The 57,671-nt window shown below is 73.8% G+C and carries 45 protein-coding genes (2 of these 45 running past the window's edge); 27 read left to right on the top strand and 18 right to left on the bottom strand.

Features of this window, described 5'->3' with window-relative positions; genetic code table 11:
* Window positions 1-195, bottom strand: partial view of a GntR family transcriptional regulator gene (locus HHL19_RS14255; protein WP_346768339.1) — the start only. 666 nt of this gene lie to the left of the window's left edge; only the first 195 of its 861 coding nucleotides appear in the window; its start codon is at window positions 193-195; its stop codon lies off the left edge, out of view.
* 239 nt (window positions 196-434) lie between these two features.
* Here HHL19_RS14255 and HHL19_RS14250 point away from each other — a divergent pair, with 239 nt between their 5' ends.
* Together HHL19_RS14250 and HHL19_RS14245 are read left to right on the top strand one after the other, a co-directional pair.
* Window positions 435-1,301: a (2Fe-2S)-binding protein gene (locus tag HHL19_RS14250; protein ID WP_169089385.1), complete on the top strand. Its 867-nt coding sequence runs from the start codon at window positions 435-437 to the stop codon at window positions 1,299-1,301.
* Window positions 1,302-1,495: 194 nt separating this feature from the next.
* Entirely contained in the window at window positions 1,496-2,596 is a 1,101-nt protein-coding gene (locus HHL19_RS14245) for a DUF2637 domain-containing protein (protein ID WP_169089383.1), read from the top strand.
* A gap of 35 nt (window positions 2,597-2,631) precedes the next feature.
* On the opposite strand, the gene HHL19_RS14240 is transcribed toward HHL19_RS14245, so the two are convergent.
* The 4 genes from HHL19_RS14240 to HHL19_RS14225 form a co-directional block, all read right to left on the bottom strand.
* The gene (locus HHL19_RS14240) at window positions 2,632-3,036 is read right to left on the bottom strand and encodes an ATP-binding protein (protein ID WP_169089381.1); all 405 of its coding nucleotides are present in this window, start codon (window positions 3,034-3,036) and stop codon (window positions 2,632-2,634) included.
* 83 nt (window positions 3,037-3,119) lie between these two features.
* Window positions 3,120-4,862 (bottom strand): pyruvate dehydrogenase, encoded by a 1,743-nt coding sequence (locus tag HHL19_RS14235; protein WP_169089379.1) that lies wholly within the window; start codon window positions 4,860-4,862, stop codon window positions 3,120-3,122.
* Between the two features lie 27 nt (window positions 4,863-4,889).
* Window positions 4,890-6,404 (bottom strand): protein phosphatase 2C domain-containing protein, encoded by a 1,515-nt coding sequence (locus tag HHL19_RS14230; protein ID WP_169089377.1) that lies wholly within the window; start codon window positions 6,402-6,404, stop codon window positions 4,890-4,892.
* Window positions 6,405-6,527: 123 nt separating this feature from the next.
* Window positions 6,528-10,298 (bottom strand): S8 family serine peptidase, encoded by a 3,771-nt coding sequence (locus HHL19_RS14225; RefSeq protein ID WP_169089375.1) that lies wholly within the window; start codon window positions 10,296-10,298, stop codon window positions 6,528-6,530.
* A gap of 232 nt (window positions 10,299-10,530) precedes the next feature.
* Between HHL19_RS14225 and HHL19_RS14220 the strand changes: the two genes are divergently transcribed.
* Both HHL19_RS14220 and HHL19_RS14215 read left to right on the top strand, forming a co-directional pair.
* Window positions 10,531-11,514, top strand: coding sequence for a helix-turn-helix domain-containing protein (locus HHL19_RS14220; protein ID WP_169089373.1), 984 nt, complete (start codon window positions 10,531-10,533; stop codon window positions 11,512-11,514).
* Window positions 11,515-11,708: 194 nt separating this feature from the next.
* On the top strand, window positions 11,709-12,185 hold the full coding sequence (locus tag HHL19_RS14215; protein WP_346768362.1) for a DUF456 domain-containing protein: 477 nt from the start codon (window positions 11,709-11,711) through the stop codon (window positions 12,183-12,185).
* Here the strand turns inward: HHL19_RS14215 and HHL19_RS14210 are convergent.
* Both HHL19_RS14210 and rsgA read right to left on the bottom strand, forming a co-directional pair.
* Entirely contained in the window at window positions 12,172-13,554 is a 1,383-nt protein-coding gene (locus tag HHL19_RS14210) for an AlkA N-terminal domain-containing protein (RefSeq protein ID WP_169089369.1), read from the bottom strand. The genes HHL19_RS14215 and HHL19_RS14210 overlap by 14 nt on opposite strands.
* A gap of 60 nt (window positions 13,555-13,614) precedes the next feature.
* Window positions 13,615-14,730 carry a ribosome small subunit-dependent GTPase A gene (gene rsgA, locus HHL19_RS14205; RefSeq protein ID WP_206324988.1) on the bottom strand — a complete coding sequence of 372 codons (1,116 nt, stop codon included), beginning with the start codon at window positions 14,728-14,730 and terminating at the stop codon, window positions 13,615-13,617.
* A 412-nt stretch (window positions 14,731-15,142) separates the two neighbouring features.
* Between rsgA and HHL19_RS14200 the strand changes: the two genes are divergently transcribed.
* On the top strand, window positions 15,143-20,935 hold the full coding sequence (locus HHL19_RS14200; RefSeq protein ID WP_169089367.1) for a hypothetical protein: 5,793 nt from the start codon (window positions 15,143-15,145) through the stop codon (window positions 20,933-20,935).
* Complete coding sequence (locus HHL19_RS14195) at window positions 20,932-22,542, top strand: hypothetical protein (RefSeq protein ID WP_169089365.1); 1,611 nt, start codon at window positions 20,932-20,934, stop codon at window positions 22,540-22,542. The genes HHL19_RS14200 and HHL19_RS14195 overlap by 4 nt, the downstream gene beginning before the upstream one ends.
* A 52-nt stretch (window positions 22,543-22,594) precedes the next feature.
* Here the strand turns inward: HHL19_RS14195 and HHL19_RS14190 are convergent, their stop codons facing one another.
* The gene (locus tag HHL19_RS14190) at window positions 22,595-23,719 is read right to left on the bottom strand and encodes a YihY/virulence factor BrkB family protein (protein WP_169089363.1); all 1,125 of its coding nucleotides are present in this window, start codon (window positions 23,717-23,719) and stop codon (window positions 22,595-22,597) included.
* 17 nt (window positions 23,720-23,736) lie between these two features.
* Between HHL19_RS14190 and HHL19_RS14185 the strand changes: the two genes are divergently transcribed.
* From HHL19_RS14185 to HHL19_RS14125, 14 genes are all read left to right on the top strand, one after another.
* Window positions 23,737-25,374, top strand: coding sequence for an acyl-CoA dehydrogenase family protein (locus HHL19_RS14185; RefSeq protein ID WP_169089361.1), 1,638 nt, complete (start codon window positions 23,737-23,739; stop codon window positions 25,372-25,374).
* A gap of 557 nt (window positions 25,375-25,931) precedes the next feature.
* The gene (locus HHL19_RS14180) at window positions 25,932-27,224 is read left to right on the top strand and encodes a helix-turn-helix domain-containing protein (protein WP_169089359.1); all 1,293 of its coding nucleotides are present in this window, start codon (window positions 25,932-25,934) and stop codon (window positions 27,222-27,224) included.
* 165 nt (window positions 27,225-27,389) lie between these two features.
* Window positions 27,390-27,959 (top strand): GNAT family N-acetyltransferase, encoded by a 570-nt coding sequence (locus HHL19_RS14175; protein ID WP_169089357.1) that lies wholly within the window; start codon window positions 27,390-27,392, stop codon window positions 27,957-27,959.
* A 155-nt stretch (window positions 27,960-28,114) separates the two neighbouring features.
* On the top strand, window positions 28,115-28,198 hold the full coding sequence (locus HHL19_RS38495) for a putative leader peptide (protein WP_311136957.1): 84 nt from the start codon (window positions 28,115-28,117) through the stop codon (window positions 28,196-28,198).
* A 126-nt stretch (window positions 28,199-28,324) separates the two neighbouring features.
* Window positions 28,325-30,022, top strand: coding sequence for a nitrite/sulfite reductase (locus HHL19_RS14170; protein WP_169089355.1), 1,698 nt, complete (start codon window positions 28,325-28,327; stop codon window positions 30,020-30,022).
* Window positions 30,019-30,198, top strand: coding sequence for a hypothetical protein (locus HHL19_RS14165; protein ID WP_169089353.1), 180 nt, complete (start codon window positions 30,019-30,021; stop codon window positions 30,196-30,198). Before HHL19_RS14170 ends, HHL19_RS14165 begins: the two co-directional genes overlap by 4 nt.
* On the top strand, window positions 30,195-30,911 hold the full coding sequence (locus HHL19_RS14160) for a phosphoadenylyl-sulfate reductase (RefSeq protein WP_169089351.1): 717 nt from the start codon (window positions 30,195-30,197) through the stop codon (window positions 30,909-30,911). Before HHL19_RS14165 ends, HHL19_RS14160 begins: the two co-directional genes overlap by 4 nt.
* The gene (gene cysC, locus HHL19_RS14155; protein ID WP_169089349.1) at window positions 30,911-31,477 is read left to right on the top strand and encodes an adenylyl-sulfate kinase; all 567 of its coding nucleotides are present in this window, start codon (window positions 30,911-30,913) and stop codon (window positions 31,475-31,477) included. The genes HHL19_RS14160 and cysC overlap by 1 nt, the downstream gene beginning before the upstream one ends.
* On the top strand, window positions 31,474-32,409 hold the full coding sequence (gene cysD / locus HHL19_RS14150; RefSeq protein WP_169089347.1) for a sulfate adenylyltransferase subunit CysD: 936 nt from the start codon (window positions 31,474-31,476) through the stop codon (window positions 32,407-32,409). Before cysC ends, cysD begins: the two co-directional genes overlap by 4 nt.
* A 2-nt stretch (window positions 32,410-32,411) precedes the next feature.
* Window positions 32,412-33,755, top strand: a complete 1,344-nt coding sequence (locus HHL19_RS14145; RefSeq protein WP_169089345.1) for a GTP-binding protein — start codon at window positions 32,412-32,414, stop codon at window positions 33,753-33,755.
* Window positions 33,756-33,955: 200 nt separating this feature from the next.
* A complete protein-coding gene (locus HHL19_RS14140) occupies window positions 33,956-35,065 on the top strand; it encodes an aliphatic sulfonate ABC transporter substrate-binding protein (RefSeq protein ID WP_169089343.1) in 1,110 nt (369 codons plus the stop codon).
* Window positions 35,066-35,100: 35 nt separating this feature from the next.
* Window positions 35,101-35,898, top strand: coding sequence for an ABC transporter ATP-binding protein (locus tag HHL19_RS14135; RefSeq protein WP_169089341.1), 798 nt, complete (start codon window positions 35,101-35,103; stop codon window positions 35,896-35,898).
* Window positions 35,885-36,772: an ABC transporter permease gene (locus tag HHL19_RS14130; protein ID WP_169089339.1), complete on the top strand. Its 888-nt coding sequence runs from the start codon at window positions 35,885-35,887 to the stop codon at window positions 36,770-36,772. The genes HHL19_RS14135 and HHL19_RS14130 overlap by 14 nt, the downstream gene beginning before the upstream one ends.
* A 4-nt stretch (window positions 36,773-36,776) precedes the next feature.
* Window positions 36,777-37,526 (top strand): sirohydrochlorin chelatase, encoded by a 750-nt coding sequence (locus HHL19_RS14125; RefSeq protein ID WP_169089337.1) that lies wholly within the window; start codon window positions 36,777-36,779, stop codon window positions 37,524-37,526.
* Here the strand turns inward: HHL19_RS14125 and HHL19_RS14120 are convergent.
* Entirely contained in the window at window positions 37,523-38,077 is a 555-nt protein-coding gene (locus HHL19_RS14120; RefSeq protein WP_169089335.1) for a DUF1697 domain-containing protein, read from the bottom strand. The genes HHL19_RS14125 and HHL19_RS14120 overlap by 4 nt on opposite strands.
* A 196-nt stretch (window positions 38,078-38,273) precedes the next feature.
* On the opposite strand from HHL19_RS14120, the gene HHL19_RS14115 reads away from it, so the two are divergent.
* Together HHL19_RS14115 and HHL19_RS14110 are read left to right on the top strand one after the other, a co-directional pair.
* Window positions 38,274-39,131 (top strand): aminoglycoside phosphotransferase family protein, encoded by an 858-nt coding sequence (locus HHL19_RS14115; protein ID WP_169089333.1) that lies wholly within the window; start codon window positions 38,274-38,276, stop codon window positions 39,129-39,131.
* Between the two features lie 92 nt (window positions 39,132-39,223).
* Window positions 39,224-40,054 (top strand): alpha/beta hydrolase, encoded by an 831-nt coding sequence (locus HHL19_RS14110; protein ID WP_169089331.1) that lies wholly within the window; start codon window positions 39,224-39,226, stop codon window positions 40,052-40,054.
* A gap of 31 nt (window positions 40,055-40,085) precedes the next feature.
* Here HHL19_RS14110 and HHL19_RS14105 read toward each other — a convergent pair whose 3' ends face one another.
* From HHL19_RS14105 to HHL19_RS14090, 4 genes are all read right to left on the bottom strand, one after another.
* Window positions 40,086-40,811, bottom strand: a complete 726-nt coding sequence (locus tag HHL19_RS14105) for a 3'-5' exonuclease (protein WP_169089329.1) — start codon at window positions 40,809-40,811, stop codon at window positions 40,086-40,088.
* A gap of 98 nt (window positions 40,812-40,909) precedes the next feature.
* A complete protein-coding gene (locus HHL19_RS14100; RefSeq protein ID WP_169089327.1) occupies window positions 40,910-42,196 on the bottom strand; it encodes an SAV2148 family HEPN domain-containing protein in 1,287 nt (428 codons plus the stop codon).
* A 108-nt stretch (window positions 42,197-42,304) separates the two neighbouring features.
* Window positions 42,305-43,627 carry a copper amine oxidase gene (locus HHL19_RS14095; protein ID WP_169089325.1) on the bottom strand — a complete coding sequence of 441 codons (1,323 nt, stop codon included), beginning with the start codon at window positions 43,625-43,627 and terminating at the stop codon, window positions 42,305-42,307.
* Between the two features lie 68 nt (window positions 43,628-43,695).
* A complete protein-coding gene (locus HHL19_RS14090; protein ID WP_169089323.1) occupies window positions 43,696-44,580 on the bottom strand; it encodes a Tat pathway signal sequence domain protein in 885 nt (294 codons plus the stop codon).
* A gap of 137 nt (window positions 44,581-44,717) precedes the next feature.
* Between HHL19_RS14090 and glgX the strand changes: the two genes are divergently transcribed.
* Window positions 44,718-46,838, top strand: coding sequence for a glycogen debranching protein GlgX (gene glgX / locus HHL19_RS14085; RefSeq protein ID WP_169089321.1), 2,121 nt, complete (start codon window positions 44,718-44,720; stop codon window positions 46,836-46,838).
* On the opposite strand, the gene HHL19_RS14080 is transcribed toward glgX, so the two are convergent.
* Entirely contained in the window at window positions 46,792-48,048 is a 1,257-nt protein-coding gene (locus tag HHL19_RS14080) for an MFS transporter (RefSeq protein ID WP_169090048.1), read from the bottom strand. The two genes, glgX and HHL19_RS14080, sit on opposite strands and share 47 nt — an antisense overlap.
* Before the next feature lie 90 nt (window positions 48,049-48,138).
* Here HHL19_RS14080 and treY point away from each other — a divergent pair, with 90 nt between their 5' ends.
* Window positions 48,139-50,583, top strand: a complete 2,445-nt coding sequence (treY, locus tag HHL19_RS14075) for a malto-oligosyltrehalose synthase (protein WP_169089319.1) — start codon at window positions 48,139-48,141, stop codon at window positions 50,581-50,583.
* Between the two features lie 81 nt (window positions 50,584-50,664).
* On the opposite strand, the gene HHL19_RS14070 is transcribed toward treY, so the two are convergent.
* The 3 genes from HHL19_RS14070 to HHL19_RS14060 form a co-directional block, all read right to left on the bottom strand.
* On the bottom strand, window positions 50,665-51,168 hold the full coding sequence (locus HHL19_RS14070; protein ID WP_169089317.1) for a hypothetical protein: 504 nt from the start codon (window positions 51,166-51,168) through the stop codon (window positions 50,665-50,667).
* Window positions 51,169-51,255: 87 nt separating this feature from the next.
* Complete coding sequence (locus tag HHL19_RS14065; RefSeq protein ID WP_169089315.1) at window positions 51,256-52,284, bottom strand: cytochrome P450; 1,029 nt, start codon at window positions 52,282-52,284, stop codon at window positions 51,256-51,258.
* A gap of 126 nt (window positions 52,285-52,410) precedes the next feature.
* Complete coding sequence (locus HHL19_RS14060) at window positions 52,411-52,965, bottom strand: FHA domain-containing protein (RefSeq protein ID WP_169089313.1); 555 nt, start codon at window positions 52,963-52,965, stop codon at window positions 52,411-52,413.
* Window positions 52,966-53,119: 154 nt separating this feature from the next.
* Between HHL19_RS14060 and HHL19_RS14055 the strand changes: the two genes are divergently transcribed.
* From HHL19_RS14055 to HHL19_RS14045, 3 genes are all read left to right on the top strand, one after another.
* Window positions 53,120-54,088, top strand: a complete 969-nt coding sequence (locus HHL19_RS14055) for a GNAT family N-acetyltransferase (protein ID WP_169089311.1) — start codon at window positions 53,120-53,122, stop codon at window positions 54,086-54,088.
* Window positions 54,089-54,155: 67 nt separating this feature from the next.
* Entirely contained in the window at window positions 54,156-55,907 is a 1,752-nt protein-coding gene (treZ, locus tag HHL19_RS14050; RefSeq protein WP_169089309.1) for a malto-oligosyltrehalose trehalohydrolase, read from the top strand.
* Window positions 55,908-56,062: 155 nt separating this feature from the next.
* On the top strand, window positions 56,063-57,298 hold the full coding sequence (locus tag HHL19_RS14045; RefSeq protein WP_169089307.1) for a serine hydrolase domain-containing protein: 1,236 nt from the start codon (window positions 56,063-56,065) through the stop codon (window positions 57,296-57,298).
* A 20-nt stretch (window positions 57,299-57,318) separates the two neighbouring features.
* On the opposite strand, the gene HHL19_RS14040 is transcribed toward HHL19_RS14045, so the two are convergent.
* Window positions 57,319-57,671 carry the 3' portion of an aminopeptidase P family protein gene (locus HHL19_RS14040; protein WP_169089305.1) on the bottom strand. Its footprint extends 790 nt past the window's final position, so 353 of the gene's 1,143 nt are visible here — the last part of the coding sequence; its start codon lies beyond the right edge, outside the window — the gene reads right to left on this strand; the stop codon is at window positions 57,319-57,321.

Raw genomic sequence — 57,671 nt, 5'->3', positions numbered from 1 at the left:
CCCGCAGAGGCCGTCCCCGGAGAGGAGGGACTCGCCGTGGCCGTGCTCGCCGTGGGTGTGCTCGCCGTGGGTGTGCTCGCCGTGGGTGTGCTCGCCGCGGGCCTGCTCGGGGACGCGCGCGGAGCCGCTGCCCGCGTCCGGTCCCGCGGCGCCCTCGGCGGCGTACGGGCCGGGCGCGGGGTCGCCGAATCGCACGGACGGTCCCTCCGTCGCCCGCTCGCGTGCTGCGCCCTGCTCCACCCGGGTCCTCCTGCGGCCTCGTGCCGGGCCCGGCTCGCGCGGCCCGGGTCCCCTGTGCACCATAGGCGAACGGACCGTTCCGCGGGACCGCGCCCACGAGGCGCGGGTGGGAGCGGGCCGGGCGGTGGTGAGACGCGACGCCGATTCGGGTAAGGTAAGGCTAACCTGCTAACGATCGCGATTCGGTGGTCCGCATGACCGTCCCCGCTCTGCTGCCCTCCCTCGCCTCGCCCGTCGCGGCCTCGTACGCCCGGCTCGCCGAGGTCTTCTCCGGCCTGCGGATAGAGGAGACGACCGAGAACGAACGGCTGCCGCGCGGCGCCGGCTGGGTCCTCGCCGAGGAGCTCGCGGCCGGCGGGGCCGCCCTGGACGCCTTCCTCGCCTGGGACAACGCGCAGGTCCTCCGCGACTACGGGCAGCAGGCCCGCCCCGACGTCGTCGCGAGCCTCGGGCTCCACCGGTACGCCTGGCCCGCCTGCCTCCTGGTGACCCTCCCCTGGTTCCTCCAGCGCCGGGTCCCCCGCCTCCCGGCGGCGGCGGTCTCCTTCCAGCGGACCCGCGGCCGGATGGCGGTCCGCGTCGAGGAGTTCGCCTGCCTCCCCGGCGACCCGGCGGCCGCCCTGCCCGGGGCACGCGTGGTCGCGGACGAGGACGCCCTGCGCGCGGAGGTCCGCGCCTCGCTCGCCGAGCACTTCGAAGCCCTCCTCGGCGGCTTCGGCCCCCGGATGCGGCGCGGCCGCCGCGCCCTGTGGGGGATGGTGACGGACGAGATCGTCGAGAGCCTCTGGTACATCGGCGCCCTCCTCGGCGAGGAGGAGCGGGCGATGGCCGAACTGGAACTGCTGCTGCCGGGCAGCACCGGCCGGCCGGAGAAGCCGTACGCGGGCGGGGCCGGCTTCCGGCCGCTGCCCGGGAGCGAGGGGCCGGACACCGCTCCGCGTCCCACCCGGTCCCGGGCCACCTGCTGCTTCTTCTACACGGTGCGCCCCGAGGACACCTGCCTCACCTGTCCGCGCACGTGCGACGCGGACCGGGTGCGGCGGCTCGCCGCGACCGCCTGAGGAATACGCCACCCGGACGGGTGACGTGAATCGAACACAACTCCGCCTGCGCGGCGGTGCGTTCGACCAGAAGGTACCTATTCGTATGCCCTGAGACCTCGTTGGCGTGCTCTTCCCCCGAAACCCCGTACGTCCCGTGATCGGTCGGACAGTATGGGCGGCCCAACGCCCCACTGCGATGCGAGGGACACCGCATGAGACTGACCGACATATCGCTGGACTGGCTGCTTCCGGGCGGCGTGATGGTCGCCGGAGTCCTGACGGCGGTGGCGGTGCTCGCGCGCGGGAAGCGCGCCGGTGACCAGGCCGCGGCCGAGGACTCCTGGGAACGCAGCGAGGAGCGGCGCAGACGCAAGGAAGCGGTCTACGGCTTCGCCTCGTACGGGCTGCTGTTCTGCTGCGCCGCCGTCGCGGCGGCGCTCTCCTTCCACGGGCTCGTCGGCTTCGGCCGGCAGAACCTCAACCTGACGGGCGGCTGGGAGTACCTGGTCCCCTTCGGCCTCGACGGCGCCGCCATGTTCTGCTCGGTGCTCGCCGTCCGCGAGGCCAGCCACGGCGACGCGGCCCTCGGCTCGCGCCTCCTGGTCTGGCTCTTCGCGGGCGCGGCCGCCTGGTTCAACTGGGTGCACGCGCCGCGCGGCCTGGGCCACGACGGGGCCCCGCAGTTCTTCGCGGGGATGTCCCTGTCGGCGGCGGTCCTCTTCGACCGGGCGCTGAAGCAGACCCGCCGGGCGGCGCTGCGCGAGCAGGGCCTGGTGCCCCGCCCGCTGCCGCAGATCCGGATCGTGCGGTGGATACGGGCTCCCCGGGAGACCTTCGCCGCCTGGTCGCTGATGCTCCTGGAAGGCGTACGGACCCTGGACGAGGCCGTGGACGAGGTCCGCGAGGACCGGCGCGAGAAGGAGCAGAACAGGATCCGCCGGCGCGAGCAGGCCAAGCTCGACCGGGCGCAGATCAAGGCGCTCAACCGCCAGCACCGGGCCTTCGGCCGGGGCGGCGGGCGCCAGGTGGAGGTGGCGGCGCTGACCACCGCCTCCGGGACCGGCGGGGGCCAGGCCCCCGGGTCCGGGCCGGGTTCCGCGACGGCGTCGGTGACCGCCGCCGTCGCGGAACCCGCCATAGCGGACCCGGGACAACTGCCCCTTCGGCCCCGGCCCTCCCTGCAAGCCGTCAGGGAAAGTGAGAAGCGGGAGTCGCGGACGGTGGACCTCACCGCCGAGGACGACACCCAGGCCCTGCCCCGACTCGACTCCCTGGAGGCGAAGATCTCCGAGATGGAGCGGCTGCTCGGCTGACAAGGACCCGCTCCACCCCGCGGCGGGGCCGCCCCTCAGGCGGCCCCGCCGTTCAGTTCGAACCAGACGACCTTCCCCGTGCCGCGCTCCTCGATCCCCCAGGAGTCGGCGAACTCCCGCACCAGGAAGAGCCCACGGCCGCTCGTACCGTCGTCGGCGGGCGGTACCGGCGGGGCGGCGAGACCGGGCTCGAAGTCGCGGACCTCGACCCGGAGCTGGCCGGGGTCGACGGTCGCGGTGACGACCGCGCCGTGCGCGGTGTGGACCAGCGCGTTGGTGACCAGTTCGCTGGTGAGCAGTTCGGCGACGGCCCCGGCGTCCGGTCCGCCCCAGCTGCCGAGGAGTTCGCGTAACGCGTGGCGCACCTCCGGCACCGCCGTCAGGTCCGCCCCACCCACCTTTCTGAGCAGTTGAGTCGGCTGTCGTGCCTTCCCGGCCATAGCCCCCACCCACGGTCGCGTCGAACAGGCTCACGGGAGAGCCTGCCCCACGAGCCGGGCCGCATGCGCCGTGCTCCGCGCCCTCAGGGGCGGGGCACGTTGCGGAGGTTGGATCGGGCCATCTGGAGCATCCGGCCCACTCCCCCGTCGAGGACGATCTTGCTGGCGGAGAGGGCGAAGCCGGTCACCATCTCGGCGCTGATCTTCGGGGGGATGGAGAGGGCGTTGGGGTCGGTGACGACGTCGACGAGGGCGGGGCCCTTGTGCTTGAACGCGTCCTTGAGGGCTCCGGCCAGGTGCTTGGGCTTCTCGACGCGGACCCCGTAGGCGCCGGCGGCCCGGGCGACGGCGGCGAAGTCGGGGTTCTTGTTGCCCGTCCCGTACGAGGGGAGCCCGGCGACCAGCATCTCCAGCTCGACCATCCCGAGCGAGGAGTTGTCGAACAGCACGATCTTCACCGGGAGTTCGTACTGCACGAGGGTGAGGAAGTCGCCCATGAGCATGGAGAAGCCGCCGTCGCCGGAGAGCGAGACGACCTGCCGGCCCCGGTCGGTGAACTGGGCGCCGATCGCCTGCGGGAGGGCGTTGGCCATGGAGCCGTGGCTGAAGGAACCGATGATCCGGCGGCACCCGTTGGGGGTGAGGTAGCGGGCCGCCCAGACGTTGCACATGCCGGTGTCGACGGTGAAGACCGCGTCGTCGTCGGCGAGTTCGTCGAGGACGGAGGCGACGTACTCGGGGTGGATCGGGGTGCGCTTCTCCACCTTGCGGGTGTAGGCCTTCACCACGCCCTCCAGGGCGTCGGCGTGCTTCTTCAGCATCTTGTCGAGGAAGCGGCGGTCGGTGCGCTCCCGGATCCGGGGCGTGACGCAGCGCAGGGTCTCGCGGACGTCGCCCCAGACGGCGAGGTCGAGCCGGGAGCGGCGGCCGAGGTGTTCGGGGCGGACGTCGACCTGCACGATCCGGACGTCGTCGGGGAGGAAGGCGTTGTACGGGAAGTCGGTGCCGAGCAGGATCAGCAGGTCGCACTCGTGGGTGGCCTCGTAGGCGGCGCCGTAGCCGAGCAGGCCGCTCATGCCGACGTCGAAGGGATTGTCGTACTGGATCCACTCCTTGCCCCGCAGGGCGTGGCCGACGGGGGCCTTGAGGCGCTCGGCGAACTGCATGACCTCGGGGTGGGCGCCGGCCGTGCCGCTGCCGCAGAACAACGTCACCCGTTCGGCTCCGTCGATCATCCGGACCAGGGCGTCGATCTCGGCGTCGCCGGGGCGGACGGTGGGGCGGGAGGTGACGAGCGCGGAGCCGGCGGTCTTCTCGGGGGCGGGCTGGTCGGCGATGTCGCCGGGGAGCGCGACCACCGAGACGCCGCCGCGGCCGACGGCGTGCTGCACGGCGGTGTGCAGCAGCCGGGGCATCTGCTTGGGGTGGGAGATGAGCTCGCTGTAGTGGCTGCACTCGCGGAACAGCTGGTCGGGGTGGGTCTCCTGGAAGTAGCCCAGCCCGATCTCGCTGGACGGGATGTGGGAGGCGAGGGCGAGGACGGGGGCCATCGAGCGGTGGGCGTCGTACAGGCCGTTGATGAGGTGGAGGTTGCCCGGGCCGCAGGAGCCGGCGCAGGCGGCGAGGCGGCCGGTGACCTGTGCCTCGGCGCCCGCGGCGAAGGCGGCGGTCTCCTCGTGGCGCACCTGGATCCAGTCGATGGCCGGGTTGCGCCGGATGGCGTCGACGACCGGGTTCAGGCTGTCGCCGACCACGCCGTAGAGCCGCTGCACGCCGGCGCGGACGAGGATGTCGACGAACTGCTCCGCTACGTTCTGTTTGGCCATGGATCCATCAACACACGGCTCGGCGCCTCACGCCTCCCAGACGGCGGCCCCCGTACGGTCGTCGGCGTACCCCGTCACCCTCAGCTGGGTGTCGGCGAGGAAGGCGGCGAGGCCGGGCGGTTCGGCGCCGGTCCAGCGGGCCGCCAGCTCGTGGGCGAGGGCGGGCTCGCCGCGCATCGGCTCGGCGAGGCCGGGCGAGGCGAGGAGGAGGGTGTCGCCGGGCCGGGCCACCGAGGCGCGGAAGCGGAACGGCTCGGCGGGCGGCGGGACGGGCTCCTCGATGACCGGCCCGGGGGCCGTGGTGATGCCGAGGTCCATGGTGAGCCGGTCGCCCTCCTCGGTCGCCTCCGGGATCCCGTGCGGCGGCGTCGAGCCGAAGCCCACGACGGGCGCGCCGGTGACCGAGGCCGGGTCGGGCAGGAGCGGCTCGATGTCCTGCCAGGCACCGTCGCGGAGCCGGAAGAGACCGCCGCCGCCGATGCCGAAGAAGACCCGGGTGCGGCAGTCGGGGTCGGCGGGGATGAGCAGACAGCGCAGGGTGGCGGTGTACAAGTCAGGCGCTACGCCGCGCTCGGCGGCGCGGGCCCGCAGTCGGCCGTAGGTGCGGTCGGTGAGCCGCTGGAGCCCGGACTTGAGCTCGCCGCGGCGGCCGGAGCGGATGTCCTCGGAGAGCCGGGCGTGGCTGCGGCCGACGGCCTCGCCGATCCAGCGGCAGGCGTCGCCGGCGGCGAGGTGCGCCTCGTCGGCGGCGCGGGAGCCGGCCGCGACGGCGACGAGCACGAGGGCGGCCTCGTCGTGGCCGAAGCGGGCGGTGAGCAGGGCGTCCCGGCGCGGTTCGCCGCGGTAGCGGGCGGAGTCGCCGCGGACGGAGGCGGCGCGGAGGGTCGCGGTGCCGTAGCGGGCGCCGTCGAGGACGGTGTCGGCGACCAGGTCGGCGAGTTCGCCGGGGCGCGCGGCGGGCAGGGCGGTGGGCTCGGCCTCGTACGTGGGCGGCCGGCTGCCGAGGAAGCCGGTGCGGGGCCGGGGCACGGGCGTGGGCACGGGCACCTGGACGGTCGGCTCGTGGCCGGTGGGGAGCGGTACGAGCACGGTGGCGTCCGGCTGCGCCGCGGGTCCGGGCTCGGGGTCGGGTTCGGGTTCGGGTTCGGCCTCGGGCTCCGGGTCAGGTGCGGGCTTCACGGCCGCGGGCGCCGGCGCCGGGAAGGTCCGGGGCCCGGTGACCGGCGCCTCCCACGGCGCCGGCCCGAGCACGGAGGGCGCGGGCGGCACGGGCGGAGGCGGCGGCGCGGGTCGCGCGGTAGGCGCGGGCGGCGAGGGCGGCACCGAAGGCGCGGGCGGCGCGGGTCGCGCGGAGGGCGCGGGCGGCGCGGAAGGTACCGGTGGCGCGGCGGGCGCCGGTGGCGGGGCGGCCTGGGGGCCCCGCGTGGCCTGGGTGGCGGACGTGAAGTGGGCGTCCAGCGAGTCGGGCGAGGGCGTCGGCGTGAGGTCCTCCGCCGCGTCCTCGTAGAGCGCGTCCCACCAGTTGTCCCCCTGCTGAGTCATGCCCTTATTGTCCACCGCGGGCGGCCCGGGAAAACGGGACACGAGGAAAACCGTTGCTGCGAATGGGTGGTCCGCCGGGCGACCCCACCCCCCACGGGAAGGACGCCCGGCGGACCGGCGTGGTCAGCGCACGTCGTAAGCGCGGACCACGGTCTGGGTGACGGAGTTGCCGTCGGCGTCCGTCAGTTCGGCCTTCAGAGTGACCTGCTCGCCCGTCGCGCCCGCGTGGTCCACGGTCGCGGTCCAGGTGCCGTCCTGCTGGGAGACCGGTGCTTCGGTCCAGGTCGTACCGCCGTCATAGGAGTACGAGAGCCTGGCCGAGGTGAGAGCGGCCGGCTGGTGGCCGGCGTGCCCGGTCGCGGTGAGGCCGATCTTCTGGCCGTCGGCCGCCGCGAGGGTCTTGAGTCCGTCCTCCGGCAGGTCGTACCGGGGGAAGAGAATCGGGATGCCCTGAGAATAGACCGTCTCGTCGAGCTGTGAGGTGAATTCCCAGACCGACTGCACGGAGGTGGAGCGGGCCCAGTTCCGGTTGCCGATCTTCATGGTGTTCTGTTCCAGCTCGTACCGGCCCGGCTCGGCGGGCACCTCGAAGGCGCCGAAGGGCCAGGCGTTCTCGCCGATGAGCTCGCCGTCGCGGCGCAGCCGCAGGTTGCCGATGTCGCCGAAGGAGCCGGGCTCGGCGTGGTGGGTGCCGTCGCCCCACATCGCGGCGGCGAAGCCGATCAGGTTGCCCTGCCGCTCGGCGGCGAGGACCGGGGCGCCGGTGGCGTCGCGCGGGGCGGTGGGGGCGAGGACGCCGTCGTACCACTTCTCGGTGCGCCTCTCGCCGGCGGTGTAGGCGTGCCGGGCGCCGGACATCAGCTCGCCGAAGGGGAAGCTGCTGCCGACGTACTGGTGCCAGCTCGTGTCACCGGGGGTGTGGAACTCGGTGCGGCGGCCGGGTGCCGGGACGGTCTCCAGGCCCGCGAAGGAGACGGAGAGGCCGCTGGGGCGGGAGGCGTCGGTGAACTCCATGAACTCGGCGGCGACGCCGGCCGAGCCGTAGACGGAGTCGGTGCGGCCGAGGCGCGCGTCACGGACGCGGTAGGCGCGGTCGTCGTCGAGCTCGCCGGTCTCGGGGAAGCCGAGGTTGTAGACGTACGGGGACTTGGCGGTGGCCTCCCAGGCGAGGGTGACCTCGCCGGCTTCGAGCTTGCCGAGGAGGGCGTGGGCCTCGTCGGTGGGCAGGCCGAGGACGGGCAGGGGCAGGCCGTTGTAGGCGCCGCCCGGGTACCAGCGGCCGGGGGCCTCGCGGTAGGCGACGACACCGACGGCGCCGGCCGCCTTGGCGTCACGGGCCAGGAGGGCGCTGCCGTTGTCGTCGTCCGGCATGCGGACCAGGGCCAGCCTGCCCTGGACGCCGGCGGCCTTGAGCTCGTCCGGGGTGCCGGTGCCGGCGTCGGCGAGCGGGGCGGAGCCGGTGCCGTCGAGGTTGTCGGCGCCGGTGGAGGCGGTGACGGGGTGGAGGGTCAGGCCGTCGGTGGTGCGCAGTTCGGTGATCTTCGGGGCGGCGGTGCGCCAGTAGCTGCCGAACTCGAAGTCGCCGTCGCGGGGTTCGCCGTCGACGGAGGCGTAGTAGCCGCGGACCGTGCGGGGCGCGGAGGCGGTGCCGGCGTGCGACCAGACGTCGTCCCAGCTGCGGGCGAAGCCGAGGGTGGCGCCGTGGAGTTCGGAGGGCCGGTCGGTGCGGATGGACAGCTCGTGGGCCTTGCGGGCGTCGAGGACGACGAGGGTGTCCTTCGTGATCTCCAGCTGCGGCCGGGCCAGGTAGCCGAGCGAGTCGGTGAGGGTGGCGCCCGCGCCCGTGTCGGGGGTGGTGACGAAGGAGGAGAGGAAGTAGCTGCCGGGGCGGACCCGGAAGACCTGGTCGGTGGCGCCCTCGTTGTAGCGGCGCTCGCCGGAGGCGGTGTCGGTGCCGATGAGGTCGAGCGAGGAGGAGCCGTCGGCGGGCTTGCCGAGGCGGTCGATCAGCTTGACGCGGAGGGTGACGGTCTGCGGCTCGACGTAGAGCGAGAACGGGGTGGAGACGTGGACGCCGCCGCGGCCGGTGGCGACGACCCTGCCCGTGACGTCGCCGTACTGCGCGCGCTCCAGGCGTGCGGTGGGGTCGATGGCCAGGGGGACCTGGACCGTCGCGCCGGCGGGGACGGTGACGGTGCGCTTGCCGAGGCGGGCGACGGCGGACCTCACGGCGGAGCCGTCGTTGCCGGTGACCTTCTCGACGGCGAGGTCGAGGGTGACCGGGGCGTCGGCGGTGTTGGTGTAGGGGACGGTGACCGTGGTGCGGTCGCCCTTCGCCTGCGGCCAGTGGTAGGTGCCGCCCTGGACGGCGGGGGCGGAGAGGACCGTCTGGTCGATCGCGGCCTTCACGTCGAGTCGGCCGCCGCCGGTCTCGCGGACGTCGCCGGGGATGTCCGTCTCGGCGGAGGCCACCAGGGCGGCCTTCAACTGCCGGGCGGTCCAGTCGGGGTGACGCTGCTTCAGGACGGCGGCGGCGCCCGCGACGTGCGGGGTGGCCATCGACGTACCGGACATCCCCTGGTACGCGTAGAGGCCGCGGCCGCCGGCCGCGGCGGCGGAGATGCCGACGCCGGGGGCGGCGATCTCCGGCTTGAGGGTGTGGGCCTCGTTGGCTATCGGGCTGCGGCTGGAGAACCAGGCGGTGGAGTCGTCGCGGTCGGTGGCGCCGACGGTGAGGACGCTGGGGGCGCAGCCGGGCGAGGAGACCGAGTTGAGGGACGGGCCCGAGTTGCCGGCCGCGATGACGAACAAGGTGCCCTCGTTCCGGGCGAGTTGTTCGGCGGCGGCGCTCATCGGGTCGTCGCAGTCGGTCTCGGAGGGGTTGCCGAGGCTCATGGAGACGACGTCGGCGCCCTGGGCGACGGCCCATTCCATGCCGGCGATGATCCAGGAAGTGGCGCCGGAGCCGGAGTCGTTGAGGACCTTGCCGTTGAGGAGCTGGGCGCCGGGGGCGACGCCCTTCTTCTTGCCGCCGCTCGCGGCGCCGGAGCCGCCGACGGTGGAGATGGTGTGGGTGCCGTGGCCCTGGCGGTCGCCCGCGGTGGCGGAGTCGGTGAAGTTCTCCGAGGCGGTGATGCGGCCCTTGAGGTCGGGGTGGTCGGCGTCGGCGCCGGTGTCGAGGACGGCGACCTTGGTGCCGGTGCCGTCGTAGCCGGCGGCCCACGCCTCGGGGGCGTGCACCTGCCGGGTGGAGCGCTCCAGGGTGGCCTCGACCTTGCGGTCGAGCCACAGCTTCTCGATGGCCGCGGAGGCGGAGCGGGCGGTGGGCGCGGAGACCTCGGACCAGAAGGTGGCGGCCTGCTTCTTGTCGGCCTGGAGGGCGACGCCGCCGATGGTCCTCAGGACCTGGCCGCGGCGGGCGCCGCGCGGGGCGGCCGGGGCGGTGCGGGCGGTGGCGCCGGAGCCGTAGACGGCGATCAGCGGCAGGGTGGCGGTGGAGGCGTCGTCGTAGCCCTGGCGGACCAGGCCCGTGACGTTGAAGAGCTCCTCGTCGACCCGGTCGGCGGCGAGCGCGTCGGAGGCGTCCTCGGGGTAGACGTAGAGGTCCTGGCCGGAGCGGCGGGTCTGGACCAGCGGCACGGTGCCGTCCTCGCGGGGCAGCACGGTGGCGGCGGGGTTACCCCGCTCGTCCCGGCTGACCAGGACGCGGTCACCGGTGACCAGGGTCACCGTGGCGGGCCGGTCGCCAGTGCGGGCCTGGGCCTCGCTGCCGACCGGCGGGCGGTCGGCGGAGCCGCCGGCCGGCGGCTGGGCCGCGGCGGACGGCAGGGCCGCGGTGACGGCCAGGACGGCGGCGGTCGCCGCCCCCAGGGCCGTACGCGAAATCGGGCGCATCGCTCTCCCCATCAGAATCCGGACAACAGGTGCAAGTCACCTGAATCCGGAGGCGGTTGGTGCTGCGGTGGCGCCACATTGGCAGAGGTGAGGGCGGTACAGGGATGATGGGCACGGCGGGAACACGCCGTGGCCGATTCCCGCCAGGTCACCAACGGAACGAATGCCTCCGGAGAACATGCGCGGAACGTCTCGCACGCTCCCCCGGAGACACGGCGAGGGGCGGGAACCGATGCTGGGTGCGATAGGACTGGACGAGCGGCAGGAGTCCGCGTACCGGGCGCTGATCGCGCTCGGCGCGGCGGAGGTCACCGACCTGGCGCACCGGCTCTCGTTGCCCGAGCCGGACACCGAGCGGGCGCTGCGCCGCCTGGAGGCGCAGGGACTCGCCGCCCAGTCCTCCGCCCGCACCGGCCGCTGGGTCGCGGCCCCGCCCGCGGTCGCGCTCGGCGCGCTCCTCACCCAGCAGCGGCACGAACTGGAGCAGGCGGAGCTGGCGGCGGCGCTGCTGTCGGAGGAGTACCGCTCGGAGGCGGCCGAGCCCGTCGTGCACGACCTGGTGGAGGTGGTGACCGGCGCGAGCGCGGTGGCGCACCGCTTCTTCCAGCTCCAGCTCGGCGCCACCGAGGAGGTCTGCGCGCTCGTCACCGGCAAGCCGATCGCCGTCTCCGGCATGGAGAACGACGCGGAGGAGCTGGCCGCGGGCCGGGGCGTCCGCTACCGGGTGGTCATCGAGCGGGAGGTGCTCGCCCTCCCCTCGGGGCTCCTGGAACTCTCGGCGGCGCTCGGTCGCGAGGAGCAGATCAGGGTGGTCGACCGGGTCCCGACCAAACTGGTGGTCGCCGACCGCTCCCTCGCCATGGTGCCGCTCACCGGCCGCGGCGCCGAGCCGGCCGCGCTCGTGGTGCACGCCAGCGGACTCCTGGAGTCCCTGATGGGCCTCTTCGAGTCGGTGTGGCGCGACGCGCTGCCGCTGCGGCTCGGCGCGGGCGCCCAGATCTCCGAGGACGAGGCCCCCGGCCCCGACACCACCGACCTGGAGATCCTCTCCCTCCTGCTCGCCGGCATGACCGACGCGAGCGTCGCCAAGCAGCTCGACCTGGGCCTGCGCACGGTCCAGCGCCGGGTCAAGGGCCTGATGGAACTGGCCGCGGTGACGACCCGCCTGCAGCTGGGCTGGCACGCGTACGAGAAGGGCTGGGTGGCGAGGACCTGAGCGGGGGGTGGGGGCTGACAAGCCCGTGGGGGGCTGCCCGGCCGGTGGGGGGTGGGGGCTGACCGGCTGGTAGGGGGGTGGGGGGCTGACCGGCCAGCGGGGGGCTGCCGGGTCGGCGCCCTTCGCGCACCCCACCCCTTCGGCCCCCGCGACCTGCGGGAACCCGGCGGGTGGGGGAGGCTGGGCGCGTGGGTGTGTGGCAGCTCCTGATGGTCGCGGCGGTCATGCTCCTCGGCCTGTTCGGGGTGCTGGCCCCCGGCGTGCCGGGCAGTTGGCTGGTGTGGGCCGCCGTGCTCTGGTGGTCGCTGCACGAGCAGACCGGCCTCGCCTGGATCCTGCTGGTCTCCTCGACCGCCCTGCTGCTCCTCACGCAGGTGGTGGTCTGGCAGCTGCCGCCGCGCCGCTTCCGGGGCGCGGGCCTGACCCGCAGGACGATCGGTCACGCGGGCGCCGGCGCCCTCCTCGGCTTCGTCCTGGTCCCGGTGCTCGGCGCGGTCCCCGGCTTCGTCGGCGGGATCTACCTCTCCGAGCGGCGCCGTCTCGGCGGCCACGGCCAGGCCCGCGCGGCCACCCGCGCCGTGATGCGGGCCGGCGGCACCAGCATCCTCGTGGAGCTGTTCTCGTGCCTGCTGATCACGGGCGCGTGGGCGGGCGCGGTCATCCTCGGCTGAGCCGCGAGAACTCCAGGTAGCGCCGCGCGTACGACCGCCAGGGCGCCCACTCCCCCGCCTCGGCCGCCTCCGGCCCGTCCGGCCCGTCCGCCACGTCCGCCACGTCCGCCACGTCCGGGTCGCCGAGGGAGCGGATCCGGATCAGGGCGGCGGCGCGGGCGTCGACGCCGGGTACGGCTCCGAGGGCGCGGGCGGACGCGTCGCGGTCGGCGCCGGGGTCGAGCCGGAGGGAGCCGTCGGCGAGGGCGCGGGCGAGCGACCCGGCGACGGGGTGGCCGGTGAGGTCCGCGGGCGCGGGGAAGAGCGCCCGGAGGGTCCCGTCGGGGGCGTCCAGCGGCGTACCGAGCTCCGCCAGGACGCGCGCGGACTCCTCCGGTCCGAGGACGGTCCGGAGGGCGTACTCCTCCGGGTCGGCGGCGCCGGGCGAGCGGAGCCCCGGCCGGGCGGCGACCGCGGCGGCGAGCCGCGGGTCAGGCCCGAGGCGCTCGGCGATCGCGTACGGGTCGGCGTCGAGGTCGAGGAGGCGGCGCAGCCGGTGCACGGCGGTGGTGAGGTCGCGCAGCTCGGCGAGGTGCAGCCGGGCCTCCAGCCAGCGGCCGGGCGCGGCTTCCGCCACGGCGACGACCCCGGGGCCGTACGGCAGTCGTAGGGTGCGCCGGTAGGTGCGGGCGCCGCGCTCCCCGGTGACCTCCTCGACGCCCGGCAGCGCCTCGGCGGCCAGCAGGTCGAAGACCTCGGCGGCGGCGTACGGGCCCCGGTAGGCGAGCCGCAGCGGTACGCCGGTGGCGGAGGCGGCGCGCGGCCCGGCGGTCTCGGCGCGCAGTTCGCTGGGGGTGCGGGCGTACACGGCCCGGATGGTGTCGTTGAACTGGCGGACCGAGGCGAAACCGGCGGCGAAGGCGATCTCGGTGACCGGCAGGGTGGTGGTCTGGAGCAGGACGCGCGCGGTGTGGGCCCGCTGGGCGCGGGCGAGCGCCACCGGTCCGGCGCCCAGCTCGGCGGTGAGCTGGCGCTGGACCTGGCGGGTGCTGTAGCCGAGCCGGACGGCGAGGCCGGGGACGCCCTCGCGGTCGACGACCCCGTCGCCGATCATCCGCACGGCCCGGCCGACGACGTCGGCCCGGACGTCCCACCCGGCGGAGCCGGGCACGGCGTCCGGCCGGCAGCGGCGGCAGGCGCGGAAGCCGTGGCCCTGGGCGGCGGCGGCCGTCGGGAAGAAGGCGACGTTGCGCCGCTTGGGGGTGACGGCCGGGCAGCTGGGCCGGCAGTAGATGCCGGTGGTGCGGACGGCGAAGAAGAACTCCCCGTCGAACCGCGCGTCCCTGCTGCTCACCGCCTGGTAGAGGGTGTCGCCCTCGTCGTCCGTCATGCCTCCAGTGTGCGGCGGCGCACCGCCGCACACTCGCGGCTTTCGGACACGACGTCCGGCCTACCGGAGCCGTCCCTCCCGCTTGAAGGCCAGGGCGGCCCGCCCCTCGGCGCCCTTGCGCCTCCAGTCCTTGCGGATCTCGTTGCGCAGCCGGGCGTCGGTCTTGGCGACGAGCCGCTGGTTCTCCCGGAGCAGCTTGCGGTAGCTCTCCAGACGGCGCACGGACAGCGTGCCCTCGTCGAGCGCGGCGACCACCGCGCACCCCGGCTCGGACTCGTGGGAGCAGTCGTGGAAGCGGCACTCGGCGGCCAGCTCCTCGATCTCCGCGAAGGTCTGCCCGACGCCGGCCTCGGCGTCCCACAGGCCGACCCCGCGCAGCCCCGGGGTGTCGATGAGCACGCCGCCCCCCGGCAGCACGAACAGGTTCCGGGTGGTCGTGGTGTGCCGCCCCTTCCCGTCCACGTCACGGGCGGCCCGCACGGTCATGACGTCCTCGCCGACGAGGGCGTTGGCGAGGGTGGACTTCCCGGCGCCGGAGACCCCGAGCAGCACGGTGGTTCCCCCGCCGACGACGGCCGACAGCACCTCGACCCCCTCGCCGGTGGCGGAACTGAGCGGCAGCACCTCCACGCCGGGGGCGACGCCCTGCACGTCCTCGACGAGATGCGAGAGCACGACCGGGTCGGGCACGAGATCGGCCTTGGAGAGCACGACGGTCGGCAGGGCCCCGGACTCCCAGGCGAGGGCGAGGAACCGCTCGATCCTGCCGAGGTCCAGCTCGACGGCGAGCGAGACGGTGATGACGGCGTGGTCCACGTTGGCCGCGAGGATCTGCCCCTCGGACCGCTTGGACGACGTCGACCGCGCGAACGCCGTCCGCCGCGGCAGACAGGCCCGCACGTACCGCGGATCGGCGGCGCCCTCGGGATCGACGGCGGCCCAGTCCCCGGTGCAGACGACCCGCAGCGGATCGTGCGGCGTCACGAACGCCGTGTCGGCGCGGACGACCCCGTCGGCCGTGGCGACGTCGCACTGGCCACGGTCGACCCTGATGACCCGCCCGGGGACGAGCCCCTGGGCGGCGTACGGCGCGAAGGCCTCGGCCCAGCCGGCGTCCCAGCCGTGGGCGTCGAGGACGGAAGAAGAAGAAATCGGGTGAAACGAAGCGTTGAACAAGGGGGACCCTTCGAAGGGCGGCCCCCGGCAGCGCGCTCCGAGCGCGCGGTACGAGTGGGTGTCAGCCGGAGACCACAGGGGTGGGAACGATGAACTCCTGAATGCGGGCAGAGCCCGTCACCGTGACAGTCATCAATGTCCTCACCTCCTGCTTCTTCGTCGGCTTCCGGGCAGCGAAAACGGCCGCCGCTCGAATACGTCCGTCACCATACGGCGGCATCGAACACGGCCGCCACCCATTTTTCCGGGCGGGTGCAACGCCCCCCTCTCACGCTCCTACGCACCCCCTCGCGCCCCTTTGGTGTGACCGCGCCCCCTTGCCCCCACCATCTGATATGACTGAGAGTCACCCAGGTGAGGCCAACAGCCTGTTGAACGCGGGCCGTTGGGAGGGGAGCAAGGGGGCTGTCCGATGCATTCCATCTCGACTCTGAGGCAGTGGCTGCTGGAACGTCCGCGGCTCGTGCTGCAGCTGTTCCGCCACATCGACCGCGCCCATGGCAGCCAGTTCCTGCATTACCAGAGCGGCCCCGCGGCGGCGGCGCTGCGCAGGACGAGCGGGGCGCGGCTGTGGGTCAACCGGGCGCCCGAGGAACTGCTGTGGATGGTCAGCGGCTGCGGGCTGAGCATCGGCTGCGCGCGGCTGGAGGAGCTCGGCCACGGTGACCGGCTCCGCGACCCCGACGCCGGCCAGCTGACGGAGATGCTCCGGCAACTGCCGACGGATCTGGGCCAACTCATGCTGTACGGACTCACGCTGCGCCCCGACCTCCCGGCCCACCGCCTCGTGCGCAGCCACCGCCACGATCTGGTGAAGGCCACGCAGAAGGACGGGGCTCCGGTGCCGGGCGAGATCTGGGAGCGTGGATCCTGCCTCATCGAGACGAATCGCGAACCCGGCGGTGCCCCCGACCCGGTGCCGGCGCCCGGGCCGCCCGGCGCCGAAGCGCCCGGGACGCCCGAGGACGGCGGAGCCACTGAGCGGACGGCGGCGGTACGCCCGACCCCCGATACGCTCTCGGAGCAGACAGCCGCCCTCCGCTCCGACGCCGCAGAACTGGCCGACCGCGTGGACGCGTTCGCCGTCTCCTTGCGGGACGGTCGGTTCCTGGCGGACGACGGACTCCTGCGGGCGACGCTCGCCTGGGCGCGCGAGCGCGAGCAGCTGGCCGGTGCGCTCGCCGAAGCCGGGGCGGGGACATGGGATGCGGGACGGAGCTGGAGCGACGCCGAGCAGCTGATCGACCGACTGCGCGCGAAGGAGGAGGAGCGCCGCCTGGTCGATCAGGAGATCGCCAAGGTGTCCATGGCCCGCAAGGAAGTCGAGGCGCTGCTCAAGACGATCACCAGTCCGCTGGTCCGGAAGAACATGGAGGAGCACGTAGCAGAGTTGGACGCCACCCTCGCCCGGCTGCGGGGCGAGGACGAGCCTGCGACGGCGGTCGCGGAGACCGCGGAGACGGACGGCGAGCCGGAGGACCTCGGGGAGGGTACGCCGCCCGGCGGAGAGGACTTCTCGGAGGACGACTCCGCTGAGGACGACCTCTCGGCGGACGACGCAGCAGAGGACGGTTCCCCGGAGCCCGTGGAGGGATCGGCCGGCCCTCAGCCGGAGGCCACCCCCTCGAACCACGCGGACGCCGTGCCCACACCGGACCCAGCCCCCGCCCCGGAATCGGCCCCGGCCCCAGCCCCAGCCCCAGCCCCCGAACCGTCCACTCCGCCGCGGGCGCCGGCCGCCGCGGAGACTCCGATCACCCCGGTCACGGACGTCGTCGATGCTTCTGACCACGCCGTTCCGGCCCCGGTCGACGTGTGGGCCGACGGTCTGGGCCAGGTCGCGGAGCTGGTGACGCAGGGCAGGCTGGCGGAGGCGTACTGGCTCACCCGGGCCGCCGGTGCACCCGCGCACCGCACGCTCGCCCTGGAGTTCGCGGACGCGGCGTTCCACGTCTCGGCCGCCGCCGCGTCCGACCTCCAGGCGAAGGCGGAGGAGCGACTGGAGGCGCTGGGCAAGCGGCGACCCTGGGACGACGACCCGGAGGCACAGCTCGTCCTGGTCGCCGCGGCCGTGCGCAGCAGCATCTCGGCCCGCTGGGCGAGCAGCGTCCTCGCCGAGCACACGCCGCTCCCCGGGCTGCCCGCGCCATGGGCGGGCCTCCTCGACGGACTCGTGCAGGCGGTTCGCATGGGCGCGGAGATCGAACCCGGCGGTTTGCGGCCGACCTCCGTCGAGACGCCCGCCGACCGGTACGAGCGGCTCGCCGACCAGGCGCGGCAGCTCGCCGTCGACCTGCCGAAGCGCAGGATCCGCTACCAGCGGGCCACGGTGGTGCTTCAGACGCTCACGGCGGCGGACGGCGTCATCGGACGGTCGCTCCAGGCGATCGAGAGCTGGGCGGCGAGCGAGGGCCGGACGGGCCAGCGGGAGCTGCTCGACCTCCTGGAGACGCACTTCAAGCGTTTCGACGCCGTGGACCGGCTCATCGACGAGACCGACCGCGCCAAGCGCAGCCCCCGGCAGTCCAAGGACGACATCTACGCGGGCGCACGCCAACAGCTGCGCACGCACCTCAAGACCGTGCAGGACCTGCTGAAGGACGCGGTGCGGGTGGCCGAGGCGCCGCGCGCGTCCGGTAACCGGGAGATCAGCCGGGAGCTCAAGGCCGCGGTGGAAGCGGCCCGGTCCGCGGTGCCCGCGCCGGGCGTGGGCGGCGCACTGCTGGCGTTACTGCTGCGCTGGCTGGACCTGACGCACGCGCCAGAGGTCCGGGGCGTGTGGTTCCCGCCGCCGGCCGACGAACTGCTGCAGGTCCCGGGGCTCCCCTGGCTCACCGAGGACAACCGGGACCTGCCGGACCTGTCCCACCCGGAGGCCTTCGACTCCTTCTCGGCGGCGCTCGGCTCCGCAGACCCGGTCAAGGCCCTCGCCTGGCACCGCGAGCAGGGCGATCTCCACCTGGCCGGTCGGCTCCTGGAGCGGATCACCGAGGGCGGGATCGACGAGGTCGAGCTGACGATCTCCCGGCTCTCCGAGATCCGGCAGGCGTCCGCCGACGCCACCGAGATGTGGCGGTCCCGCTGTGCGAGCGCGCACCGCAGGGCTCAGCTGGGGCTGGCCCGGGTCCGTGCCCACAACCTGCTGACCCATGAGGACGAGCGGGAGTTCGCCGGCCGCCTGCTCGACCTGGAGGGCGACGACCACGGGGGGCGCTACCGGGAACGGTTCCTCGCGATCACGGAGGTCGGCGAGCGCCTGAACATCCTGGAGGAGCGGAAGACGGACGAGCTGCGCGGACAGCTCGACCAGGTGCAGATGTCCGCGCCCGACGCGTCCCGGGTCCGCGGGCTGCTGGACCGCGGGGAGACGGTGGCGGCCGAAGAGCTCCTCTCCTTCGCACGCCAGGGACAGCCCCTGCCGGAACCGACCGAGCCGGCCGGCGAGATCCTCTCCCGCTTTCTGGCGGGGGTGGCCGACCCCCACGCGCCCAAGTCGGATGTGGATGGCGGCAGCGCCCACTGGTGGGCGCAGCACTACGCCGACGGCGACCCCCTGGTGTCGAACGCGAAGGCCGGTCTCGACGCGTGGGACCGACTGGGTCAGGCGCGGGACGTGCAGAAGATCGGCCGGGAGGTCGTCAGCGTCCTCCGGCTCCTGGGCCTGTCCGCGGCGCCCCAGCCTCATGTGGAGACGGCGTCCTGGGGGGTGACGCGGCTGAGCGTGCGGGCGGGCATCACGGAGAGCACTCCCGGGTACGTGGCCGCGCTCGGCTCCCAGACCCGCAACGCCTACAAGGTGGTCGTCATCACCGACCAGCTCCGGGGCGAGGGACCCCTGCGGCACCTGTCGGCGTCAGCGATCGGCGCCAACATCATCCTCTACACCCAGCCGCTGGGCGTGGAGGGCCGCCGCAGGCTCGCCATGGAGTCGAGGGGCCGCACGCAGCAGGCGCTGGTCGTCGATCCGGCCGTGGTCGGCTGGGTGGCCGCGCGGGCGCCGCGTTCCTTCCGAGCCACGCAGCGGGTCACCCTGCCGTGGACCGGCTACACGCCGTACACCCCGCACGTCGCCGGGCTCGTACCGCCGGAGGTCTTCAAGGGGCGTATGGACGAGATGCGTTCGGTGATCGACCCGCAGGGTCCGATCTTCCTGTTCGGCGGGCGCCAGCTCGGCAAGTCGTCCCTGCTCCGGCAGGCGGCGGAGGTCTTCCAGAACGGCGACAAGGACAATCGCGTCGCGGTCTACCTGGACCTGATGAAAGCCGACATCGGGCACGCCGAGCCGCCGGAGGCGATCTGGCGGATGCTGCTGGCCGAGCTGAAGCGGCGGCGCGTGCTCAGCGGGACCATCGCCGACCGGGCACCGGCGGACGTGATCGCCGGCGCGATCCGGCAGTGGATCACGGTGACGCCGGAGCGGCGCATCCTGCTGCTCGCCGACGAGGCCGACGCGTTCCTGACCGCCGACGCGCAGGCGGTCTACACGGGCGGCGGCCAGTCCACCTTCCCCACGGTGAAGCGGCTCCAGCGGCTCATGGAGGACACCGGACGGGACTTCAAGATCGTGTTCGCCGGTCTGCACCAGGTCCAGCGCTTCAACCGGCTGATCAACGTGGTCACCGCGCACGGCGGCCGGGACGTGCCGGTCGGGCCGCTGGACCCGCGGGACGCGGTCGAGCTCGTGGAGAAGCCGATGGCCGCGGTGGGGCTCGTCTTCGAGACCCGGGACCTCGTCTGGCACATCCTCGGCCTGACCAACTACCAGGCCAACCTGCTCCAGATCTTCTGCGACCATCTGGTCTCCTACATGCAGCAGCGCCCGCTGCCCGCCTCGGGCCGCCACGCGCCGATCACCTGGGAGGACGTGCAACAGGTCGCGGGCACGGAGGAGGTCCGCGGGCTCATAGCCGAACGGCTTCGCTACACCATCAACCTGGAGGACCGCTACCGCGTCCTCGCCCTGCTCATCGCCGTGCGCAGCCTGGAAGAGGGTCATGGGCACGGCTACCGGCCCACCGAACTCCTCGAACACGCCCGTGAGCGCTGGGACGAGGGCTTCCGGCAGGTCACCGAGCGCCAGCTCATCATCTACCTCGACGAGATGGTCAACCTCGGCCTGCTGATCAAGCTCGACGGCGAGCGGGTCTACGCGATGCGCAGCCCGAACGTGGTCAACATGCTCGGAACCAAGGTCGAGTTGGAGAACGAGCTCCGTGACACCCAGTTCGACCAGCCGTACGACTACGACCCGAAGGTCGCCCGGCGGTCCCTGGGCTCCGACCGCCGCACCCGGGTGCAGCGGATGAGCCCGCTGACGGACGGCCAGCTGAGCGAGATCCTCGCGACCCGCACCACACTGGTGCCGTGCACCCCCGCGCTCGGCGCGGACCTGGTGGCACGTGGACTGGAACTGCACGTGGACGGCCACGGCCTGACCATCGTGCCGGTCGGTCCCGACGGTGACCTCACGGAGGTCATCACGGCGAACTCCCGCCGCAACGTCGGTTCCCGTCTCCTCCTCGTCGACCTCCGGGGCAAGGACACCGGTCGGCTGGAGAAGGCCGTCGAGCGGCTGCTGGAGTACACGGAGAGCGCCCGTCCCGAGGGGACCTCCTCCGCGCCGCCCCGCCGCTACGCCGTGGTCCTGTGCGATCCGGACACCGCGGCGGGGGTGGAACGGGCCGTGGGGGTGGTCCATCCCGAGCGGTGGAACCTCAACAGCCTGCGCGCCTGGCCGGAGTCCCCCTTCACCTCCCCGGACGACCGGCGGAACCTGATCCGGGTGACGGGCGGCTGGCCCGTGCTGGTGGAGCTGGCCATGGCGAAGGTGCGCCTCGGCAAGCGGCAACAGGACGTGCTCGGGGAACTGCGGGCGGAGATGACCAGCCCGCAGAAGGCGGAGGGGCATCTGAGGCTGGCCGGATTGGACGACTCCGACGTGGCCCGACTGACCGCCTGGGCGCAGTTCTACGACGAGTCGGACCACGACGCCGGAAAGGCGGTCGCGGGCCCCGGCGACCTCCAGGCGGCCTTCGTCGCCGCCGGGCTCTTCGACGAGAGCGAGGCCGAGCGCGCCCTGGAGACGGCGGAGCGGTTCCTCGCCCGTCTCGACCGCATCGGCGTCCTCGACGTCGTCGACAACGGCGGCAGCACGCTCGACCCGGTCACCTTCCGCGCCCTCAAGGCGATCGGTGACGGCCGATGACGGTCGCCCGGGACGGCGGCGGGGCGGCGGGTACGCGGGAGGCGGTCCCTTCCGCGCCGCCGGCCGCTCCACGGGACCTGGCGCGTCTTCCCGGACCGCGCAGACATCTCGACCGGGTCGAGCGGGACCTCCGAGCGGGCCTCGACTGCGTCTGGTATTTCCCGGACACCGTGGTGGCATCCGGGCGGGCGGACTTCTTCCTGCGCGAGCTGCTGCACCGGTTCGACGGGGCCGTACCGGTGCCGGGCTCGGTCGCACCGCCGGAGGGCGACGCGGAGGCCCCGGCCCCCGGCATGGTCGTCCTGCCGGCCCAGCGCGCCTCCGACGGGGCGCCGGACCCGGCACCGGGCCACGTCCTCTTCGACCCGTGGCACGAGGAGGACGACGGCTTCGACGCCGATGACCCCTACGGCGCCCTCCTCGGGTCCTGGGCGGCGCCCCCGGACGGCATCGGGACCGGCCCGCCCGCCGTGGCGGAGACGCCCGGTACGGCCCGTCCGGTGTCGCTCGTCGACCGCCTCGCCAAGGAACTGGGGGTGGCGGGCGACCCGTGGGACGAACTGCTCAGGAGGGCACGTCGGGGTCACCGGGAGTCCGAGGGCGGCACCCCGGACGGAGGCGTGGGCGACGACCCGCCCGGCTCCCCGCCGACCGTGGTGGTGCGCGGCTGGGAGGAGCACTCGGCGGAGGAGATGGGGCAGCTGCTGCGGGCGGCCCACGCCACCTTCCGGGAGGCGGGTCTGCCCGCGGAGCGGCGCCCCCGTTTCCTCTTCGCCGCACGGGTGGACGACCTGCCCACACGGGCCCTCGGCAGGGGGCTGAGCCCTCACCAGGTCACCCTGCACTGGTGGTGGCGGGTGTGGACGCGCCTGGACAGCGAGGTGCTGCTCGCCTGGCGGCCCCGACCGCCGGCGACGGCCGCCCAGGCGCTGTACGACCGGGTGACGGACTCCGTCGTCGCGGAGGTCTGCGGGCCGGACGTCGACCGTGCGCTCGTCCTGCGCGAGGTGTGGAAGGGAGGGGACGTGGAGTCCCTCCGCCATGCGCTGACCGCCGCGCTGCCCGGCGGGGACGGCAGCGAGAGCCGGAGCTGGCCCCGGCGCATGTCGACCGCGCACGCCTCCCGCCCGTCGGCGGAGATCCTCGACGACTGGGCGTCGGGGGTCGTCGACAGCTGGGACGGACACGTCCGTCCGGTGGTGGCCCGCCGGCTGCTCGACCCGGACTCCCCCGAGCTTCGGATCCTCGTGTGCCACGCCCAGAACCGGGTCCTGCTCCCGCTCATCGAGGAGGCCCGCACGTCCTTGACGGAACTCGTGCCCGGCCTGCTCCGAAAGGGCATCGAGCTCGACTACTTCCGCGAACAGGCCAGGTCCGAACACCGTGTACGCAACAGGCTTCCCGCCGCTCCGCTGGCCGAGCTGGAGATCGGAGACCTGGCGCGGGTGGCCGGATACCTGGTCCTGCCCTCGGACCAGCGGGACCGTCTGCAGAGGCTCAGCAGGACCAGGAACCATCTCTCCCACCTCCAGCCGCTGGGCCAGGAGCAGCTCGTCACCGTCACGGAGGCCCTGACCACCGACTGGGGCGTCGGCGGCGGGAAGTGACGGCATGGCGCGGGCGTGTGCCGGGTATGCGGGGCACCTGGCGCCGCGCGTGTCAGTCCTTCTCCCAGCCGGTGTGGAGGCGGGACTTCACGTCGTCCGGGGGGAGGAACTTGGACCAGCGTTCGGGGAACTCGGAGGGCATGTCGGGGTCGTCCTCGTCGACGTCGTCCGCTTCGGCGCGGATGCGGGCGACGAGTTCGGCGGCCTGGACGGCGCGGGCGCGTTCGTTGGCCTCGCGGGCGGCGGCGGTGGCGACGGAGGGCCAGACGCGGTCGATGGCCGCGTTGACGGCGGCGCCGACGAGGACGGCGAAGGCGGAGACGCCGATCCAGAGGAGGATCGCGATGGGGGCGGCCAGGGAGCCGTAGATGGTGGGGCCCTCGACCTGGCTCGTGAGGTAGATCCGGAGGAGGAAGCTGCCGAAGGCCCACATCGCGAGGGCGACGAGCGCGCCCGGGATGTCCTCGATCCAGGGCGATCTGACGGGGACGGAGACGTGGTACAGGGTCGTCAGGAAGGCGATGGAGAGCAGGATGACGGCCGGCCAGTACAGGACGGCGACGACGTCCGTGCCCCAGGGGACGAGTTCGACGACCCGGTCGGGGCCGACGACCGCGAGGGGCAGGACGACGGCTCCGATGAGCAGCGCCACGATGTAGAGGAGCAGGGCGAGGAGCCGGGTCTTGACGATGCCCCGGTGTCCGTCGAGGCCGTACATGACGGTGATGGTGTCGATGAAGACGTTCACCGCGCGGGAGCCGGACCACAGGGCGATGGCGAAGCCGAGCGAGATGAGTTCGGGCCGTTTCGCCTGGGTGATGTCGTCGAGGATCGGCTGGGCGATCTCGCTGACGCCCCGGTCGGAGAGGATCGTTCCGGCCGCGCGGAGGATGTTCTCCTCGATGCTGGCGACGGTGTCGGTGTTGGTCCAGTCGTCGGCGTAGCCGAGGACGGCGATCAGGCCGAGCAGGAGGGGTGGCAGGGACAGCAGGGTGAAGAAGGCGGCCTCGGCGGCGAGGCCGAGGATCCGGTACTCGATGCACGAGTTGACGGTGTCCTTGAGGAGCAGCCAGACCATCTTCCGCTTGGAGACGTTGCGGTAGAGGACACGGGCCCGGTGGAGCCTGCTCCAGGGTCGCCGCTCCGGCCGTTCGGATGTTTCGCTTGCTGCCTGCACCTGCTTACCGTATCGGCATGGAAGCACCCTCCCGCACCGTCTCCGGTCAGCCTCCGCCCCTGGTGGGGTACGACGTCTTCGGGTCCGATCGCGCGCTCGCCGAGGCGGTCGACCGCCACCTGCCCGCGGAGCTCCTCGACGGGGCCCGCGAGGAGCTCCGGGCCCTCGGCCGGGCGACCGGCTCGGAGCAGGTCAGGGAGTGGGGCGAGCAGGCGAACGCCTTCCCGCCACGGCTGCGGACCCACGACCGGTACGGGCGACGGATCGACGAGGTGGACTTCCATCCGGCCTGGCACCGGCTGCTCGGCAAGGCGGTGGCGGCGGGCCTCACGGACGCCTGGGACCGGCCGGGCGGGCATGTGCGGCGGGCCGCCGGCTTCCTGGTGGCGACGCAGGCGGAGGCCGGGGTCGGCTGCCCGGTGTCGATGACCCACGCGGCGGTGCCGGCGCTGCGGGCCGAACCGGAGGTCGCGGCGGTGTGGGAGCCGCTCGCGGTCTCCCGGGTGTACGAGCGGGAGTTGCGTCCGGTCGCCGCGAAGGCGGGGGCGCTGCTGGGCATGGGGCTGACGGAGAAGCAGGGCGGCAGCGACCTGCGGGCGATCACGACGTCGGCGCGGCCGCTGGCCGTCGAGGGCGAGTACGTGCTGACGGGGCACAAGTGGTTCTGCTCGGCGCCGATGTCGGACGCCTTCCTGGTCCTCGCGCAGGCCCCGGGGGGTCTCACCTGTTTCCTGGTGCCGCGGGTGCTGGACGACGGGTCCCGGAACGCGTTCGCGCTCCAGCGGCTCAAGGACAAGCTGGGCAATCGTTCGAACGCCTCGGCGGAGGTGGAGTTCGACGGGACGACGTGGGCGCGCCGGGTCGGCGAGGAGGGGCGCGGGCTCCGGACGGTCATGGGGATGGTGGCGGCGACCCGCCTTGACTGCGTCCTGGGCTCGGCGGCGCTGATGCGGCAGGCGGTCGCGCAGGCCGTGCACCACGCCTCGTACCGCTCCGCCTTCGGCGGCCTCCTCGTCGACAAGCCGCTGATGCGGAACGTGCTGGCGGACCTGGCGGTGGAGTCGGAGGCGGCGACCGTCCTCGGGATGCGCCTTGCGGCGGCGTACGACTCCGGTACGCAGCGGGACCGGGCGCTGCTGCGGATCGCGGTGCCGGCGGCGAAGTACTGGGTGACGAAGCGGTGCGTGCCGGTGGTGGCCGAGGCGCTGGAGTGCCTGGGCGGGAACGGGTACGTGGAGGAGTCCGGGCTGCCGCGGCTGCTGCGGGAGTCGCCGCTGAACTCGGTGTGGGAGGGCGCGGGGAACATCCAGGCCCTCGACGTGCTGCGCGCCCTGCGGACGGAGCCGGCGGCGCTCGACGCGTACCTCCGGGAGGTCGGGGAGGCGCGGGGCGCGGACCCCCGCCTCGACCGGGCGATCCGCGGCGTCCTCACCGAGCTGGCCGACCTGGACGGCGTGGAGGCCCGGGCCCGGCGCCTCGCGGAGCGGATGGCCCTGGTCCTCCAGGGCGCGCTCCTCGTCCGCTGGGCGCCGCCGGAGGTCGCGGACGCGTTCTGCGCGGGCCGCCTGGGCGGCGACTCCGGCTCGGCCTTCGGCACCCTGCCGACCGGCCTGGACCTGCGCGCGGTGGTGGAGCGGGCCCGGCCGGTGGAGTGAGACGGGGCATGTTCCGGACGTCGGATGGACGTACGGGGCCGGGCCGCGCGTACGAGGACGGGCCTCGCGTACGAGGCCGGGTCGCGCGTACGAGGCCGGGTCGCGCGTACGAGGCCGGGTCGCGCGTACGAGGCCGGGTCGCGCGTAACGAGGACGGGTCACACGTACGGAGCCGAGCCGCGCGCACAGGAGCACGCGTCGCGTCGCGTTCCCGGAGGTCTGGCCGCGCGTACCAGGGGTGGCCCGGCGGCCCGCAGGGCGGGGCGCGAGGGCGGTACGCGCGGAAGGCGGGGGTGGTGCTGCGCCGACACGGCACCACCACCCGCCGTCACCACCCTCACGCACGGGGGCGGGGCGGGGCCAGAGTTGCAAAGGGTTGCAGGATTACCCGAACCGGGCTCCATGGAGGGCTTCCGGGCGGCACGATGGACCCTCGGCACTGCGAGCTGCGGCCCTGGAGGACAATTCGGACGGGCCGTACGGCGCTCATGACGCTCCGGTCATCCGCCCGAGCACTGCAGAACCGATACAGCACACCGGGTGGCGGGGAGGGACCGATGAACAACACGCGGCTCGACATGAAGCGGCTGGCCACCATGGACGCCGTCCAGGCGGCCCGGCTGCTGCACCGCGTGCGCGACGAGACCCTGGCGGGGCGTACGCCTCCGATCGCTCCCCGCGCGGAGATCGACGCCTCCTGGCGGCGGATGGCCCGGCTCGGGCTCGACCCGGACCAGGGCACGAGCAGCGTGCTGCTCCGCCGCGACGAGCTGGAGCAGCGGCGGCGCAGCACCCTGCTCGCCGAGGTGATGCAGACGCTCAGCTCCGGGCTCGCCGGGATCGCCGACGCCTCGCTCCAGATCATGGTGGTCACCGACGAGCACGGCCGGATCCTCTGGCGCGAGGGCCACCCCTCGGTGATGCGGCAGGCGAACGGCATCTGCCTGGAGGAGGGCGCCGCCTGGGCCGAGCACGCCACCGGCACCAACGCGGTCGGCACCGCGCTCGCCGCCCACCGGGCGGTGCAGGTCCACTCCGCCGAGCACTACGTGCAGTCGCTGCACAACTGGACCTGCGCCGCGGCGCCCGTCCACGACCCGCGCGACCAGCGGCTGCTCGGCGTCCTCGACGTCAGCGGACCGGCCTCCACCTTCCACCCCTCGATGCTGGCCCTCGTCGGCTCGGTCGCCCGGCTCGCCGAGGCCGAGCTGCGCGAGCGGCACCGGGCCACGATCGAGCGGCTGCGGGCGGTGGCCGCGCCGATCCTGTGCCGGGTGGGCGGCCGGGCCGTCGCCGTGGACGCCCACGGCTGGACCGCCGCGGTGACCGGGCTCGCCCCGACGGACCGGATCGCCCTCCCGAAGCGGCTGGGCGCCGGCACGGTCTGGCTGCCCTCGCTCGGGATGTGCGCGGTGGAGCCGCTGCCGGGCGGCTGGCTGCTGCGGGTGGAGGAGGACACGGCGCCGGCCGGTACGGAGTCGGGGGCGGCGAGCCGGGTGGTGCTCGACCTGAGCCGGCCGCGCCGCTGGACGGTGGCGGTCTCGGGGGCGGCGGGGAGCTGGCAGCAGGAGCTGAGCCCGCGCCACGCGGAGCTCCTCTATCTCCTCGCCCTGCACCCGGACGGGCGGACGGCGGCCGATCTGGCGCAGGACGTGTTCGGGGACCGGACGAGGACGGTGACCGTGCGGGCCGAGATGTCCCGGGTGCGGCGGACGCTGGCGGGCGTCCTGGCGCACCGCCCGTACCGCTTCCGCGAGGAGATCGCGGTGGAGGTGCTGCGCCCGGAGCACCCGGACGACCTCCTTCCCCATTCGACGGCTCCGGCGGTCCGGGCGGGGATCGGGGTCTGAGGCCGGGACCGGCACGGCCGGCCGCTCACTCTCCTTCCGTCCACACCGGCCGGTCACACTCCTTCCGTCCACATGCTGGACAGCCCGTCCGGCACCGCCCCGCGTGACCGCCCCGACCCCCGACTCCCCTGGGAATCCCGCGCTCCGCATGATGCGATAAGGGGCATGAGCATCACTCTCACCACCTGGTCCCTGGAACAGACCTCGCCGGACGACCTGCGTCCGGCCCGGGTCCCCGAGGGCGACGACATCGCCGTCCGCCGGGCAGAGGTCCCCTCCCCCGAGTTCAGCCGCTTCCTCTACACCGCGGTCGGCGGCGACATCCACTGGGCCGACCGGCTGTCGCTCCCGTACGAGCGGTGGAAGGAGATAGCGGAGAAGCCGGGTGCCGAGATCTGGGTGGCGTACGACCGGGGGACGCCGGCCGGGTACGTGGAGTTCGACCCGCAGGACGACGGGGTCGTCGAGATCGTCTACTTCGGCCTGATCCCCGCCTTCCGGGGCCGCCGCATCGGCGGCCACCTGCTCACCGAGGGCATCCGGCGCGCCTGGGACCTGGCCGAGCGCTGGCCGGACCGGGAGCCGACCAAGCGGGTCTGGCTGCACACCTGCTCGCTGGACGGGCCGCACGCCATGGCCAACTACGAGCGCCGCGGCTTCCGCCTCTTCGAGACGAGGACGGAGACGGTCGAGGAGACCGAGACGCCCGGCCCGTGGCCCGGAGCGCAGGCCTGAGCGTCCGTCGGTTCGCCGCCATACGGCGCGAAAGGGGCCCTGAGCAGGGCCCCTTTCGCGTGACCCAGGCCACACCGTCTCGCACAGCGAGACGTTCATGTCCACATACCGGACGAAGCTGGACTGCGTCCAAAGTCCCGTGACACGCTTCCGCCATGCCTGGAACTGGAACTGCCTTGGTGAGTCGGCGGCACGTCGACCTCGGCCGCATGTCCAGCGCCATCTGTCCGGCGCGCTGAGCAAGCCAGCACTGCCGCCCCTCCCTCTCTGCCCGACCCTGCTGCGCACCGTCGCGCCACTCTCTGTTCTGCGCGCGAGTGTGCAGGTCAGAGCCGCCCTCTCGCAGTCCCGAAGGACAAGACGCCATGGCCGCCACCCCGGAAAACCCCACTCCCGCCGCCGCCCGACGCAAGACCGGGCGCCACCGTGGCGAGGGTCAGTGGGCCGTGGGGCACTTCACCCCGCTGAACGGCAATGAGCAGTTCAAGAAGGACGACGACGGTCTCAACGTGCGGACACGCATTGAGACGATCTACTCCAAGCGTGGATTCGACTCGATCGACCCCAACGACCTGCGCGGCCGCATGCGCTGGTGGGGCCTCTACACCCAGCGGAAGCAGGGCCTCGACGGCACCAAGACCGGCGTCCTGGAGCCGGAGGAGCTGGACGACGAGTACTTCATGCTCCGCGTCCGCATCGACGGCGGCCGGCTGACCACCCGGCAGCTCCGAGTGATCGGCGAGATCTCCGAGGAGTTCGCCCGCGGCACCGCCGACATCACGGACCGGCAGAACGTCCAGTACCACTGGATCCGGATCGAGGACGTCCCCGAGATCTGGAACCGCCTGGAGGCGGTCGGCCTCTCCACCACGGAGGCCTGCGGCGACACCCCGCGCGTCATCCTCGGCTCGCCGGTGGCCGGCATCGCCGAGGACGAGATCATCGACGGCACCCCCGCCATCGACGAGATCCAGCGCCGGATCGTCGGCAACAAGGACTTCTCCAACCTGCCGCGCAAGTTCAAGTCCGCCGTCTCCGGCTCGCCGCTGCTCGACGTGGCGCACGAGATCAACGACATCTCCTTCGTCGGCGTCGTCCACCCGGAGCACGGCCCCGGCTTCGACGTCTGGGTCGGCGGCGGACTCTCCACCAACCCCAAGCTCGGCGTCCGCCTGGGCACCTGGGTCTCCCTGGACGAGGTCCCCGACGTCTACGAGGGCGTCATCTCGATCTTCCGCGACTACGGCTACCGCCGACTGCGCAACCGCGCCCGCCTGAAGTTCCTCGTCGCCGACTGGGGCCCGGAGAAGTTCCGCCGGGTCCTGGAGGACGAGTACCTCGAGCGGAAGCTGACCGACGGGCCCGCCCCGGCGGAGCCGGCCGGCCGCTGGCGCGACCACGTCGGCGTGCACCGGCAGAAGGACGGCAACTTCTACGTCGGCTTCGCCCCGCGCGTCGGCCGGGTGGACGGCCCCACCCTCACCAAGATCGCCGAAGTGGCGGAGGCGCACGGCTCCGGCCGGGTCCGCACCACCGCCGAGCAGAAGATGATCGTCCTCGACGTCGTCGAGTCGCAGGTCGACTCGCTCGTCGCCGCCCTGGAGGCGCTCGACCTGCGGGTCACGCCGTCGCCGTTCCGGCGCGGCACGATGGCCTGCACCGGCATCGAGTTCTGCAAGCTGGCGATCGTCGAGACCAAGGGCCGCGGCTCCGCGCTCATCGACGAACTGGAGCGCCGCCTCCCGGACTTCGACGAGCCGCTGACCATCAACATCAACGGCTGCCCGAACGCCTGCGCCCGCATCCAGGTCGCGGACATCGGCCTCAAGGGCCAGCTGGTCCTGGACGACGACGGCAACCGCGTCGAGGGCTACCAGGTCCACCTGGGCGGCGCCCTCGGCCTGGAGGCCGGCTTCGGCCGCAAGGTCCGCGGCCTGAAGGTCACCTCGGCCGAACTGCCCGACTACGTCGAGCGCGTCCTCACCCGCTACCGGGCGGAGCGCGAGGACGGCGAGCGCTTCGCCACCTGGGCGGCCCGCGCCTCCGAGGAGGCCCTTTCGTGAGCGAGCGCGCCGCACCGTTCTTCTGCCCGTACTGCGGGGACGAGGACCTGCGTCCGAACGAGCAGGGCCACGGGGCCTGGGAATGCGCCGCGTGCAGTCGAGCCTTCCAGCTGAAGTTCCTGGGGCTCCTCGCCCCGGCGACTTCGAGCAACACCACTGGAGGGGAAGAGATATGACGGACACTCAGATCTCGGATGCGACCACCGACGCCGAGCTGAAGGCGCTCGCCGAGCAGGCCGGGCGCGACCTGGAGGACGCCTCCGCGCTGGAGATCCTCCAGTGGGCCACCGCCACCTTCGGCCCGAGGTTCTGCGTCACCTCCTCCATGGAGGACGCGGTCGTCGCCCACCTCGCCTCCCGCGCCATGCCCGGCGTGGACGTCGTCTTCCTCGACACCGGCTACCACTTCGAGGAGACCATCGGCACCCGTGACGCCGTCGAGGCCGTCATGGACGTCAAGGTCATCACCCTGACCCCGCGTCGGACGGTGGCCGAGCAGGACGCCGAGTACGGCCCGAAGCTGCACGACCGCGACCCCGACCTGTGCTGCGCGCTGCGCAAGGTCCAGCCGCTCCAGGAGGGGCTGACGGCGTACACCGCGTGGGCGACCGGACTGCGCCGCGACGAGTCCCCGACCCGGGCGAACACCCCGGTCGTCGGCTGGGACGAGAAGCGCCGCAAGGTGAAGGTCTCCCCGATCGCCCGCTGGACGCAGGACGACGTCGACGCGTACGTGGCGGAGTTCGGGGTCCTCACCAACCCGCTCCTCATGGACGGTTACGCCTCCGTCGGCTGCGCGCCCTGCACCCGCCGGGTCGAGGCGGGCGAGGACGCCCGCGCCGGCCGCTGGGCCGGCCGCGCCAAGACCGAATGCGGGCTGCACGGCTGATGACCACCCCCGACACCCCCCTGGAGACCCCCGTGACCGGTGCCACCGTCTGGCTCACCGGCCTGCCGAGCGCCGGCAAGACCACGATCGCCTACGAGCTGGCCGGCCGGCTGCGCGAGGAGGGCCGCCGCGTCGAGATCCTCGACGGCGACGAGATCCGCGAGTTCCTCTCCGCGGGCCTCGGCTTCTCCCGCGAGGACCGGTTCACCAACGTGCAGCGGATCGGCTTCGTCGCCGAGCTGCTCGCCTCGCACGGCGTGACCGTCCTGGTCCCGGTCATCGCCCCGTACGCCGACAGCCGCGAGGCGGTCCGCAAGCGCCACCAGGCCGAGGGCACCGCCTTCGTCGAGGTGCACGTGGCCACCCCGGTCGACGTCTGCTCGGTCCGCGACGTCAAGGGCCTCTACGCCAAGCAGGCCGCCGGCCAGATCTCGGGCCTGACCGGCGTCGACGACCCGTACGAGGCCCCCGAGGCCCCCGATCTCCGGATCGAGTCCCAGAACCAGACCGTGCGGGAGTCGGCGGCCCAGCTGCACTCCCTGCTCACCGAGAGGGGTCTCGCATGACGACCGTCGCTCATGTCCACGAGGAGACCGACAGCCCGTTCGCGCTGTCGCACCTCGACTCGCTGGAGTCCGAGGCCGTCCACATCTTCCGTGAGGTGGCGGGGGAGTTCGAGCGGCCGGTGATCCTCTTCTCCGGCGGCAAGGACTCGATCGTCATGCTGCACCTGGCGCTGAAGGCCTTCGCCCCGGCGCCGGTCCCCTTCACGCTGCTGCACGTCGACACCGGGCACAACTTCCCCGAGGTCCTCGAGTACCGCGACCGCGTGGTCGCCGAGCACGGGCTGCGGCTGCACGTCGCCTCCGTGCAGGAGTACATCGACCGCGGCGCCCTCAAGGAGCGCCCGGACGGCACCCGCAACCCGCTGCAGACCGTGCCGCTGACCGAGGCGATCCAGCAGCACCGCTTCGACGCCGTCTTCGGCGGCGGCCGGCGCGACGAGGAGAAGGCCCGCGCCAAGGAGCGGGTGTTCTCGCTGCGCGACGAGTTCTCGCAGTGGGACCCGCGCCGCCAGCGCCCCGAGCTGTGGCAGCTGTACAACGGCCGGCACGCCCCCGGCGAGCACGTCCGCGTCTTCCCGCTGTCCAACTGGACCGAGCTGGACGTCTGGCAGTACATCCAGCGCGAGGAGATCGAGCTCCCGGAGATCTACTTCGCCCACGAGCGCGAGGTCTTCGCCCGCAACGGCATGTGGCTGACGGCCGGCGAGTGGGGCGGCCCGAAGGAGTCGGAGACGGTCGAGACGCGGCTGATCCGCTACCGCACGGTCGGCGACATGTCCTGCACCGGCGCCGTCGACTCCGACGCCACCACGCTCGACGCCGTCATCGCCGAGATCGCCGCCTCCCGCCTCACCGAGCGGGGCGCCACCCGCGCCGACGACAAGATGTCCGAGGCCGCGATGGAAGACCGCAAGCGCGAAGGGTACTTCTAACCATGAGCACGTCCACCGAGCAGCCGGCCGCCGAGCTGGCCGCCACCACCCTGCTGCGCTTCGCCACCGCCGGCTCCGTCGACGACGGCAAGTCCACCCTGGTCGGCCGCCTCCTGCACGACTCCAAGTCGGTCCTCGCCGACCAGCTGGAGGCCGTCGAGCACGCCTCCCGCTCACGCGGCCAGGAGGCGCCGGACCTGGCGCTGCTCACCGACGGCCTGCGGGCCGAGCGGGAGCAGGGCATCACCATCGACGTGGCGTACCGCTACTTCGCGACCCCGCGCCGGCGGTTCATCCTCGCCGACACCCCGGGGCACGTGCAGTACACCCGGAACATGGTCACCGGCGCCTCGACGGCCGAGCTGGCCGTGGTCCTCGTCGACGCCCGCAACGGCGTCGTCGAGCAGACCCGCCGGCACGCCGCCGTCGCCGCCCTGCTCCGCGTCCCGCACGTGGTCCTGGCCGTGAACAAGATGGACCTCGTCGACTACGCGGAGCCCGTCTTCGCCGCGATCGCCGAGGAGTTCACCACGTACGCCTCCGAGCTCGGCGTCCCGGAGATCACCGCGATCCCGATCTCGGCGCTCGCCGGCGACAACGTGGTGGAGCCGTCCTCCAACATGGACTGGTACGGCGGCCCCACCGTCCTGGAGCACCTGGAGACCGTCCCGGTCAGCCACGACCTGACGGCCTGCCACGCCCGCTTCCCGGTGCAGTACGTGATCCGTCCGCAGACGGCCGAGCACCCCGACTACCGGGGCTACGCGGGCCAGATCGCGGCCGGTGCCTTCCGGGTCGGCGAGGAGATCACCGTCCTGCCCTCGGGCAAGACCTCCACGATCACCGCGATCGACGCGCTCGGCGAGCCGGTGGACATCGCCTGGGCCCCGCAGTCGGTGACGATCCGGCTCGCCGACGACATCGACATCTCGCGCGGCGACCTGCTCGCCCCGAGCGCCGACGCCCCGGCGACCAGCCAGGACGTGGAGGCGACGGTCTGCCACGTGGCGGACCAGCCGCTCACCGTCGGCCAGCGGGTGCTGCTCAAGCACACCACCCGCACGGTCAAGGCGATCGTCAAGGAGATCCCGTCCCGGCTCACCCTGGACGACCTCTCCCAGCACCCGGAGCCCGGGCGGCTCGTCGCCAACGACATCGGCCGGGTGAAGGTCCGCACGGCGGAGCCGCTGGCGCTCGACGCGTACGCCGACTCCCGCCGCACCGGTTCGTTCCTGCTGATCGACCCGGCCGACGGCACCACGCTCGCGGCGGGCATGGCGGGCGAGTCCTTCGCCACCGCCAAGGCCGTCGCGGCCACCGAGGACGAGGAAGGCTGGGACTTCTGATGAGGCATCAGGACTTCTACGGCGCTTTCGCGAAGGAAGGGGGCCGGGTGGGTTCCGGCGCCCTCGGCGCAGGCAGGGGCGGTGTCGCGCGATGTGCGTGCTGACCGCCTCCGCGCACGGCCGTCGCCGTGCGGCGACGCTCCACCCGCACCGCCGTAGACGCAGACCAGAAGCCCACTGAACCGAGGGGAACACCTCCCGTGCCTGCCACCTTCCGCACCACCCCGCTCCGCGGCCTCGCCACCGCCGCCGCGCTGGCGCTCCTGATCGGCGCGCTCGCCTCGTGCGGCTACGGATCCCAGGCCAAGAACGGCAAGGAAAAGGTGGCGGCGACGGGCGAGAAGCTCTCCGCCGACTCCGTCCGGCTCGGGTACTTCCCCAACCTGACCCACGCCACCGCCCTGGTGGGTGATCAGGAGGGCATCTTCCAGAAGGAGTTGGGCGGCACCCGGCTGGACGTCTCGACGTTCAACGCCGGCCCCTCCGAGATCGAGGCGCTCAACGCCGGCTCGATCGACATCGGCTTCATCGGCCCCTCCCCGGCGATCAACGGCTACACCAGGTCCAAGGGCTCCAACCTCCGCATCGTCGGCGGCTCCGCCTCCGGCGGCGTCAAGCTGGTGGTGAACCCGGAGAAGATCAAGACCCTGGCCGACGTCAAGGGCAAGCGGATCGCGACCCCGCAGCTCGGCAACACCCAGGACGTCGCCTTCCTCGACTGGATCTCCGAGCAGGGCTGGAAGGTCGACGCCCAGAGCGGCAAGGGCGACGTCTCCGTCTTCCGCACCGACAACAAGGTGACCCCGGACGCCTACAAGTCCGGTTCCATCGACGGCGCCTGGGTCCCGGAGCCGACCGCCTCCAAGCTCGTCAGCGAGGGCGCCGAGGTCCTCCTGGACGAGTCGGCGCTGTGGCCGGACGGCAAGTTCGTCATCACCAACATCATCGTCTCGCAGACGTTCCTGAAGGAGCACCCGGACGTGGTGGAGGCCGTGCTGCGCGGCTCGGTGAAGACCAACGCCTGGATCGACGCCAACCCGGAGAAGGCGAAGGAGTCGGCCAACTCCAAGCTGAAGGAGCTGTCCGGCAAGCCGCTCGGCGCCGAGGTCATCGACGGCGCCTGGCCGTCGATCCGGTTCACGGACGACCCGCTGGCCGCCACCCTCCAGGCCCAGGCCGACCACGCGGTGGAGGCCGGTCTCCTGGAGCGGCCCGACCTCAAGGGCATCTACGACCTGAAGGCGCTCAACAAGGTCCTCAAGGCCGAGGGGCGGCCCGAGGTCGCCGACGCCGGACTCGGCGTCAAGTAACCAGCCAACCCGCTGCTACCCAGGAGGTGACGACCATGGCCACGCCCACGACGCTCGCCAAGGCCGAGGACCGCGCGACCACCACCGGTCACGCCGCGCGTCTCGCGCACGTCTCGAAGTCCTTCGGCGGCCCCGCCGGCGGCCAGCTCGTCCTGGACGACATCTCGCTCGATGTCGCCCCCGGCGAGTTCGTCACCCTTCTGGGAGCCTCGGGCTGCGGAAAGTCCACGCTGCTCAACCTGGTCGCGGGGCTCGACCGGCCGTCCGCGGGGTCCATCGAGACCCCCGGCGGCCGGCCGGCCCTGATGTTCCAGGAGCACGCCCTCTTCCCGTGGCTGACCGCCGGGAAGAACGTCGAGCTGGCCCTGAAGCTGCGCGGGGTGCCGAAGGCGGAGCGCCGCCCGGAGGCCGAGCGGCTGCTCGAACTGGTCCGGCTCGGCGGCGCGTACGGCAAGCGGGTCCACGAGCTGTCCGGCGGCATGCGGCAGCGCGTGGCGCTGGCCCGCGCCCTCGCGCAGGCCAGCGACCTCCTCCTGATGGACGAACCGTTCGCCGCGCTCGACGCCATCACCCGGGACGTGCTCCACGACGAACTCACCCGGATCTGGCGGGAGACGAACCTCTCCGTCCTCTTCGTCACCCACAACGTGCGCGAGGCCGTGCGGCTGGCCGAGCGCGTCGTCCTCCTCTCCTCCCGGCCCGGCCGGATCGCCCGGGAGTGGACCATCGACATCCCGCAGCCGCGCCGCATCGAGGACGCCGCCGTGGCGGAACTGTCCGTCGAGATCACCGAAGAACTGCGTGGGGAGATCCGCCGCCATGGCCAGCACTGAGACACCCGTCCGCAAGGGCGACGACCTCGCGGGCCTGGAGGCCGGACTCGACGCGCTGGACAGCGTGCAGATCCGCCGCACCCCGGTGCGCGAGGTGCTCCTGAAGAAGGTGCTGCCGCCGGTCCTGGCGATCGTGCTGGTCCTCGCGCTCTGGCAGCTGCTCGTCACCCTGGAGGTCGCCGACGCGGGCAAGCTGCCCTCGCCCGGCGCGGTCTGGGACAGCCTGGCGACGATGTGGCTGGAGGGCACCCTCTTCGGGGTGCTGTGGACCAGCGTCTCCCGCGCGCTCCTCGGCTTCCTGCTCGCCCTGGCGATCGGCACCCCGCTGGGGCTGCTCGTCGCCCGGGTGGGCGTGATCCGCACCGCGATCGGCCCGATCCTGGCCGGCCTCCAATCGCTGCCGTCGGTGGCCTGGGTGGCGCCGGCCGTCCTCTGGCTGGGCCTCAACGACTCGATGATGTTCGCGGTGATCCTGCTCGGCGCCGTCCCGTCCATCGCCAACGGCCTGGTGGCCGGCGTCGACCAGGTCCCGCCGCTCTTCCTCCGCGCCGGCCGGACGCTCGGCGCGACCGGGCTCAGGGGCGCCTGGCACATCGTGATGCCGGCCGCGCTGCCCGGCTACCTCGCGGGCCTCAAGCAGGGCTGGGCGTTCTCCTGGCGCTCCCTGATGGCCGCCGAGATCATCGCCTCCTCCCCCGACCTGGGCCTCGGCCTCGGCCAGCTCCTGGAGAACGGCCGCAACAACTTCGACATGCCGGGGATCTTCCTCGCGATCTTCCTCATCCTGCTCGTCGGCATCGCGATCGACCTGCTCTTCTTCAGCCCGCTGGAGCGCGCGGTCCTGCGCCGCCGCGGCCTGCTCGTGAAGGCCTGACCCGATGCGTACGTCCCCGGCCCTCCTCGTCATCGCCCACGGCAGCCGCGACCCGCGGCACGCGGCGACCGTCCAGGCGCTGGTGCGCCGGGCCGGCGCGCTGCGGCCGGGGGCGCGGGTGGAGACCGCGTTCCTGGACTTCAACCTGCCGTCGGTGGCGGGCGTCCTGGACCGGCTCGCCGCCGAGGGGGTACGGGACGTGGTGGCGCTGCCGCTGCTGCTGACCCGGGCCTTCCACGCGAAGGCCGACATCCCCGCCGTCCTGCGCCAGGCCCCCGCTTCCCTGCGGATCCGTCAGGCGGAGGTCCTCGGCCCGTCCCCGCTGCTCCTCGCGACGGTGGAACGGCGCCTGTACGAGGCCGGGCTCACGCCCGCCGACAAGAGCACCACCGGGGTCGTCCTGGCCTCGGCGGGCTCCTCCGACCCGGAGGCGATCGCGGCGATCGCAGAAACGGCGCGGGAGCTGCGGCGCACCGGTTGGTGCTCCGTGCGACCCGCGTTCGCCTCCGCATCTCTCCCCACCACGGCCGAGGCGGTCCGCGCCCTGCGCGCCGAACCGGGCGTCCGCCGGGTGGCGGTGGCCCCGTACGTGATCGCCCCCGGCCGCCTCCCCGACCGCATCGCCGCCGGCGCCGCGGAGGCCGACGCCTTGGCGGACGTCCTCGGCCCCTCCCCCGAGCTCGCCGCCCTCCTCATGGACCGCTACCGGGAGGCCCTGCGCGCCCCGGAGCGTCTGGCGGTCGCGGCCGGCTAGTCGGCGGCGGTCATCTCCACCAGTTTGCGGACGGTGTTCCAGTTGCGGGCGGTGGCGACGAGGCCCTTGTTCAGGGACGGGCGCAGGACGGCCTCGGCGAGTTTGGAGCGGCCGAGGCCGTCGGGTGTGTAGAGGTACAGGACGCGGTCGCCGAGGGCGAAGGACTCGGGGGCGAAGGCTTCGGCGTCGACGGCGGCGAAGCGGTCGGGGGTCACCGGGGCGGAGTAGTAGACGGCGTGCAGCTGCTTGCCCTCCAGGCCGGCCGCCGGGAAGGGGCAGGCCTCGGCGACGGCGGTCAGGTAGGCGCCGTCGCGGACCAGGCAGTCGCAGGTGAAGCCGAAGCGCCGTTCGATGGCCTGTTCGATGGCGGTGGCGAGGGTGGCCTCGGGGGCGTCCGAGTCGGTGGTGAAGACGGCGTTGCCGCTCTGGAGGTAGGTGCGGACGCCGCGGTGGCCCAGGCCTTCGAGGAGCTCGCGCAGCTCGGCCATGGGCAGCTTGCGGTGACCGCTCACGTTGATGCCGCGGAGGAGGAGCGCGTACGTCGTGGTCATGCGCCCCACCTTAGGGGCCACCGCGCCTCGTGGGGGGCGGCGCGGTGGCTGGATCGAACCCTCTCCGATGGGCGGGCGGGAGCGGAAGGGCCGTCACGGAGTTGTGACTTATCAAACAAGGTTTCGTAATGACGGGGGGTGCGGGCAGGGGTGGGAGACTTCGGGCAGGCACGTACCAACGGGTAGGGAGAGAGTGATGGACGAGGCGAGGGCGCGGGAGATCCTGGCGGCGGCGGGGCTCGCGGCCGGCGGGGCACGGCTCCTCGCGCTGGGTGAGAACGCGGTCTTCGCGGTGGACGGCCTGGTCGTGAAGGTGGGCCGGTCCGCCGAGCTGTTCGCGCGGGCGGAGCGCGAGGTGGCGCTGGCCGGCTGGCTCGCGGAGGCCGGGGTACCGGCGGTGCGGGCGGCGGAGAAGGAGCCGCGCCTCGTCGAGGGTCATCCGCTGACCTTCTGGCATCCGCTGCCGGAGGCCGTACGCCCGGCCGAGCCGCGCGATCTGGCGCCGCTGCTGCGGGCGGTGCACGCGCTGCCGGAGCCGGCGGGTCTCGTCCTGCCCCGGCGGGAACTGCTGGGCGGGGTGGAGCGGTGGCTGCGGCTCGCCGGGGAGGCGATCGACCCGGCGGACGCGGCCTTCCTCCGGGAGCGGCGGGATGCCTTCGCCCCGGCGGCCGCGGCGCTCACCCCGCACCTGGCCCCCGGCCCGATCCACGGCGACGCCCTGCCCCGCAACGTGCAGGTGGGGCCGGACGGGCCGGTCCTGATGGACCTGGAGACCTTCTCCTCCGATCTGCGCGAGCACGACCTCGTGGTCCTCGCGCTCTCCCGGGACCGGTACGGCCTGGACCCGGCGGCCTACGACGCCTTCACCGAGGCGTACGGCTGGGACGTGCGGGAGTGGGAGGGGTGCGCGGTGCTGCGCGGGGCGCGGGAGACCGCGAGCTGTGCCTGGGTGGCCCAGCACGCGCCGCACGACCCGAAGGCGCTGGCCGAGTTCGAGCGGCGGGTGGCGTCGCTGCGGGAGGGCGATCCCGAGGTCCGCTGGTATCCCTTCTGACCGGTGCCCGTCTCCCTGCCGACTGGTACGCGTTCCACTCGGGCTGCCATCATGATCCTTGTCGAACCGGCATACGGGAACGGGGTGTTGTGATGCGCGTGCGGCTGTCCGAAGTGAGTCTCGACGTCGAGGTGAGCGGCGAGGGGCCGGTGGTCCTGCTCCTGCACGGCTTCCCCGACAGCCACACCCTGTGGCGCCATCAGGTGCCGGTGCTCAACGCCGCCGGTTTCCGCACGGTCGCCCCGACGCTGCGCGGCTTCGGCGGTTCGGACCGTCCGGAGGGCGGCCCGGAGGCGTACCACCCGGCGAAGCACGTCGGCGACCTGCTCGAACTCCTCGCGCACCTGGAGGTGGACCGCTTCCACCTGGTCGGCCACGACTGGGGGTCCGCCGTCGCGCAGGGGCTCGCCTCGGCGGTGCCGGACCGGGTGCGGAGCCTGGGCCTGCTGTCGGTGGGGCACATCACGGCGGTCCGGGGCGCGGGCTGGGAGCAGAAGCAGCGCTCCTGGTACATGCTGCTGTTCCAGCTGGCCGGGCTCGCCGAGGACTGGCTCTCCCGGGACGACTACGCCCAGCTGCGGGAGATGCTGGCCGAGCACGCGGACGCGGAGCCGGTGATCGAGGCGCTGCGCGCGCCGGGGGCGCTGACGGCCGCCCTGAACATCTACCGCTCGGGCTTCCCGGCGGAGGCGCAGTTCGGCCCGGACGTTCCGGTGCCGCCGCTGCCGGCCGGGGTGCCGGTGATGGGCGTCTGGTCCACCGGGGACCGCTTCCTCACCGAGCGCTCGATGGAGCGGACGGCCGACGCGGTCAGCGGCTCCTGGCGGTACGAGCGGGTCGAGGACGCGGGGCACTGGCTCCAGCTGGACCGGCCGCAGGCCGTGAGCGAGCTGCTGCTGTCGTTCTTCAAGGAGAACGCCTGACCGGAAGCGGACCTCCTGGCCGAGTCCTCCGTCAGGGGGTCACGGCGACCGGCTCGCCGCGCAGGGGCCACACCGGGTCGATCACCGCGTCCTGGTCGCCCTTGCGCCGCAGGAAGTCCTGGAAGTTCTCGGCCCAGGCGCGGTACCAGCCGATCTGCCGCTCGTGCAGCTCGGCCGGGTCGAGGGCGGCCACCTGCGGATGCCGGTCGGCTATCGCGAGGGCGACGCGGACGGCGGCGAGGGCGTCGGCGGACGCCTGGTGGGCGCTGGTGAGCTCCACGCCGTACTCGCCGCAGACCGCCTCCAGGGTGCGCTTGCCGCGCCGGTAGCGGTCGACGGCCCGGTCGATGGTGTACGGGTCGAGGACGGGGCCGATGCCGGCGCCGCCCATCCGCTCGGCGAGCGAGGGCAGTCCGTGCCGGCGCAGCTCGGCGGAGAGCAGGCTGAGGTCGAAGGAGGCGTTGTACGCGACGACCGGGACGCCCCGGGACCAGTAGCCGGTCAGGGTCTCGGCGACCTCGTCGGCGACCTCGCGGACCGGGCGGCCCTCGGCGGCGGCGCGCTCGCTGCTGATGCCGTGGATGGCCGAGGCCTGTTCGGGGATGCGGACGCCGGGGTCGGCGAGCCAGTCCCGCTGTCCGGTCACCGTGCCGCGGCGGACCTCGACGATCGACGCGGTGACGATGCGGGATTCGAGCGGGTCCGTCCCCGTCGTCTCCAGGTCGAAGCCGACCAGTGGTTCCCCATGCCAGACCATCGGGTCCTCCTTACGTGATCTCCCCCGTGGTGCTCACACCCTCGCACGCGCCTCTGACAACGCGGCCGGAGGGGCGGGGCAGGCGGGGCACGGGGCTCTCAGGAAACGGGCCGGGAGTCCAGCCAGACGGACTCGAACTCCTCCCGGTAGGTCTCGAAGAGTCCGTGGTCCGCGTCACGTCCGGGGGTCTCGTGGCGGACGACGGTGCGGCCGCCGCCGCGCAGGACGAGGACGGGGGCCTCCATGCCGCGGGCCTTGCGGAGGTAGGACTGGACGACGCCGACGCCGTCGGGGCCGTCGCCGTCGACGAGGTAGGCGGTGAAGCGGGGGGTCTCGTCGAAGACGTGGATCTGGAAGGCGTCGGGGTCGCGGAGCTTGGAGCGGACCCGGCGCATGTGCAGGATGTTCATCTCGACGGAGCGGCTCAGCTCGCCCTTGCGGATGCCGAGCTCCCGCTCGCGGCGTTTGACGGCGCTGCTGGCGGGGTTGAGGAAGAGGAGCCGTATCCGGCAGCCGGACTCGGCGAGGCGGACCATGCGGCGGCCGGAGAAGTTCTGCACGAGCAGGTTCAGGCCTATGCCGGTGGCGTCGAGGCGGCGGGCGCCGCCGAAGAGGTCCTCGGCGGGCAGCTGGCGCTGGAGCCGGACGCGGTCGGGGTGGACGGAGACGACGTCGGCGTACCGGTCGCCGACGAGGTCCTCGACGGCGTCGACGCGGAGCCGGTCGGAGGAGGGGACGCCGGCGCCGCTGCCGAGGATCTCCAGGATGCGGGCGGAGGCCCGTTCGGCCTGGGCGAGGACGGTGGGCGAGAGGGCCCGGTTGCGGGAGACGACGTTGCGGGTCACCTCCAGTTCGTCGAGGGCGAGTTCGACCTCGCGCCGGTCGTCGAAGTAGGGCTCGAAGCAGGGCCAGTGCTGGACCATCAGCTCGCGGAGCTGGGGCAGGGTGAGGAAGGAGAGGACGTTGTCGTCGGCGGGGTCGAGGAGGTAGCCCTTGCGGCGGGAGACCTCGCGGACGGCGACGGCCCGGCGGACCCATTCCTGGCCGGCCGGGCCCGCGGCGGCGACGACCCACTCGTCGCCGTGGACGGGCTCGTAGACGGGCCGGAGGACGGCGGCGACGACGGCCCGCATCCGCTGTTCGACGAGGTTGAGCCAGATGTAGGCGCGGCCCGCGCGCTGGGCGCGGGTGCGGACCTCGCCCCAGGCCTCGGCGCCCCAGTCGAGCTCGGCGCCGATCTCCACGGGGCGGGCCACCTGGACCGCGCCGGGGGGCGCGGCCTGGCCGGTGGGGAGGATCACCGTGGGCGGTTCCTCCCCGGGGTCGGCCGGTCCCCCCTCGTGACCCGCGTCACCTGGGGGCAGCTCAAGGCCTCCCGAGCTCACCCGCGCACCGCCTTCTGCTCTGGACGCCCGTCCCGATTCTTCCGACAAGATCAAGGAAGGGTACTCCGCGAGCGGGAGGCGGTGCAGCAGGATCGGTCGGCGGCTTGCTCAACTCCGGGTGTCCGGCTCTCCGTTCTGGGAGGCGAGATCGGACGGAGTGAGGGGATTCATAGCGGTTACGTCCCTGGGGGCGAGCTGGAAGCCCTGCCAGTGGACGGGCATGGGCTGCTGGTCCTCGTCCCGGGCGATGTGGTGGAACCCGATGTTGACCCAGACGGTCGGCCGGGTCAGGGTCTCCCCGTTCACCCACTTGTCGACGCTGTCTCCGGCGCCGGCCGGGCAGTTGCCGATGTTGTTGCTGGCGTACTGCTCGCAGGCGCGGGACTGGGTGAAGTAGACGTCGTGCTTGGTGAAGCCGCGGCCGGCGTGGGTGTCGGTGCGGCCGGGGACGATCTCGTAGCTGCGGGCGTGGCCGTCGGCGTTCTTGCCGGTGCCGCTGACCACCCGCCACCAGCGCATGTTCTCGGCGTCGCCGGCGAGTTCCTTCGTCACGGTGGTGCGCTTGGTGTGCACGGTGGGGCTGCCCCCGGCGGCGGGCGGGGTGACGGTGGAGTCGTACTGCTCGACGCGGTCCCGGCCGCCGTCGAGGCCGAAGTCGAGCTTCCAGAAGACGTTGTGCGCGTGGCTGGTGGCGTAGCCCCGGGCTCCCTTGCCGAGGGGCCAGCCGCGGCCGTCGGTGGCGTTGTAGTCGACGGGCGAGAGGCTGCCGGTGGCGCCGACGTTGGCGCCGACGGTGCCGTCGGAGGAGAAGCGCCACTCGGAGATGTACTCGTACCAGCCGACCTTGTTGACGGTGTAGACGAGGAGGTCCTTGGCCTGGGCCTGGTAGACGCCGGCGCCGGAGTCGCTGGCCATGCGGTAGGCGTGGCCGCGGGCGCGGGTGGTGGTGCAGAGGCCCTTGACGGTGCCGACCTCGGGGACCTTGACGGAGGAGAGGGTGCCGCCGGGGCATTCGGCGGGCTTGAGGCCCTGCAGGCCCCAGCCGAAGCCGGCGCCGGTGAGGTCGTCGTACTCGGCGCCGCCGTCGTCGTACGGCACGTGGATCTGGGCGAGGCGGGCGGTGGTGAGGACGCGGACCGGGGCGCCGCCGGGCGGCTGGTAGGTGACGCGGTCGAGGACCAGGCCGGCGTCGGTGCTGTAGCGCCAGCACATGTCCCAGGAGGCGCCGCCGTCGAGCTTCCTCGTGATGCGGTGGGCGGGCGAGCAGACGGCCGAGACGGGGGGCTTGGCGAGGGTGGGCCGGGGTCCGGGCGTCGGCGGCGGGGTGGGCGCCGGTGCGGGTGCCGCGGCGGCGGTGGCGGTGCCGAGGAACGCGGTGGCCGCGAGGGCGGCGAGGATCCCCCTGGCTCGCCGGTGGTGCGGGCGGGTCATGTGGTCGTACTCCTTGCGTACGGGCCCCCGCGGGCGGGGACGGGTGGTGGAACGGCGGGCGGCGGTGGTCAGCCGACGCGGACGACGTTCTTCGCGGAGAGGTCGACGATGATGTTCCGGGTGTCGATCCAGGCGCCGTTGCGGACCTTGGTGACGAGCCGGACGCAGCGGTGTTCGCCGCAGCGGGAGAGCGCCTCGGGGACGTTCTTCTCGCGGTAGGTGCGGTAGACGTCGCCGTTGAACCAGAGCTGGTCGGCGCTGGTCAGTTCGGTGCCGGTGGCGTCCCGGTAGTCCTCCTCGACGCCCTTGCCGAGGGGGCTCGCGAGGATCAGTTCGAGGGCGGCGCGCAGTTCCTCGGGGTGGGCCGAGGGCTGCACCCCGCGCCGGGCGGCGGTGGTCTCGACCTTGCCCGTGGCCAGGTCGACGGTCCGGGTGACGAGCTCGTCGCGGGCGTAGTCGTAGAAGCGGACCTGGGCGCGGCGGGTGGTCTCCTGCCCCGGGGCCGGGTCGGCGAGTTCGGTGCCGAGGTGCTGCGGGCGGCCCCGGTCGCCGTCGACGTCCTGCCGGGCGGCGGAGTCGGCGGCGGGGCCGAGGGCGAGCTCCCGGGCCCGGGCCAGTTCGGCGTCGGTGAGCGGGTCGGTGCCGGTGCCCTTCTCCCCCTCGGCAGCGGGCGGGGCGACGGTGGCGGGGGCGAGCGCGGCGGCCCCCCGGCCGCCCGTTCCCTCCGCGCCTCCGGCGCCGCCCGTCCCGCCGTTCGCCCCGCCGTCCGTCCCCTGACCGCCCCGGGCGCCGTCCGCCGCCGTGTTCCCGGCGCCGGCCGCACGGCCGGCGGGCGTGTCCTCCGCGCCCGCCGCGCCCGGCAGGCTGATCGCGACCGCGACGGCGGTGCCCGTCACCGCCATGGCCGCTCCGGCCACCACCTTCCCCAGGTGGCGGCGCACTATTTCGTACACATTTCCCCCTCTATCCCCCGCTTGGTCTGCGGTCACCCGGTAGGACGGGGCGAGTTCCCGCGAGGTTGCGCGTCTTTCGGGCAGGATCTGGCCGAAGAGCACGCATGAACCCGGACAGAAGAGGAATATTCGTATCCATGCAGGTCTGGCCGGGACGGGCGTACCCCCTGGGCGCCACCTATGACGGAGCGGGCACCAACTTCGCGGTCTTCTCGGAGGCGGCGCACCGCGTGGAGCTGTGTCTCATCGACGACGACGGCACGGAGACGTCCGTCGAACTGCGCGAGACGGACGCCTTCGTCCGCCACGCGTACCTGCCCGGCGTGATGCCGGGGCAGCGGTACGGCTTCCGGGTGCACGGGCCGTACGCGCCGGAGCGCGGCCTCCGCTGCAATCCGGCGAAGCTCCTCCTCGACCCGTACGCGCGGGCGATGTCGGGCGCGGTCGACTGGGGCGAGGCGGTGTACGGGTACCCCTTCGGGCGCCCGGACGCGCGCAACGACCTGGACTCGGCGGGCCGGACGATGACCTCGGTGGTGGTGAACCCCTACTTCGACTGGGGCGACGACCGGCGGCCGCGCACCGAGTACCACCACACGGTGATCTACGAGGCCCATGTGAAGGGCCTGACCAAGCTGCACCCGGACCTTCCGGAGGAGCTGCGCGGCACCTACGCGGGGCTCGCGCACCCCTCGGTCATCGGCCATCTGAAGGAACTCGGCGTCACGGCGCTGGAACTGATGCCGGTCCACCAGTTCGTGAACGACCACCGGCTGGTCGACGCGGGCCTCTCGAACTACTGGGGCTACAACACGATCGGCTTCTTCGCCCCGCACAACGCCTACGCCTCCTGGGGCGACCGGGGCCAGCAGGTCCTGGAGTTCAAGTCGGCGGTGCGGGCGCTGCACCAGGCGGGCATCGAGGTCATCCTGGACGTCGTCTACAACCACACGGCGGAGGGCAACCACCTGGGCCCGACGCTCTCCTTCCGCGGCCTGGACAACCCCTCGTACTACCGCCTGGGCGACGACCCCCGCTACTACACGGACACCACCGGCACCGGGAACTCGCTGCTCATGCGGTCCCCGCACGTCCTCCAGATGATCATGGACAGTCTGCGGTACTGGGTGACCGAGATGCACGTGGACGGCTTCCGCTTCGACCTGGCGGCCACCCTGGCCCGGCAGTTCCACGAGGTGGACCGGCTGTCGTCCTTCTTCGACCTGGTGCAGCAGGACCCGGTGGTCAGCCAGGTGAAGCTGATCGCGGAGCCGTGGGACGTCGGCGAGGGCGGCTACCAGGTGGGGAACTTCCCGCCGCTGTGGACCGAGTGGAACGGCAAGTACCGGGACTGCGTACGGGACCTGTGGCGGGGCGAGCCGCGCACGCTGGCCGAGTTCGCCTCCCGGCTCACCGGCTCCTCCGACCTGTACCAGGACGACGGCCGGCGCCCGCTGGCCTCGGTCAACTTCGTGACCTGCCACGACGGTTTCACCCTGCGCGACCTCGTCTCGTACGACGAGAAGCACAACGAGGCCAACGGGGAGGGGAATCGGGACGGCGAGAGCCACAACCGGTCCTGGAACTGCGGGCAGGAGGGCGAGACCGACGACGTCGGGATCAAGGAGCTGCGGGCCCGCCAGATGCGCAACTTCCTCGCCACGCTGATGCTGTCGCAGGGCGTGCCGATGCTCAGCCACGGCGACGAGTTCGGCCGCACCCAGGGCGGCAACAACAACGCCTACTGCCAGGACGGCGAGGTGTCCTGGGTGCGCTGGCCGAAGGAGAACAGCGAGGCGGAGGCGACCCTGCTCCGCTTCACCCGGGCGATGGTACGGCTCCGGCGCGAGCACCCGGTCTTCCGGCGCCGCCGCTTCTTCCACGGCCGGCCGGTGGAGGGCACCCACGACGAGCTCACCGACATCGCCTGGTTCACCCCGGAGGGCGAAGAGATGACGGCCCGCGACTGGCAGGCCGCGCACGCCCGGGCGCTGACCGTCTTCCTCAACGGCAACGCCATCTCCGAACCGGGACCGCAGGGCGAGCGGATCGCCGACGACTCCTTCCTGCTGATGTTCAACGCCTCTTCGCAGGAGCTGGAGTTCGCCGTCCCGGACAGTCACGGGCGGTGCTGGCGGACGGTGGTGGACACCTCGGAGCCGGACGGGCTGCCGCCCCGGGAGGGCCCGGAGATCGTGGCGGGCGAGCGCGTCACCCTCGCGCCGCTGAGCCTGACGGTGCTGCGCCGCCCGGCGTGAGCTCGGCCCCGCGCGGCGCCCCTCCCGTCCGTACGGTCCGCACCGTCCAGGAGAGCGCCGCGCAGGCCACGGCCGCCCCCACCGCCACCGCGAAGGCGGCGGGGGCGCCGTGCTGTTCGGCGAGCCGCCCGGAGAGCGCCAGGGCGAGGGCCTGGCCGCCGACGATCCCGCTGGTGAGGAAGGCCATGGACTCGGCGAGCCGGCCGGCCGGGACGGACCGCTCGGTCAGCGCGAAGACCGTGATGAGGTGCGGGGCGTAGGCGGCGCCGAGGACGGTCACCGCCACGTACAGGCCGGCGAGGGAGTCGACCGCGAGCAGCGGCAGGGAGAGCAGGACGAGCCCGGCGGTCGCGGTCCGCCAGCGGAGGGTCAGCCCGATCCGGGCCGGCAGCGCGGCGAGCGACAGGCCGACGGCGGCGCTCGTCACGCCCATCGCCGCGTAGACGAGCCCGGCCTGGGCGGGGGCGCCGAGACCGGTGGTGAGGGCGGTGATCCCGGCCTGGGAGGCGCCGAACATGGCGCCCTGGAGGACCATCGTCACCCGGAGGGCGTACGCGGAGCGGGGCAGCCGCGTCCGTTCGGCGGCGCCCGTGCGGGTGGCGGCGCCGCCGGGTGCGGCCGCCGCGGCGGCGGTCGGGTGGAGCGCGAAGCCGGTGCCGCAGAGGGCGAGGAGCAGGGCGGCGCCGAGCAGCGCGGCGCCGGGGTGGGCGAGGGCGGCGGCGAGGCCGACGAGCGCGGGGCCGAGGACGAAGGACACCTCGTCGAGGGTGCCCTCGAAGGAGAGGACCGCGCCGACGGTCCGGTCGTCGACGCCGGCCCGGCGGGCGAGCGCCACCGAGCGGGTCCTGGCGAGCGGTCCGATCTGCGGGACGGTCGCCCCGGCGAGCAGCGCCAGCGGCACGAGGAGCCCGGTGGGGGCGTCGGCGACGGCGGCGAGGACGAGGGCGGCGACCGCGAGGGCGTTGGCGAGGGAGGCGGCGAGGACGGGTCCGCGCTGGCCGCGCCGGTCCGCGAGCCGGCCGAGCAGCGGGCCCGCGACGGTCTGCCCGGCGGCCAGCGCGCCGCCCGCGAGCCCCGCCGCGGCGAGCGAGCCGCTGGTCTCCGCGACCAGCAGGACGCTGCCGAGCTGGCACATCGCGGTGGGCAGCCGGCCGAGGAAGGAGAGGACCGGAAGGGCGGGGCCGAGCAGGGAGAGGGTGTCGCGGTACATCCGGAGCATCGGCCGAAAGTAGCCCGATACCCCCGAACGGGTGCATCGGGTGATGACACGGAAGCTCCCGTACGGGGTACGTACGTTCGCATGACGCCCAACCCGCCCGCACAACCGCCGTCCGACCGCCCGCCGTCCGACCGCCCGCTGTCCGCCGCCGCGTCCGGGACGCCCGCCGCCTCCGCCCCGTCCGGGCCGCCCGGGCCGCCCGTCGTCCCCCGTGCCACCTACCGGCTCCAGCTCCAGCCCGCGTTCCCGTTCGCCGCCGCCGAGCGGGCGGTGCCGCACCTCGCCGGGCTCGGCGTCTCCCATCTGCACCTCTCCCCGGTCCTGGAGGCGGTGCCCGGTTCGACCCACGGGTACGACGTCACCGACCACCGGGCGGTCCGGGCGGAGCTGGGCGGCGAGGCGGGGCTGCGGGCGCTCGCCGCGACCGCCCGCGCGCACGGCCTCGGCCTGGTGGTGGACCTGGTGCCCAACCACATGGCGGCCTCGCCGCGCCACAACCACGCGCTGCGGGAGGTGCTGCGGCACGGCCGGGACTCCCCGTACGCCCGCTGGTTCGACGTGGACCGGTCCGCCGGGGACGGCAGGCTCCTGCTGCCGGTGCTGCCCGCGCGGCTCCCGGAGGTACGGGACCGGCTGCGGGTGGAGGACGGCGTACTGCGCCTGGACGGGCAGGAGTTCCCGCTCCGGCCCGGCACGGAGGACCTGCCGCCGGCCGCACTCCTCGACCGCCAGCACTACCGGCTCGGCTGGTGGCGGCTGGCCCGCACCGAGCTGAACTACCGGCGCTTCTTCACCGTCTCGGACCTGATCGGGGTGCGGGTGGAGGACCCGGAGGTGTTCCGGGAGACCCACGCGACGATCCTGCGGCTCGTCGCCGACGGGGTGATCGAGGGGCTGCGGATCGACCACCCGGACGGACTCGCCGACCCGCAGGGCTACTTGGAGCGGTTGGCGGCGGCCACCGGCGGCCGGTGCTGGATCGTCGTCGAGAAGATCCTCACCGGGGACGAGACCCTGCCGGCCGCCTGGCCGGTGGCCGGCACCACCGGCTACGACGCCCTGCGCCTTGTCGACGGCGTCCTCACCGACCCCGTCGGAGCGGCTGAACTGACGGACGTCTACCGGGAGTTCACCGGAAGGGCCGGGGACCGGGGCGGGGCGTGGGAGGCGACCGCCCGGCGTGCCGCGTACGAGGTGGTGCGGCACGACCTGGCGGCCGAGACGAGCCGGCTGACCCGGGAGGCGGTACGGCTCTGCGCCGCAAGTCCCGCGCACCAGGACCACGCGCCCTGGGCGCTGCGGACCGCGATCGAGGAACTCCTCGTCCGCGTGCCGGTCTACCGGCCCTACGGGACCGGCGACGCCGAGCGCCTCCTCACCCCCGGGGTCGTCCGGGGCGCGCGGGCCGCCTTCGCCGTCCCGGAGGAGGCCACCGCCGTGGACGCCGTACGGGCACTGCTCCTCGGCGCGCTCGGCGACTCCCCCGAACACGCCGGATTCCGGGCCCGGTTCGCGCAGACGTCCTCGGCGCTGCGGGCCAAGTCCACGGAGGACACCGCCTTCTACCGGTACGCCCCGCTGCTGTCGGCCAACGAGGTCGGCGGCGATCCGGGCCGGCCGGCCGTCGGCGTCGAGGAGTTCCACGCGGCCTGCGCCCGGCTCGCCCGCGACTGGCCGGCCACCGGCACCGTCCTCACCACCCACGACACCAAGCGCAGCGCGGACGTGCGGGCGGCGATCGCGGTCCTCGCCCAGTGCCCGGACGTGTGGGCCGGGCTGCTCGCCGAGGTCGCCGGGGTCCCGGCGCCGGACCCGCACCTGGCCTGGACGGCGTGGCAGACCGCGTTCGGCTTCGGCACGCCGGACCCGGAGCGGATCGGCCCCGCCGTGCTCAAGGCCGTACGGGAGGAGGGGCTGCGGACGTCCTGGACGGAGCAGGACCCGGCGTACGAGAGGGCGGTGGCCGAGTTCGTCGCCGCCGGGCCCGGCCGGGTGCCGCTGCGGGCGGCGTCGGAGGCGGCGTTCGCCCTGGAGCCGCACATCCGGGCCCACGCGGACGGCGCGGCCCTGGTCCAGCTGACCATGCCGGGCGTGCCGGAGCTGTACCAGTCCACCGAGCGGGAGTACCGGGCGCTGGTCGACCCCGACAACCGGGCGCCGTACGAGCCGGGCCCCGACGACGGCCGGACGGCGCTGGTGCGGGCCGTGCTCGGACTGCGCCGCGAGCGTCCGGCGGCCTTCGGCCCGGGCGGCGGCTACACCCCGCTCGCCGCGGAGGGCCCGGCGGCGGCGCACTGCCTCGCCTTCGCCCGCGCGGGGCAGGTGGTGACCGCGGTGACCCGGCTGTCGCTGCGGCTCGCGGAGGCGGGCGGCTGGCGGGACACCGAGCTGGTTCTTCCGGAGGGCCGGTGGGCCGATGTCCTGGACGGCGTACGGGAGTTCACCGGCGGCCCGGAGAGCGAGCTCAAACTGGCGGAGCTCTTCGCCGACCGGCCGGTCGCACTCCTCGCGCGGATCAGGGAGTGAGCGCATACCGCTGTGGGTGCGGCGGGTCCCGCACGGCGGCGGGGCCACGGGCGCGCGGCCCGTGACCCCGCCGGCCGCGGGTCAGACGCGGCTGGCGCGCTTGACCTCGCACTTGGTGTACTCGGAGCCGTCGCCGGTGCCCGGGTACGGGGTGGTCAGCTCGGCGGTCGCGGAGGCGCCCGCCGCGACGGAGATGCCGGACTTGAAGGCGGTCGCGGAGGTCGCGCCGGCGCCGGTGAACTTCATGGTGACGCTGTAGTCGTAGTCGAGCGCACCGTCGTTCTTGACCGTGATCTTGGCGGTCAGCTTCTTGGTGGCGGCGTCGTAGGCGCACTTGTCGATGGTGACGTCGCGGGCCGCCTTGTCGGCGCTGCCGCCGCCGCCGGGCACGGAGACGCCGCCGGAGCTGCTGCTGCCGCCGCTGCTGTCGCTGTCGCTGTGGCTGCCGCCGCCACCCGAGCTGGAGCTGGAGCTCGAACCGGAGCTGCTGTTGTCGCAGCCGCCGCCGTGGGAGCCGCGGGCACCGGTGAGGGCGAAGACGGCGATGCCGAAGACGGCGATCGCGCGGGCATGACGAAGCTTCACGTGTTTCTTTCCCCGTTGGACGTGGTTCACCAGAAGGGCTCGCTTGACGAGCGCACGTCACCCTAGCAGCGCGGCGGGGGGCTCGTTTCAGCCGTTCGGCAGGACGACGAGGGCGCGCGGGGCACGGGTGATCAGACCGGTCGGCACCGGGCGGAAGCCGTCCGCGAGGCGCAGCCCCGGCATCGCCTCGAAGAGCGCGCGGAGCCCGTACTCGGCCTCCAGACCGGCCAGGATCACCGCCGGGCAGAAGCCGGAACCGTACGTGAGCTGGCCGGGGTCGTCGCGCAGCGGGTCGAAGCGGTCCGGCGCGCGGAACCGCTCCGGGTCCCGCCCGGCCGCGCCGACGAGCAGCGCCACGGAGGAGCCGCCCGGCAGGATCCCGCCACTCACCGGCACGTCCTCGCGGGTGCGCCGCACGGCGATCTGCACCGGCGGGTCGCGGCGCAGCGACTCCGTCCACGCCCGGGCCACCAGCGCCGTCGGGGCGTCCCGCAGGGCGGCGACCTGGTCGGGGTCGGCGAGGACGTTGCCGAGGAAGGAGGCCAGCGCCTTCTCCCGCACGGCGATCTGCCCGCCGCACTCGCCGGCGAGCGCGGTCGCGGCGCGGCCCCTGACCAGCCGCATCATGTCCCGGTAGGGGACGCCGACGGCGGCGGCGACGGTCCCGGCGGGCAGCCAGTGGCAGAAGTCGGCGACGAGGTCGGCCCGGGGCCGGTCGGCGATCCGCCGGGCGAGCACGTACGCGGTGCGTTCGGCGACGGACCGCAGCTCCGCGAGGTCCACGTCGACGTGGGCGCGCGAGCAGGCCGGGTCGCCGGGCCGGTGCCCGTGGGTGAAGCGGCTGTCGGTGAGCGCGGTGGCGACGTCGGCGTACCGGCTCAGCACCCAGGCCCGCAGCATCGGGTCGTAGGTGAGCGGGAACTCCTCCCGCAGCCGCCGGTACACGGGGTACGGATCGGCCGCCGCGCCGGGGTCGAGCGGGCTGGGCGCGACGGTCCGCCCGCCGGGCGGCACGGGCGGCCCGGCCGCCGGGTCGGCGACGCTCCGCACCAGGCCGGGCACGACGCGGGCGACCCGGGTCTCGCGGGCGGGGTCGGGGGTCTGGTCGTCGCGCATCGTGCCCCCAGGGGTGCGTCGGCCGGCGGTGGGACCCCCAGCCCATCACCGGCGGGGGCGCGACGCCCGCCGCATACCGCCGAACGGGTGATAGGGCACCACCCTGACCAGGCCCGGAACGGGTCCTCAGTCGACCGACAGGCGGAAGGTCATCTCGCCGAAGCCGACGACGTCCCCGGCCCGGACCACCACCGCGCCGACGACGCGGCGGCCGTTGACCGTCGTGCCGTTGGTGGAGCCCAGGTCGCGCAGGACCCAGAGGCCGCTCTGGAGGGAGAGTTCGGCGTGCAGCCGGGAGGCGGTCTCGTGGCTGAGCCGCAGGCCGTTCACCGGGTCCCGGCCGATGCGCAGCGGGTACGGCCCCGGCTGCGGCAGCAGCAGCTTCGGGAGCCGCTCGGAGTGCCAGGCCCGGCCGATGCGCGCGGTGAACGCCGACATCCGCTCGACGGCGCCGACCACCCGCCGGGTCCAGGTGCCCTCGCTGCGCAGGTCGGCGGTGAGCACGTCGAGTTCGTCGGGGCGGCGGGCCTGGAGCGCCCGCTCCATCCGGAAGAGGAAGGTGTCGTGCGAGAGACGGCCCTGTGCGGCGCCCTCCCGGAGCAGGCCCAGGGCACGGTCCCGCTCGGTGTCGGTCAGCCGGGGGGAGTGCGCCGGGGGCTCGTACGGGGTCGGGGTCGTCACACGGTGATTGTCCGGGTGTCCGGGGCGGGCTGTCCAGAAGCCTCCGTACCAGGCACGTAACCGCCTGCCGCACGGAAAAGCCCGGGCCCGCGCCGGAAGATCACTGCTACGGTCTGCGGGCTTCGACCACACGTACCCCTGGGGGAACCACCGTATGACCGACGACGTCGTCGTCCGCCCGCTCGCCGGGCCGGAGGAACTGGACCTGTTCCTGGGCCTCACCTACACGCTCGACCACGAACTCGCCGACGACCTCGGCTCCGGCCGCCGCCGCCCCGACTGGATGTGGGTGGCCCTCCGCGACGGCCGTCTGCTCGGCCGGATCGCCTGGTGGACCAACAAGGACGGGCGCGAGCCGCTCGCCCTCGACTTCTTCGACCTCGACCCCGAGCTCCCGGCCGGGGAGGCCGAGGAGGTGGGGCGCCGGCTCCTGAACGCCGCGCTGCCCGCCGTCGTCCCGGCCGGCACCGTGCCGCCGGAGTTCAACCGCTACCTGCCGCCGGACTGGCGCGAGGTGCCGGAGACCCGCGACCGCGTCGAGCTGCTGCTCGCGCTGCTCGCGGAGACCGGCGCCCGGCCGCTGGTCGAGCGGCTGCGCCTGGAGTGGCTGCCGGGGACGCCGGTCGCGGAGCCCACCGGCCGACTCGTGTTCCGTCCGGTGCGGGACCGCGAGGACCTCCTCGCCCTGATGACGCCGGTGATGGAGGGCACGCTCGACGCGCACGGGCAGGCCGACCTGGCCGAGGGGCTGTCGCTGCGGGAGGCCGCCGAGCGGCACTACGACGAGGAGTTCCCGCACTACTCCACGCCGCGCGAGTGGTGGCAGGTGGCCGAACTGCCGGGCACCGGCGAGCCGGTGGGCTTCGTCGTCCCGGCCCGCAACAACTACAACGCGATCATCGCGTACATCGGCGTGCTCCCCGCCCACCGGGGCAAGGGCTACATCGACGAGATCCTCGCCGAGGGCACCCGCATCCTCGCCGCGCAGGACGTGCCGCGCGTCCGGGCCGCGACCGACCTGGGGAACGTCCCGATGGCGGCGGCCTTCGCCCGCGCCGGGTACGTGAACTTCCAGCGCCAGGTCGACTACGTGTGGGACGCGCCGGGCGCGTCGCCGTCCTGACTGCCAGGATGGGAACGACCCATCGGCCATAGCGTCGACCGTATCGCCGTCTGCGAGGAGAACCACCGTGCTCTTCGAGGTGTGGGCGCCGCACGCCCGTGACCGGGTGACCCTGGAGCTGAACGGCACCGGGCACCCCCTGGAGCGGGACGCCCTGCGGGACGGCTGGTGGACCGGCACCGTGCCGGCCTCGGACGGCGACCGGTACGGCTTCCGGCTGGACGACGGGCCCGTCCTGCCCGATCCGCGCGGCCGCAGGCTGCCGGACGGGCCGGACGGGCTCAGCGCCGTCGTCGACCACACGGCCCACGCGTGGCGCCACGAGCCGCCCCGGCTGCGGCTGCGCGGCGCGGTCCTGTACGAGCTCCACGTCGGCACCTTCACCCCCGAGGGCACCCTCGACGCGGCGGCCGCCCGGCTCGGGGAGCTCGCCGGGCTCGGCGTCACCCATGTGGAGCTGATGCCGCTCTGCCCGTTCCCCGGGACGCACGGCTGGGGGTACGACGGGGTGGCGCCGTGGGCGGTCCACGAGCCGTACGGCGGCCCGGCGGCGCTGAAGCGCTTCACGGACACCGCGCACGGCCTCGGCATGGGCGTGGTGCTCGACGTGGTCCACAACCACCTGGGCCCCTCCGGCAACCATCTCCCGCCCTTCGGCCCGTACTTCACCGACCGCCACCACACGCCGTGGGGCGCGGCGGTGAACCTGGACGCGGCCGGTTCCGACGAGGTGCGGGCGTACTTCCTCGGCAGCGCGCTCGCCTGGCTGCGGGACTACCGGATCGACGGGCTGCGGCTCGACGCGGTGCACGCGCTCGCCGACGACCGGGCCCTCACCTTCCTGGAGGAACTGTCGGCGGCGGTCGACGAGTTGGCGAAGGAGCAGGGCCGGCAGCACTTCCTGATCGCCGAGTCCGACCTGGCCGACCCGCGCACCACCACGCCCCGCACGCTCGGCGGCCTCGGCCTGCACGCGCAGTGGAACGACGACTTCCACCACGCCCTGCACTGCGCCCTGACCGGTGAATCGCAGGGCTACTACGCGGACTTCGCCCGCGCCCCGATGGCCGCGCTCGCCAAGACCCTCACCCGGGTCTTCTTCCACGACGGCACGTACTCGTCCTTCCGGGGCCGCCACCACGGGCGGCCGGTCGACCGGGAGCGCACCCCCGCCCACCGCTTCCTCGGCTACGCCCAGACCCACGACCAGATCGGCAACAGGGCGCTCGGCGACCGCCTTTCGGCCTCCCTCTCCCCCGGCCTGCTCGCCTGCGCGGCGGCCCTCGTCCTCACCGGACCCTCGGTGCCGATGCTCTTCATGGGCGAGGAGTGGGGCGCCCGCACACCCTGGCAGTACTTCACCGACCACACGGACCCGGAGCTCGCGGAGGCCGTACGGCGGGGCAGGCGGCGGGAGTTCGCGGCGCACGGCTGGGACGAGGACGAGGTGCCCGACCCGCAGGACCCGGCGACCCGGGACCGCTCGGTCCTCGACCGTACGGAGCGGGAGCGCGACCCGCACCGCCGGCTCCTCGCCTGGCACCGCGAGCTGATCGCCCTGCGCCGCACCCTCCCCGACCTCACCGACCCCGACCTGGGCGGGGTGAAGACCGCCTTCGACGAGGAGGCCCGCTGGCTGGTGTTCCGGCGCGGTGACGTGCGGGTGGCGGTGAACCTCGGCAAGGAGCCGGCCGTGATCCCGCTGGGCTCCAACGGCCGCGACCGGGTCCTGGCCGCCTGGGAGCCGGTCGAGGCGCCCGGCAGGGACGGGCTGCTGCGCCTCCCCGCCGAGTCGGCGGTCGTCCTGGCCGACGGCTGACGGACCCGGGGCCGGCGACCGCCCTGCCGGGGCGGGCCGCGCGCCGCCGGTCGCCCGGGCCCGGCTGGGCCGCTCGGGCCACGGAAGGGCTCCACTCGGGCGCACGGCCGGAGTGTTCCGGACGGACGGGGGAGGCGGGCCGCCATAGTGCGCGCATGACACCCCCCACTCCCCCGCACCGGCGGGCCCGCGTCCGTGCCCGCGCGGCGGCCCTGGGCGCCGCGCTGCTGGCACTCGCCCTCCCGTCGGCCTCCGTCGCCGCCCCGGCACCCGCTCCCCGGCACGGCTCCGAGGCGTGCGCGCGCACGCCCGGCCCGCTCTCCGGGGACGCCCGGCGCGTCCTCGACATCGCCCGGAAGGCCCGGAAGGACCTGCGGCTGAACGCGGTGCTGCTGCGCGTCACGGTGGACGGGCGGGAGGTCGTCACCGGAGCGCTCGGCAAGTCGATGACCGGCGTCCCGGCCGAGCCGGACATGCGCTTCCGGGCCGGTTCCGTGGCCTTCGCCCACATCGGGACGGCCCTGCTGCGGCTGGCCGAGCAGCGTCGCCTCGACCTCGACGACACCGTGGAGCGCTGGCTGCCGGAGGTCCCGAGGGCCCGCGAGATCACCCTGCGGATGCTGGCGAGCAACACCTCCGGCCTGCACGACTACGTCACCGACCCGGCGTTCGCCGCCGAGCTCTCCCCGCACCCCTTCAAGGCGTGGACGCCCGACGAGCTCCTCGCCTTCCCCTTCTCCCACGACCTCTGGTACGACCCGGGCACCAACTGGAGCTACTCGCACGCCAACTACCTGCTGCTGAGCCGGGCCCTGGAACGGATCACCGGCACCCGCATCGACCACCTGGTGCGGGAGCTGGTGACCGGCCCCCTGGGGCTCCACGCGACCCGGAACTCCTTCACGCCCGAGATCCCCGCCCCGGCGCTGCACGCCTTCACCTCGGACCGGGGCCTCCACGAGGAGTCCACCTTCTGGAACCCCTCGTGGACCACCGGCCCGGGCGCGGTCATCACCAGCACCGTCTGCGACATGGCCCGCTCGGCGCGGGGCATCGGCAGCGGCGAGCTGATCAGTCCGCGCTCCTACCGCGTTCTCGTGGACCCCGGGACGGTCGGGCTGGGCACGCCGACGAAGACCTGCCCCGCCACGATCTGCCTCAAGCAGACCCAGGAGCGCCACTTCGGGCTCGGGGTGATCGTCTCCGGCGACTGGCTGCTCCAGAACCCGTCCTTCTCCGGCTACGCGGCGCTCCAGGCGTACCTGCCGTCGAAGCGGCTCGCGATCGCGGTCTCGGCGACGAGGACGGCGACGACCGCCGACGGAAACATGGCCCAGGTGGTCGCGGGCCGGATCGCCGCCGCGCTGGCCCCGCAGGACCCGCTGTCCTGAGGCGCCCCGGCCTGCCGCCGCTACTCGACGATCGCCATCCCGTGCGGGGTGGCGTTGAAGCGGCGGCCCGTGCCGTCCTCGGTCATCGTCGCGATGTCCTCGATGCGGACGCCGAAGCGGCCGGGGAGGTACACGCCCGGTTCGATGGAGAAGCACATGCCGGGGACGACGGGCCGCTCCTCGCCCTCGATCATGTAGGGCGGCTCGTGGGTGGTGACGCCGATGCCGTGGCCGGTGCGGTGGATGAAGTACTCGCCGTAGCCGGCGTCGGTGATGACCTTGCGGGCGGCGCGGTCGACGTCCTGGCAGGCGATGCCGGACTTCACGGCCTCGAAGCCGGCCTGCTGGGCCTCGCGGACCAGGTCGTGGATCC

The organism is Streptomyces sp. R302, assembly GCF_012927245.1.
GTDB lineage: Bacteria > Actinomycetota > Actinomycetes > Streptomycetales > Streptomycetaceae > Streptomyces.
This window is presented reverse-complemented; position numbering and strand designations above follow the sequence as displayed.

What these genes read in the sequence shown, in the direction of transcription:
- HHL19_RS14125 (WP_169089337.1), top strand. Translation starts at nt 36,777, where the DNA reads ATGCGTACGTCCCCGGCCCTCCTCGTCATCGCCCACGGCAGCCGCGAC.
- HHL19_RS14135 (WP_169089341.1), top strand. Translation starts at nt 35,101, where the DNA reads ATGGCCACGCCCACGACGCTCGCCAAGGCCGAGGACCGCGCGACCACC.
- HHL19_RS14180 (WP_169089359.1), top strand. Translation starts at nt 25,932, where the DNA reads ATGAACAACACGCGGCTCGACATGAAGCGGCTGGCCACCATGGACGCC.
- HHL19_RS14245 (WP_169089383.1), top strand. Translation starts at nt 1,496, where the DNA reads ATGAGACTGACCGACATATCGCTGGACTGGCTGCTTCCGGGCGGCGTG.
- cysC (WP_169089349.1), top strand. Translation starts at nt 30,911, where the DNA reads ATGACCACCCCCGACACCCCCCTGGAGACCCCCGTGACCGGTGCCACC.
- treY (WP_169089319.1), top strand. Translation starts at nt 48,139, where the DNA reads ATGACGCCCAACCCGCCCGCACAACCGCCGTCCGACCGCCCGCCGTCC.
- HHL19_RS14220 (WP_169089373.1), top strand. Translation starts at nt 10,531, where the DNA reads ATGCTGGGTGCGATAGGACTGGACGAGCGGCAGGAGTCCGCGTACCGG.
- HHL19_RS14235 (WP_169089379.1), bottom strand. Translation starts at nt 4,862, where the DNA reads ATGGCCAAACAGAACGTAGCGGAGCAGTTCGTCGACATCCTCGTCCGC.
- HHL19_RS14195 (WP_169089365.1), top strand. Translation starts at nt 20,932, where the DNA reads ATGACGGTCGCCCGGGACGGCGGCGGGGCGGCGGGTACGCGGGAGGCG.
- HHL19_RS14175 (WP_169089357.1), top strand. Translation starts at nt 27,390, where the DNA reads ATGAGCATCACTCTCACCACCTGGTCCCTGGAACAGACCTCGCCGGAC.
- HHL19_RS14200 (WP_169089367.1), top strand. Translation starts at nt 15,143, where the DNA reads ATGCATTCCATCTCGACTCTGAGGCAGTGGCTGCTGGAACGTCCGCGG.
- HHL19_RS14065 (WP_169089315.1), bottom strand. Translation starts at nt 52,284, where the DNA reads ATGCGCGACGACCAGACCCCCGACCCCGCCCGCGAGACCCGGGTCGCC.
- HHL19_RS14225 (WP_169089375.1), bottom strand. Translation starts at nt 10,298, where the DNA reads ATGCGCCCGATTTCGCGTACGGCCCTGGGGGCGGCGACCGCCGCCGTC.
- HHL19_RS14115 (WP_169089333.1), top strand. Translation starts at nt 38,274, where the DNA reads ATGGACGAGGCGAGGGCGCGGGAGATCCTGGCGGCGGCGGGGCTCGCG.
- HHL19_RS14095 (WP_169089325.1), bottom strand. Translation starts at nt 43,627, where the DNA reads ATGACCCGCCCGCACCACCGGCGAGCCAGGGGGATCCTCGCCGCCCTC.
- HHL19_RS14130 (WP_169089339.1), top strand. Translation starts at nt 35,885, where the DNA reads ATGGCCAGCACTGAGACACCCGTCCGCAAGGGCGACGACCTCGCGGGC.
- HHL19_RS14105 (WP_169089329.1), bottom strand. Translation starts at nt 40,811, where the DNA reads ATGGTCTGGCATGGGGAACCACTGGTCGGCTTCGACCTGGAGACGACG.
- HHL19_RS14240 (WP_169089381.1), bottom strand. Translation starts at nt 3,036, where the DNA reads ATGGCCGGGAAGGCACGACAGCCGACTCAACTGCTCAGAAAGGTGGGT.
- HHL19_RS14080 (WP_169090048.1), bottom strand. Translation starts at nt 48,048, where the DNA reads ATGTACCGCGACACCCTCTCCCTGCTCGGCCCCGCCCTTCCGGTCCTC.
- HHL19_RS14230 (WP_169089377.1), bottom strand. Translation starts at nt 6,404, where the DNA reads ATGACTCAGCAGGGGGACAACTGGTGGGACGCGCTCTACGAGGACGCG.
- HHL19_RS14045 (WP_169089307.1), top strand. Translation starts at nt 56,063, where the DNA reads ATGACACCCCCCACTCCCCCGCACCGGCGGGCCCGCGTCCGTGCCCGC.
- HHL19_RS14110 (WP_169089331.1), top strand. Translation starts at nt 39,224, where the DNA reads ATGCGCGTGCGGCTGTCCGAAGTGAGTCTCGACGTCGAGGTGAGCGGC.
- HHL19_RS14145 (WP_169089345.1), top strand. Translation starts at nt 32,412, where the DNA reads ATGAGCACGTCCACCGAGCAGCCGGCCGCCGAGCTGGCCGCCACCACC.
- HHL19_RS14185 (WP_169089361.1), top strand. Translation starts at nt 23,737, where the DNA reads ATGGAAGCACCCTCCCGCACCGTCTCCGGTCAGCCTCCGCCCCTGGTG.
- HHL19_RS38495 (WP_311136957.1), top strand. Translation starts at nt 28,115, where the DNA reads ATGCCTGGAACTGGAACTGCCTTGGTGAGTCGGCGGCACGTCGACCTC.
- cysD (WP_169089347.1), top strand. Translation starts at nt 31,474, where the DNA reads ATGACGACCGTCGCTCATGTCCACGAGGAGACCGACAGCCCGTTCGCG.
- HHL19_RS14210 (WP_169089369.1), bottom strand. Translation starts at nt 13,554, where the DNA reads ATGACGGACGACGAGGGCGACACCCTCTACCAGGCGGTGAGCAGCAGG.
- HHL19_RS14055 (WP_169089311.1), top strand. Translation starts at nt 53,120, where the DNA reads ATGACCGACGACGTCGTCGTCCGCCCGCTCGCCGGGCCGGAGGAACTG.
- HHL19_RS14160 (WP_169089351.1), top strand. Translation starts at nt 30,195, where the DNA reads ATGACGGACACTCAGATCTCGGATGCGACCACCGACGCCGAGCTGAAG.
- HHL19_RS14170 (WP_169089355.1), top strand. Translation starts at nt 28,325, where the DNA reads ATGGCCGCCACCCCGGAAAACCCCACTCCCGCCGCCGCCCGACGCAAG.
- HHL19_RS14250 (WP_169089385.1), top strand. Translation starts at nt 435, where the DNA reads ATGACCGTCCCCGCTCTGCTGCCCTCCCTCGCCTCGCCCGTCGCGGCC.
- glgX (WP_169089321.1), top strand. Translation starts at nt 44,718, where the DNA reads ATGCAGGTCTGGCCGGGACGGGCGTACCCCCTGGGCGCCACCTATGAC.
- HHL19_RS14120 (WP_169089335.1), bottom strand. Translation starts at nt 38,077, where the DNA reads ATGACCACGACGTACGCGCTCCTCCTCCGCGGCATCAACGTGAGCGGT.